Below are 57,671 nucleotides of genomic sequence, written 5' to 3'. Positions count from 1 at the left end.
TCGCGAATGCCGGTCTCGCCCCGGCGACGGAACGCACCGGCCACCCGTACTCCTTCGACACGAAGGAGAACTCGATCGCGTCCTACCGCTATCCGGCGGACGGCCGCGAGGACCTGGACTACGTCCTGCACCGCAACGGCCACGCCCGCCCGGCGACCTGGAAGAACACGGTGGTCAAGGAGGCCTCCGCGCCCTGGACGGTCTCCAGCTGGGGGAAGGACTACACGTACACCGACCTCAGCGACCACTACCCCGTCATCGCCGGGGCTTCCTGACCGGCGGGACCGGCCACCGGCAGCTCCCGCCCGGCTACTGAGGTCGCGTCAGGGCCTCGCGTGGCCATGGCCACAGGCACGGTGTACGGCCGTTGTCAGTGGTGAGTGTCAGGATTCTTGCTACGCGGGCCGCCGAACGGGGGACGGCCCTCAGCGAGGGGGATGTCATGCTGCCCATCACCGTCAACACGGAGCCCGGCGAGGTCCGTTCGCACGTCACCGCCGACGAGCTGGCGGAGATCATCGCCCGGCTGGGCGGGGAGGGCGACCGGTTCGCGGTGGTCGAGCGCGCGGAGGACGCGGAGGACGCGGCGGGCGCGCAGGACATGGAGGCCGCGGAGAACGCCGAGGACGCCGAGGACGGCGGCGACCACTACATCCAGACGTGGCACGAGGGCGACGGCCCGTACGAGGTGGAGTACCGCGACGGCACGGCGGAGCGGCACTTCGGCGTGCGGATGGAGGGTCCCGCCGAGGTGACGGCCGTGTTCCTGGCGTGGGCGCGGGGCGAGGAGGGGTGGGCGGACGGGCACGCCTGGGAGCGGGTCCGGTTTCCGTCGCCCGGGGAGGGCGAGGACGGCGAGGAGGACGCCGGCCCCACGCTGGATGCCGCACCGGATCCCGCCCCGGAGGCCGCAACGGATCCCGAGCCGGGCGCCGGCCTGGATGCCGGCCTGGATGCCGGCCTGCTGGCAGAGGCCGAGGCGCAAGCGCGACGGATGATCCGCTGCGGGTTCGACACGGCGGAGGAGATCGCCGAGGCCGTCTCCGACTACTTCCATGCGGACGGCGGCACCCCGCTCTCCGTACCGGCCGCCCGCCGGATCGTTCGCCGCCTGTGGCGCGAGCGGCTGGCGGAGCAGGAGAGCTGGCCGGAGGTCACCGACGCCGACCGGGTGGCGGCGGCGTTCGCGGCGCTGAACGGCAGCGGCGTCACGGCCCGGATGCACTTCGCCTGCTGCGGCAACTGCGCCTCCGCGGAGATCGGCGGCGAGGCCGCCGAGGGTGACCACGGCTTCGTCTTCTTCCAGTACGCGGACACGCAGCACGCCGCCGAGGCCGGGAGCCTGCTGCTCACCTACGGCGCTCACGGCACGGCCCCGGGCGACGAGGCCACCGCCGCCGTCGGCCGCGAGGTGGCCGCGGCCCTGGTCGCGGCCGGTCTGACCGTGCGCTGGGACGGTGATCCGGACCGGGCGATACGGGTCGAGCCGCTGGACTGGCGCAGGCGGCTGCCGGCGGCCTGAACCGGAGTCGATTGCTCCGCATTTCGGCGGACCGGCCGGGGGTGGTCGGCATCACGCCAAGGTTCCGTATCCGCCCGTACGGGGAGTCTGCTGTCCCGTCGCAGGTCATGCTTCAATAGGGGCATGGCCAGCTTCCAGAACACCGCGACGGGTCGCAGCGACCTCGAGCCCTTCTGGCCTTCCCGTCAGCACGACGACTTCGACCGAGTGTGTTGCCGCGCGACTTCCGCGCAGGCCCTCTCCTCCCGCTGACCCCCTCGTCGAAGTCAGCCGCCGGCACCCGATCCCGGCCAACGGCCCCGCGCACACGCACGTCCCCTCGACGGTCTCTCGCGCGAAAGAGCTGAGCTCTCCATGACGAACCTCCGTACCCTCACCGTGCCCGCCCCGGTCTCCTCGTCCGTCCCGTCGTCCTCCCCGTCCGCTGCGGCCACGGCCACCGCCTCGTCCGCCGCCACGCACGCCGCCCACCCCTCCCATACCGCCCCCCGGCACCGCCTCCGGGCCGTCTCGCCGGACGAGGTGCCGCCGGTCGCCGAGCTGCTGCACTCCGGCGCGGCCACCTGGATGCCCGCGCCCCAGCACACCCTGCCCTCGCTGCCCGGGCAGCCGCCGATGATCGGCTATCTGGTGCTCGTCCCGGCCGAGCAGCAGGCGCCCGGACCCGGGCCCGCCACCCACGGGGACGCGCTGGTCAGCATCGACCCCGAGCAGCGCACGGCCAGCGTGGCCGGGCGCCCGCTGGACCTCACGTACCTGGAGTTCGAGCTGCTGGCCCACCTGGTCGCGCACCCCCACCGGGTGCACACGCGCGACCAGTTGGTGACCACGGTGTGGGGCTACGGTCACGTGGGCGACGGCCGGACCGTGGACGTCCACGTGGCCCGGCTCCGGCGCAAGATGGGCGCCGAGCACCGCGCGTCGATCGTGACCGTCCGCCGGGTCGGCTACAAGTACGCGCCCCCGGCCGGCTACTGATCCGGCCCTCTCCGGCCTCCGATCCGGCCGCTCTCCGGCCACTGATCCAGGGGGGCTAGGTACACCGTCCGCCGGGGCGGCACCCCCCGTGACGATCATGCCGCGGTCGTCCAGACTGGTCCCCGGGCCCGGGTCACGGGCCCGGGAACGAACGCTGGGGGACACCGGATGAAAAAGATCGGCACCGCACTGCCGGCCGCCGCGCGCGGCCTCTGGCTGGCGATCTTCGGCATGGCGACGTCACTCCTGCTGCTCGTGCTCACCGTGGTGTCGATCGCCTTCACGCTCCTGGGCATCGGCCTGCTCACCACCCCCTGGGCGGTGGCGGGTGTACGGGCCCACGCCTCCCTGCGCCGCCGCCAGGCGCGGACGTGGGCGGGCGTGGAGATCCCCGGGCCGTACCGTCCGCTGCCCGCCCGGCGCCCCGGCCTCGCCGGCCGGGTGGAGCGCTGCACGGCCCTGCTGAAGGACCCCGCCACCTGGCGCGACCTGCTGTGGCTGCTGGTGGACGCAACGGCGGGCACGGTGCTGTCGCTGCTGGCGCCCGCCCTCGTCCTCTACCTGCCGTGGGGGATCGTGCTGGCCCTGGGCGTCTGGGAGCCGATCGACCGGGCCGGCGGAGGCCTGTGGTTCACGTTCCTCCACATCACCGACCAGTCCACCGCGAACCTGGCCGCCCCGCTGGGCCTGGTCTGGGCCGTCGTGGGCGTCCTCGTCGCCCGGCCGCTGCTGCGCACGGACTTCCTGCTGGCGAAGCAGCTGCTGCGGCCGAGCCACGCGGCCCTCCGCGAGCGCGAGCTGTCCCGGCGCGTCGACCGGCTCACCGAGTCCCGGCACGACGCGGTGGACGGCTCCGCCGCCGAGCTGCGCCGGATCGAGCGCGATCTGCACGACGGGGCGCAGGCCCGCCTGGTCGCCATGGGGATGAGCCTCGGCACGATCGAGGCGCTGATCGAGAAGGACCCGGCCCGCGCCAAGCAGCTCGTCGCCGCGGCCCGCGCGGACTCCGCCGAGGCCCTGACCGAGCTGCGCGACCTGGTGCGGGGCATCCACCCGCCGGTCCTGGCCGAGCGCGGCCTGGCCGACGCCCTGCGGGCCCTGGCGCTGCGGATGCCGCTGCCCGTCGAGGTGGACGTCGAGCTGGCGGGCCGGGCCGGGGAGCCGGTCGAGGCGGCGGCGTACTTCGCGGTCAGCGAGGTGCTCACCAATGCCGCCAAGCACTCGGGGGCCCGGCAGGTGTGGCTCGACGTGCACCACGCCGAGGGCATGCTCCGGATCGCCGTGACGGACGACGGGTGCGGCGGGGCGGGCGTCCGGGCCGGCGTCAGGGCCGGCGGTGCGGCCGGGGCGAAGGAGGGCCCGGCGGGCTCCGGGCTCGCCGGCATCGAGCGGCGCATCGGCACGCTGGACGGCGTCCTGGCCGTCAGCAGCCCGGTCGGCGGCCCGACGCTGGTCACGATGGAGATCCCCTGCGTCCTTTCCTGACGGAGCGACATCTGCCGTCGGGCAGGGGCTGATCCTCCGGCCGCACGATCGGCGACCATGGGAGTGAACCGCCCCTCGCCCTCCGGGCGTTCCGGGGCACCGCCCCCGCCGACGATGGAGTGCCCGTGCGCGTTGTGCTCGCCGAAGACCTGTTCCTGCTGAGAGACGGTCTCGTCCGGCTCCTGGAGGCGTACGACTTCGAGATCGCGGCGGCGGTGGAGAGCGGCCCCGAGCTGTCCCGGGCCCTCGCCGAACTGCGGCCGGACGTGGCGGTGGTGGACGTACGGCTGCCGCCGTCGTTCACCGACGAGGGCCTGCAGTGCGCGCTGGCGGCGCGGCGGGCCACGCCGGGACTGCCGGTGCTGGTGCTGTCGCAGCATGTCGAGCAGCTGTACGCGCGGGAGCTGCTCGCGGACGGCAGCGGGGGCGTGGGCTATCTGCTGAAGGACCGGGTCTTCGACGCCGACCAGTTCGTGGACGCGGTCCGCCGGGTGGCGGCGGGCGGCACGGCCATGGATCCGCAGGTCATCTCGCAGCTGCTGACGCGGCGGGCGCAGGACCGGCCGTTGGGCCGGCTGACGCCGCGCGAGCGCGAGGTGATCGAGCTGATGGCGCAGGGCCGGTCGAACGCGGCGATCGCCGCGCAGCTGCACGTGACCGAGCGGGCGGTGGCGAAGCACACGTCGAACATCTTCGGGAAGCTCGGCCTGCCGCCGTCCGACGACGACAACCGGCGCGTCCTCGCGGTGCTGGCGTATCTCGACCGGGGCCGGCCGGCCGACGGGGCCGTGGACCGGGGCTGAACACCGAGCGCGCCCCATTGCTCCCTCTGGTGACGCCGGTTAACGTGCGCCGCGCACGCGTCCGTTGTCGCATTCAGCACAGTGGGGAGCGCCATGACCGTTCAGCCGAACGATCAGCCGGCCGACCGGCTGCCCGATCAGCCGACCGCTCGGCCGGCTCCGTCGAGACGCCTGGTGCTGGGGGCCGCCGGTGCGGCCGGGGCCGCGGCGCTCGCCTCCCGCGCACCGGCCCGGGCCGCCGCGGCGCCCGAGCGGGCGCCGTTCGACACCGCGCCCGCGAAGGCGGCGCTCGTACGGCTGCTGGCCGGGCACGCGGAGCAGTTCCGGCTGACGGCGCTCGCGGCCGCCGGGGGCGAGGAGCGGTTCGAGGTCACGGGCCGCACGGGGCGGATCGAGGTGGCCGGGACGAGCCCGGCGGTGCTGCTGACCGGGGTGCACTGGTACCTCCGGTACGTGTGCGGGGCGCACATCTCCTGGGGGGCGCGCCAGGTCGGCCTGCCGCGCAGCCTGCCCGCTCCGGCTCGCCCGCTGAAACGTTCCACCAGGCTCCGCCACCGCTTCGCCCTCAACGACACCAACGACGGCTACACCTTCCCGTACGCCGACTGGGCCTACTGGGAGCGGATGATCGACATCCTGGCCCTGCACGGCTGCAACGAGGTCCTGGTGATAAGCGGGCACGAGGCGGTCTACCAGCGCGTCCTCCAGGACTTCGGCTACGGCGACGCCGAGGCCCGCGCGTGGCTGCCCGCCCCCTCGCACCAGCCCTGGTGGCTCCTGCAGAACCTCAGCGGCTACGGCGGTCCGCTCGGCCAGAAGCTCATCGACTCCCGCGCCGCCCTCGGGGCCCGGATCACCGCCCGGCTGCGCGAGCTGGGCATGGCGCCCGTCCTGCCCGGCTACTACGGCTCGGTGCCGGAAGGTTTCGCCGGTCGCAACGCCGACGCGCGCGTCGTCCCGCAGGGCACCTGGCACGGCTTCCGGCGCCCGGACTGGCTCGACCCGCGCTGCGGCGCGTTCGCCCGCGTCGCGGCGTCCTTCTACGCGCACCAGGCCCGGCTCCTCGGCCCCGCGGAGCACTTCAAGATGGACCTGCTGCACGAGGGCGGCACCGCGGGCGACGTGCCCGTCGGGGCCGCCGCCCGGGCCGTCGAGCAGGCCTTGCGCACCGCGCACCCCGGCGCGACCTGGGTGATCCTCGGCTGGGAGGACAACCCGCGGCCCGAGCTGCTCGCCGCCGTCGACCGGCAGCGGATGCTGGTCGTCGACGGCGTCTCCGACCGCTTCGCGCGCGTCACCGACCGCGAGAAGGACTGGGGCGGCACCCCGTACGCCTTCGGCAGCATCCCCAACTACGGCGGGCGCACCACGCTCGGCGCGAAGACGCACGTGTGGGACGAGAAGTTCTTCGCGTGGCGCGACAAGCCGGGCAGCGCCCTGGCCGGCACGGCGTTCATGCCGGAGGGCGCCGACCGCGACCCCGCGGCCTTCGCCTACTTCTCCGACCTCGCGTGGCTGGAGCGCGCGCCCGGCCGGGCGGAGTGGTTCGGCGCGTACGCCGGCTACCGCTACGGCCGCGCGGACAAGGCCGCGCGGGAGGCGTGGGCCGTGCTGGCCGAGACCGCCTACCGGCACGGCGCGCCCGAGCGCAGCGACCCCCACGACAGCCTCTTCGCCGCCCGCCCGGACCTCGGCGCCGACCGCGCCGCCGAGTACGCGCCGAGCGCCCCCGCCTACGACCCCGTCCGCTTCGACGCCGCCCTCAGCGGGCTGCTCGGCGTCGCCGCGGGGCTGCGCGGCGCGGACACGTACCGCTACGACCTGGCCGACGTCGCCCGGCAGGCCGTCGCCCACCGCAGCCGGCACCTCCTCCCCCAGCTCAAGGAGGCGTACGCGCGCAAGGACCTCGCCGCCTTCCGCGCCCTGTCCGCGCTGTGGCTGAAGCTGATGCGGCTCGCCGACGACGTCGCGGGCACGCACAAGGCCTTCATGCTCGGCCCGTGGACCGCGGCCGCCCGGGCGATGAGCACCGACGCCGACGAGGCCGCCGAGCTGGAGCGCACCGCGCGCGTGCTCATCACGGTGTGGGGCGGGCGCAGCACGTCCGACGGCGGCAAGCTGCACGACTACGCGAGCCGCGACTGGCACGGACTCGTCGGCGACTTCTACCTGCCGCGCTGGCGGCGCCGGCTGGAGGAGCTGGAGGACGCGCTGCGGACCGGGCGGGCGCCGCGGGCCGTGGACTGGTACGCCATAGAGGAGTTCTGGACGCGCGATCGCACGGCGTACCCGCTGCGGCCGGTGGGCGACCCGTACCGCACGGCCGCGCGCGTGCGGGACACGCTGGCCGCCGCGCCCTACCAGGGGACGCTCTCGGCCGTGCTCGACCCGGTGGCCGTCGCCCCGGGCGGTACGGCGGTCCTCTCCGTCTCCCTCACGAACGTCAACGGCTTCCGCGCCACCGGCCGCGCCGACCTCGCGGTCTCGGGCCTCCCCGCCACCCCGCAGGACCCCACGTCGCTGCCGCGGCTGGAGCCCGGCGCCACCCTGTCGGCCCGGTGGCGCATCACCGCCCCCGCGGGCCCCCTGCAGCAGCCGCTGCAGCCCCTGCCGTACGAGGCGAGCGCGCGCTACGGGCCCCGGGGAGAGGAGCCCGTGCGGGCCGTACGCGCCGGGACGCTGTTCCTGGCCGGGCCACTGGCCCCCGGCTGGCGGACCGTCACCAACAACGGCGCCGTCTTCGGGCAGTTGGGCGAGGACCGCTTCGCGATCGACGGGTCCGGCGACGACCTGTGGAAGCGGACCGAGGAGTTCGGCGCGGTGTACCGGGCCGGGGCGCTGGCGGCCGGCGCGGCCGTTCAGGTGCGGGTCCTCGCCCAGACCGACACGGGCAGCTGGGCGCGTACGGGGATCATCGCGCGGAACGCGCTCGGCACGCGGGGGTCGGCGGGGGCCGTGAACCTGGCGGTGACGCCGGGGCAGGGCGTCGTGCTGTCGTACGACGCGAACGGCGACGGCACGTTCGACGCCTACCGGCAGGTGACCGGCGTCCGTGCGCCGGTCTCCCTGCGCCTGACGCGCACGGGGGCCGACACGTTCGCCGCGGAGTACTCCACGGACGGCACGACGTGGCTCCCGGTCGCCACGGCGAAGGTGCCGGGGGCGGCTGCCGCCCAGGACGTGGGTTTGTTCCTGACCGCGGGGAACGACGGCAGCGGGGCGCGGGGGCTCGCGCAGTTCGCGGACTGGGCGCTGCGGGCGTAGGCCGGTCCGGCACCGCCGGAATCCACCGTCGTGGTTGCGCACCGTCGCGGCGGAATCTTCTTGCCCGCGGCAAGGAGCCGGGCAAGGCGGACGCCCGGCGGTGCCGGTCCCACCGGGCCCGTACGGCCTGGTGAAACAGCGGACGCTCCCCCCGCGGGCGCGGGCTTGGGCTCCATTCGGCACAATATCGGTAGATAGACGGCACATATCTGAGCAATATCCGACACGCTGTGCGCCACAGACACAGGAGACGCCCGCATGCCGCAGTTCGACGCCTCGACGATCATCAACCTCCGCGACCTCGGAGGCATCGCGCTGACCGGCGACTCCGCCGTCCGCCCCGGCCTGCTGCTGCGCTCGGGCCAGCTCGACCGGCTCGACCCCGCGGCCGACCCGGCGGTCGCCGCCCTCGGCATCCACACGGTCGTCGACCTGCGTACCGAGCACGAACGGGAGGAGCGGCCGGACCAGGTGCCGGCGGGCGCGCGGCTCATCGTCGCGGACGTGATGGCCGACAGCGTGGCGGCCCGCGCCGCCGCCGCGGACGGGGACGTGCCGGCCAGGCTCGAATCGGTGCTGGGCAGCCCCGCCGTCGCGGAGGAGCACCTCGGCAGCGGCAAGGCCGAGAAGCTGCTGTGCGACTCGTACCGGTCCTTCGTCACCTCGGAGTCCGCCTGCTCCGCCTACGGCCGCCTGCTGTCCGCGCTCGCCGAGCCGGACTGCGGCCCGCTGCTGTTCCACTGCACGGCCGGCAAGGACCGCACGGGCTGGGCCGCCGCCGTGATCCTGCTGCTCCTGGGCGCGGACGAGGAGGCGGTCCACGCCGAGTACCTTGCCGTGAACCCGGCCGTCCGGGCCGCCTTCGCCCCCCTCGTCGACCGGTTCACGGCGGCGGGCGGCGACCCGGAGATCGCCGACGCGATCCTCGGCGTGCGCCCGGCCTACCTCACGGCGGCGCTGGAGGAGATGGAGCGCACGTACGGCGGGGTCGCCGCGTACGTCCGCGACGGCCTGGGCATCGCCGACGACGCCGTCCACCGCATCCGGGCGCGCTGCATCGCGTGACGCGCCCCCCGCAGGCCGCCACGGGCCGCGGTCCCGCGCTCCAGGGGTCCCGCGCTCCCAGGGGTGAGGTGACCATCTCACCATTCACTCGTTCTATGGATCGTGGAGCAGCAAGCAACAGCCCCCCGCCCCCTCCCCGCCCCCGTTGACGTCGAGCAGGCCGAGGCCGCGCTCATCGAGCACTACCCGCGCCTGGTGCGCCTCGGGTATCTCGTCCTGCCGCCGTCGCTGGGCCGCAACCGCCGCGTGCTGACCGCGCACGCCCTCGTGCAGCGGGCCCTGCCGCGCAACCGCGTCGCGGCGGACGAGCAGGCCGGGCTGCCGGTGCCGGCGCCGCGCGGACCGGACGGCTCCCCCGCCGACCCCGGCTACGCCTACGTGAGGCTGCGGGTGCTGCGGTCGGCGCTGGAGGCGGGCCGGCCGCGCGGGCGCTGGCAGCTGCCGCGCCCCGGCCAGCTGCCGCCGCTGCTGCCGCAGGTGTGGGGCCTGCGGCTGTTCCCCCGCTCGGGCGGCGCCGACGAGCTCGCCCTGGACCAGGCCCTGGCCTCCCTCTCCGGCCCCGGCCGGGCGGCGTACGTGCTGCGCGCGCTGGAGCTGCCCGCCGACCGCGACGTGCGGCAGGTGCTGGCCGCGGCGGGCGTCGAGGACCCGGGGGCGGCCGTGCTGGAGGCGGACGGGCTGCGCACCCCGGCGGGCAGCCGGGACGCCTCGCTGCTGGAGTCGATGGAGTTCGACCCCTGCTCCCTGCAGGCCCGGCCGACGGACCTGATGCGCCGCCGCCAGCACACCCGGGCGGCGCTCGCGGCCGTCGCGGCGGCCGCGGTGTGCGGGATCCTCGTCGGGCTGCCGGGCGACGGCTGGGGCCCGGACGGCGCGGCCGCCCCGCCCTACGCGGAGAACGCCGCGGCGCAACAGGCCCTCGACCCGGCCAAGCTGACCAAGGCGGCACCCGACGCCTGGAAGACCGCGGACCGCCCCGGCTTCGCCTCCTGGCCCGCCCGCGGCAACCGCCTCGGCGACCGGGAGCTGCTGCGCCGCGCGCTCGCCGTCTGGGCGCGGCCCGGCCGCTCCGTCCAGGTCACCGCCACCCCCGGCACCCCGTCCGGGCCGGCCGCGGGCCCGCCCCAGCTGCTGTACGCGGGCGAGGTCGGCCAGGCGGCCGTCGTGCTGCTCCACGACGGCCTGCGCGTCGTGCGCTACGCCGAGTCGAAGGACGGCGACACCGGCGCGGCGGCCCTGGACTTCGCCCGTACGGACGCCGCCGACGCCGGCACCGCGACGGCGGTCGTCGTGGGCCGCGCCGACAACAACGTGCGCTACCTGACGGCGCCTTGGGTCGACGAGGTCTCCGTGCGCGACCTCCTCAAGCCCGGCGACGCCCCGCTCCCGCTGCACCTCGACGCGGACGGCGTGACCGGCCCGGCGCTCGGCCCGGCCCCCGGCAACGACTGCCACGGCTGGCCCGCCCTGCAGATGGGCGGCCGCCTCGTGACCGACCTCGGCGAGCTGACCCCCGCCCTCCTCACCACCGGCTCCCCCACCGCCCCCCGCGACGTCGACACCGACCGGGCCCGGGCCGGCTGGGCCCACACCGCCTGCCACCTGCAGTCCATGCGGGGCCAGGGCGTCCGCTCGGTCAACGCCTGGCCGTTCGCCACCCAGCAGCTGCCCGGCGGCGCCGGCACCGCCGAGTGGACGTGCACCCGCGCCGAGACGTGGCGGGGCGCGGGCAGCCGGGCGCTCGCCCTGTTCCAGGCGCCGGGCGCGCGGCCCGCGGCGCCGGGCAGCGTCGTCGCCCGCGCGGAGTCCACGCCCGCGTGCGGGGTCCGCGACCCCCACGTCCTGGCGGGCGTCCTGTGGAAGGCCGCGAGCGGCACGTGGTACGCCCTGGCGGCGGCCGGCGGCGGCGAGGTCCGGTCCATCACGGCCACGGGCGGAGTCCACGGCACCGCCGCGGGCGACCGGCTGGCCGTCCCGGCCAGGGCCGGGGCCCAGGCCGAGCTGAGCGCCCGGCTCGCCGACGGGAAGCGGATTTCCACTCTGCGGTAGCGGCCGTCCGAAAACTGATCAAGGGTCAGCTGGCGGGAAACCAGGGGCGGATGACGGATTCCGGGCTGCCCTAAGATGACCGCCATGAAGACCCGGATACGTCGCAGGATGGGTGTCGAGCAGCGCCGCGAGCAGCTGATCTCGGTCGCGCTCGAGCTGTTCGGCCATCGGTCCCCCGACGACGTCTCCATCGACGAGATAGCAGCGGCGGCCGGGATTTCCCGGCCGCTCGTCTATCACTACTTCCCCGGGAAGCAGAGCCTCTACGAGGCCGCGCTCACCCGTGCCGCGGAGGAGCTGAAGGCCCTCTTCGACGAGCCCCGCGAAGGCCCCCTGGGCGCCCGCCTGCTGCGGGTGATGGGCCGTTTCTTCGACTTCGTGGAGGAGCACGGCACGGGCTTCTCGGCCCTGATGCGCGGCGGCCCCGTCGCGGGCTCCGGCCGCACGTGCGCCGTGATCGACGGGGTGCGGCAGGCCGCCTACGACGAGATGCTGGGCCACCTCGGCATCCCCTCCCCCGGCCCGCGCCTGGAGCTCGCCCTCCGCTCGTGGATCTCCCTCACCGAGACCACGGCGCTGCTCTGGCTCGACGGCCGCCGCGTTCCCCGCGGCGAGCTGGAGGTGCAGCTCGTCCACGCCTTCGCGGCGCTCGCCGCGGTCGGCGCGCCCGGGGACGACGACATGGCGGCCGTCCTGCGGCGCGTCCTGGAGGACGAGCCGGCCCACGGGCCCTTCGCGGGCCTCGTGAACCGGCTCGGCGCGGCGGTCCCGCAGCCGACCTGACGTCAGGCCGGTGCCGGGGACCGGGCCTCAGCCGGCCTTGAAGACGGCGACCGTCCGGGCCGGGACGGTGAAGGTGCCCGTTGCGGGCGCGTAGGCCGCGGTCCTGACGGCGGGGTCCGCGCCGGAGGCCTGGACGGGGTGCAGGGCGTAGGGGCTGCCGGCGAGGGACGTGATGCGCTGGTCCTGCCGCTGCGGGGTCGCGTTGAGGACGACGACCAGGTCGCCGAGGTGCATGGTGACGACGCCGGGCGTCTCGTCCGGGCCGGACAGCGGGAACGACAGCGCCGCCTGGACGGCGTCGGCGGTCGCGAGGCCGAAGGCCTTCTCCGTCGTGCGGATCCGCAGCAGGTCGCGGTAGGCGGCGGAGGCCGCCTCGACGGGGCCGCAGCCGGCCTTCAGGGCCGGGTCGGCGAGGAGCGGCCGGGCGTAGGGCCACTTGGCCTCGTTGTCGCGGGCCGGGGGCAGGCCGCGGCCGAAGCCGTTGCCGTCGGCGCAGTCCCAGTGGATGGCGTTGAACCAGTCGCCGCTGTCGTAGGAGTTGCGGTCGAGCGACTTCGAGCGCAGCCGGTCCGTGCCGGCCTGGGAGAGGGCCGGGCCCTGGGACAGGGCGGCCGTGGCCATGGCGAGGACCTGCATGCGGGCCCGGTCGGCGGGTGCGGTCGCGCGGGGCAGCTTGTAGGCCAGCGCGTCGTAGAGGGTCTCGTTGTCGTGGGCGTCGGCGTAGGCGAGGGCGTCGCCGGGGGCGGCCGCGTAGCCGGCGGGCGAGCCGTTGTAGTCGACGTCGGCGCCGCGGACGCTGCGGCCCGCGGAGTCGGTGAAGCGGTAGCCGGCGAGGTTGCCGGTCAGGCCCACCTTGATGAGGTCCTGGGCGTGCAGGAGCCGGCCGCGCTGCTCGGCCGGGGTGCCCTGCGGGGCGTCGTTGGGGTCGGTGAAGAGGCCGGACCCGAAGCCCTGCAGGCGGGGGTCGGCGTCGAAGGGGCCGCCGCCGCGGACGGCGTCGCGGGCGCGGTCGGAGAAGGTGGCGATGCCGGTGCCGGCCATGTTCCGCTGCGTGGCCTGGACGAACCGGGAGTCGTTCGCGGCCTCTCCGAAGTTCCAGCCCTCGCCGTAGAGGATCACGGACTTGCCGTCGACGCCGTCCTCGGCCGGGGTCAGCGCGTCGAGGGCCTTGCGCACGGCCAGGATGTTCGCCTTGGGGTGGTGGCCCATGAGGTCGAAGCGGAAGCCGTCGACCTTGTACTGCTTCGCCCAGGTGACCACGGAGTCCACGACGAGCTTGCCCATCATGGCGTGCTCGGGCGCGGTGCCCGCGCAGCAGGTGGAGGTGGCGACGCTGCCGTCGTCCATGAGGCGCTGGTAGTAGCCGGGCACGATCCGGTCGAGGACGGACTTGTCGTCCTGCCCGGCCGCGGCGGTGTGGTTGTAGACGACGTCCATGACCGTGCGCAGGCCGGCCCCGGCCAGCCCCTGGACCATCTGCCGGAACTCGCGGGTGCGGCCGGGGCCGTCCGGGTCGGAGGCGTAGGAGCCCTCGGGGACGGTGTAGTGCAGCGGGTCGTAGCCCCAGTTGTACGCGTCCCGCCCGGCGGTCCTGCCGACGCAGTCCTGCTGGCGGTCGGAGTCGGCGGGGAGGGCGGCGAGGTCGCAGGGCGGCGTGGCTTGGTCTGCGCGCCGCTCGGGGACGGTGGCGAAGTCGAAGACGGGGAGGAGGTGCACGTACGAGGTGCCGGCTTCGGCGAGCGTCCGCAGGTGGCGCATGCCGGGGGAATCGCCGTCGGTGAAGGCGAGGTAGCCGCCTCTGCCCCGGCCTTCGTCTCCGCCGGAGAAGTCGCGTACGTGCAGCTCCTGTATCTGCGCGTTGCGCAGCGGTACGGCCTTCGGTTTGCGGAGGTTGCGCCAGCCCGCCGGGGCCAGGGCCGGATCGGCGAGGTCGGTGACGAGGCTGCGGGCGGAGTCGGCGGTCAGGGCGGTGGAGTACGGGTCGGTGACGTGGTTGGTGACCACCCCGCCGGCGGCCGGGGCGTGGACGGTGACCGCGTAGCGGTACGGCTTGCCGGTCCAGTCGCGGGTGCCGGTGGTGCTCCAGACGCCGCTGGCGTCGTCGCGGCGCATGGGGACGGTGCGGCCGTCGAGTTCCAGGGCGACGCGCCGGGCGGTGGGCGCCCAGACGGAGAGGGTGGGGCGGCCGTTGCGGAAGGACGGGCCGAAGGTGGCCTTGGAGGCGGCGGCCGCGTACAGGTCGTCGAGGACGCCGGGGGTCTGGACGCCGGTGGTGACGTCCCCGGCGGTGGCCGTGAGGGCGCCTCGGAGAGCGGTTCGCTCCTGGGCCGGGGTGGCGTCGACGCGGTAGGCGTCGTAGCCGGCGAGGTGGGGATATGCGGTGCGCTGGGCGGCCGTGAGGCCACCGGGCCGGGCGGTGAGGGTGAAACTGCCGCCGTCGTGGAGGAGGCGGTGCGGGCCGGCGGGGTCGCCGAGGCCCTTCGGCCAGGCGACCGTGGTGCGGTCGATCCACTGGACCTTGGCCCCTGCGGGGGGCGGGGTGGCGGCGTGGGCGGTGCCGGTCCCGGCCGCGGGGAGGGCGATGACGGCCGCCACGAGTGCGGCTAGGCGTTTCACGGAAGGCTGCTCCTTCGGCTGAGGTCAAAAACAGAGCTCTCCCCGGACCCCCGTATCGCGCTGAACGCGCTCGGCCTCAAACGCCGGCCGGGCTGAGGTGGGAGGGGTCAGGGGAAGATCAACCGCACGTGCGCGCGCCCGCGTGCAGCGCCAGCGCCGTGTTCGGCGCCACCGTCGCCGTGAAGCGGCCGTTCGCGTCCACCGTCACCCGCCGCCCGCTCTGCACGTCGCAGTAGTCGCCGCCCGGCAGCCCCGTCTCGAAGGTGCGCGTCAGCGCGAAACCCTCGTGGTTGACGACCGCGTAGCCCTTGTCGCCCCGGCCGAAGGCGATGGCCTGGTAGCCGTTGTCCCACCAGTGGGTGACCGGCGTGCCCCGCACCGCGTTGCGGAAGGCGACCATGCTCTTGATCTCCGGCCACTTGTGCTGGCACTTCCAGCCGTCCTGCCAGCAGGCGTTCACCGCGCCCCCGTTGGGCGGCCCAGCGTCGCGGTCGGTGAACTCGTAGCCGGAGTGGACGTCGGGCGAGCCGTAGGGCCAGGCGAGCATGAAGACGCTGGCCAGGGTGTAGGCGGCGCCGTCCTTGTAGGTGAGGGTGTCGCCGCCGCGTTCGGTGTCGTGGTTGTCGACGAAGACGGACGCCTGGCCGCCGGGCAGGTAGCCCCAGCCCTCGCCGTAGTTCTTCAGGTAGGCGAGCCGTTCGTGCTGGAAGACCCGCTTGAGGTCGCGGGCGTAGCGGAACTCCTGGGCGTCGCCGGTGCCGAGGTACTCCTCGGGCTGGACGGCCTCGCCCGCCCCGTAGATGGTCTCCTGCTTCCAGTACACGCCGCTGCGGCTCAGCCGCGCCTTGATGTTGGCGAGGTCCTCGGCGGGGACGTGCTTGGCGGCGTCGATGCGGAAGCCGTCGGCGCCGAGGGACAGCAGGTCGTCGAGGTACTGGGCGATCCGGGCGCGGACGTGTTCCTCGCCGGTGTCGAGGTCGGCGAGGCCGACGAGTTCGCAGTCCTGGACGTTGCGGCGGTCGCGGTAGTCGCTGACGACGGCCGTGCAGTCGTCCATGTCCTGGCGCTGGTACGTGCCGGGGTAGTCGTACTTCGTATACGCGGTGCCGCCGGTTCCGGTGCCGGATCCGGCGGCCATGTGGTTGATGACGGCGTCGACGACGACCTTGACGCCGGCGGTATGACAGGAATTCACCATGTTCGCGAAGGCGGCCCGGTCGCCGAGCCGCCCCGCTATCGCGTAGCCGACCGGCTGGTACGAGGTCCACCACTGCGGGCCCTGGGCGTGTTCCTGCGGCGGGGAGACCTGGACGTAGCCGTAACCGGCCGGGCCGAGCGTCTCCTTGCACTCCTTCGCGACCGAGTCGTACTTCCACTCGAAGAGGACGGCGGTGACGTCCTTGTCGCCGGGCGCTGCCGCCTCGGCCCGGGGCGCGCAGACCGTCGTCGCGGCGGCGAGGGCGAGAGCCGCGGCGAGGGACCTTCGGGATGTCGCAGGCATGCGGGGGCTCCTGGTGGTGGGGGATGCGTGGAGCGGTGCAGCGGGGGCGCGCAGGCAAGCCGCCCTGCCCGTAAGGCCGATGAAGGTTCTTGCGCAAGTCGTTCGCAAGCCAAGCGGAACCTGCCGCGCACGAGACCGTACGAGCACCGTAAGGGCCGGTCAACCCCCTGGACACGAGACGGTTACCACGGAGAAATCTCGCCGTTCCGTTCTTGCAAACCCTTTCGCAAGAGATTGCAGCCTGTTACCTTCCTCCCAGCTCGGGGCCGCCCGCGACGGTCGGCCTCCTTGAAGAGGAGATCCATATGCGAAGAGGCATATCGGTCGCTGCCGTCGTCGGTGTGCTGGCACTCACCGCGACCGCGTGCGGCGGTGACGGCGGCGGGAGCGGGAACGACGGCGCCAAGGCGGCCAGCGACCCGGGCAGCGTGAGCGGCACCGTCACCTGGTGGGACACCTCGGACGCCACCAACGAGGCGCCCGCGTTCAAGAAGCTGGTCTCGGCCTTCGAGCAGAAGTACCCGAAGATCAAGGTCGAGTACGTCAACGTGCCGTTCGACCAGGCCCAGCAGAAGTTCAAGACCGCCGCCGCCACCGGCAAGGGCGCCCCGGACGTCCTGCGCTCGGACGTCGGCTGGACGCCCGGCTTCGCGCAGCTCGGCTACCTCAAGGACCTCACCGGCACGCCGGCCCTGGACAAGCCCGAGGACTTCCTCGAAGGCCCGCTGAAGAACGCGGCGTACCAGGGCAAGACGTACGGCGTCCCGCAGGTGACCGACACCCTCGGACTGCTCTACAACAAGGAGCTCTTCCGGAAGGCCGGCATCGACAAGCCCCCGGCCACCTGGCAGGAGGTCAAGGACGCCGCCGCGAAGATCAAGGACAAGACGGGCGCCGAGGGCATCGGCCTGAGCCCGGACAGTTACTACTCGCTGCCCTTCCTCTACGGCGAGAACAGCGACATGGTGGACGTCGCCAAGAAGAAGATCACCATCTCGGACGCGGCCTCCCGCAAGGGCATCGAGACCGCCGTCGACCTGGTGAAGTCCGGCGCCGCGCCCAAGCCCTCGGGCACCGACGGCTACAACGCCCTCAAGACGGACTTCAAGAACGGCAAGCTGTCCATGCTGATCGACGGTCCCTGGGCGACCAAGGAGATCTTCGGCGGCGACGCGTACAAGGCGAAGGACAACCTGGGCATCGCGGCGATCCCGGCCGGCTCCACGGGCACCGCGGGCGCGCCGGTCGGCGGCCACAACCTGGTGGTCTACGCGGGCTCGAAGAACTTCGACGCCTCCTACCTCTTCACGCGCTTCATGACCGAGGCCGCGCAGCAGGAGCAGGCGTCCACGAGCGTCGGCGTGCTGCCGACGCGGAAGTCCGCGTACACCAAGGCGGTGCTGGCCGACCCGGTGCGCAGCGCGTACTACCAGGCGCTGTCCAAGGCCCACGCGCGGCCCGCGATCCCGCAGGGCGGCGACCTGTTCACGGACTGGCTGAAGCACTACACGCAGATCCTCACGCTCAAGGAGGAGCCGAAGGAAGGGCTGGACGCCACGGCCAAGGCCTGGCAGTCGGCGCTCCTCAAGGACTACGGCATCGAGGAGTAGGGCCTGATGGCCACAGTCGTCACCACGGTCAGGCGCTCCTTCAGCACCCACTGGTACGCGTGGGCGATGGTGCTGCCCGTCGTCATCGTCCTGGCGGTCCTCGTGGGCTATCCGCTGGGCAAGGGCATCTACCTGTCCTTCACCGACGCCAACGAGGCGAACGTCGCCCGCACCATCGGCGTCAACCACATCGGGGCGACGTACAGGACCGTCGGCCTGGACAACTACTGGAAGGTGCTGTCGGGGCAGGAGGGGCACTTCTACTCCCGCCTCGGCTGGACGGTCGTGTGGACCGCGTCGTGCGTGTTCCTGCACTACACGATCGGTCTCGGCCTCGCCCTCCTGCTGAACCGGCCGATGCGGTTCCGGTCGCTGTACCGGGTGCTGCTGATCCTGCCGTGGGCGGTGCCGGCCTTCGTCGCCACCTTCTCCTGGCGGCTGATGTTCAACGAGAAGTACGGCGTGCTCAACGCCTTCCTCACCGGGCTCGGCATGGACCCGGTGGACTGGCTGGGCGACTCGACGCTGCAGAAGGTGTCCGCGGTCGCGGTCAACGTGTGGCTGGGCGTGCCGTTCATGATGGTGGCCATCCTCGGCGGCCTCCAGGCGATACCGCGGGAGCTGCACGAGGCCGCGGAGATGGACGGCGCGACGCCCTGGCAGCGCTTCCGGCACGTGACGCTGCCGGGCCTGAGCGCGGTCAGCGGGACGGTGATCCTGCTCGGCGTGATCTGGACGTTCAACATGTTCCAGGTGATCTACCTGCTGATCGGGCAGGGCGCCGGCTCCGACAGCGAGATCCTGGTGACGTACGCCTACCAGCTCGCCTTCCAGGGGATCCGCGACTACGCGGGCTCGGCCACGTACGGCATCCTCATCCTCTCGCTGCTGCTGGTCTTCGCCGTCTTCTACCGCCGGATGCTGTCCCGACAGGAGGCCGTGCGATGAGCACCGCCCGCACCCCGCTCAAGCGGCGCTCGCGCGAGGGGCGTTCGCCGCTCGCCTCGGCGGCCCTGCACACGGCGCTGGCCGTCGCGAGCCTCGTGGCCGTCTTCCCCGTCCTGTTCGTCGTCTTCGTCTCGCTGCGCGGCCGCGACGGCTGGCAGGAGCCCACGAAGTGGACGGGGCTCGGCTTCGCCAACTACGGGCACATCCTGGGCCGGACGAAGTTCCTGACCTGGTTCGGGAATTCGGTGATCGTGGCGCTGGGCGCGACCGTGCTCGGCGTGCTCATCGCGGCGACCGCCGGCTACGCCGTCTCGCGGATGCGCTTCCCGGGCCACCGGCCGCTGATGTGGACCTTCCTGATCGTCCAGATGTTCCCGATGGCGGTGCTCATCGTGCCGCTGTACAACATTCTCGGTGAGCTGCAACTCCTGGACTCCTACGCCGGGCTGATCGTGACGTACTGCTCGGTCTCCGTGCCGTTCTGCGCCTGGATGCTCAAGGGGTACTTCGACACCATCCCCACCGAGATCGACGAGGCGGGGCGGGTGGACGGCCTGAGCCCCTTCGGCACGTTCTGGCGGCTCGTCGTGCCGCTGGCCCGCCCGGGCCTGGCCGTGACCGGCTTCTACTCGTTCATCACCGCCTGGGGCGAGGTCGCCTTCGCCACCCAGTTCATGAGCTCCGAGGAGCACTACACCCTCGCCGTCGGCCTGCAGACGTTTGTCGGCCAGCAGAAGGCCGAGTGGGGGCTCATGACGGCCGCCGCCGTCCTGATCACCATTCCCGCCGCGGCCGTGTTCTTCATCGCCCAGCGGCACCTGGTGGCCGGCCTGACCGCGGGCGGCACCAAGGGCTGAGCCGCTGACTTTGCCCTCCCGCCGTCGTTGTCCCCTGCGGACGCACCGACGCACCGCCCCACCGACGCACCGCCCCGCCCGTAACCCGAATCGATAGGACGTACATGACCCAGGACCTCGCGCCCTCCGTCCGCCCGGCCGCCGCTTCCCCGTCCGCAGCGGGTGGCTGGTGGCGCAGCGCCGTCATCTACCAGGTGTACGTGCGCTCGTTCGCGGACAGCGACGGTGACGGCATCGGCGACCTGCGGGGGATCCGCGACCGCCTGCCGTACCTGGCGGAGCTGGGCGCGGACGCGGTGTGGCTCACGCCGTTCTACGCGTCGCCGCAGGCGGACGGCGGCTACGACGTCGCGGACTACCGGGCCGTGGACCCGCTCTTCGGCGACCTGTCGGACGCGGACGACCTGGTGCGGGAGGCGCACCGGCTGGGCCTGCGGGTGATCGTCGACATCGTGCCGAACCACACCTCGGACCAGCACGTCTGGTTCCGGGCGGCCCTCGCCGGCGAAGAGGGCGGTCCGGAGCGGGAGCGCTACCACTTCCGCCCGGGCCGCGGCGCGGCCGGGGAACTGCCGCCGAACGACTGGGAGTCGGTCTTCGGCGGCCCGGCGTGGACGCGGACGGCGCGCCCGGACGGCACGCCCGGCGAGTGGTACCTGCACCTGTTCGCGCCGGAGCAGCCGGACCTCAACTGGGACAACCAGGAGGTCCGCGAGGAGTTCGAGTCCGTGCTGCGGTTCTGGCTGGACCTGGGCGTGGACGGGTTCCGCATCGACGTGGCGCACGGCATGGTGAAGGCGGAGGGCCTGCCCGACATCGGGCTGAGCGAGCAGGCGAAGCTGATCGGCGCGCAGGTGCTGCCGTTCTTCGACCAGGACGGGGTGCACGAGATCCACCGCGCCTGGCGGCGGCTGCTGGACTCCTACCCGGGCGAGCGGGTCGGCGTGGCCGAGGCGTGGGCGCCGACCTCGGAGCGGCTCGCGCTGTACGTGCGGCCGGACGAGCTGCACCAGGCGTTCAACTTCCAGTTCCTGACGTGCGCGTGGGACGCCGCCGCGATGCGGACCGTCATCGACGAGTCGCTGGCGGCGACGCTGTCGGTGGGCGCGCCCACGACGTGGGTGCTGTCCAACCACGACGTGGTGCGGCACACCACGCGCTACGGCGGCGGCGAGCGGGGCCTGGCGCGGGCCCGGGCGGCGGCGCTGCTGATGCTGGCCCTGCCGGGCTCGGCGTACGTCTACCAGGGCGAGGAGCTGGGCCTGCCGGAGGTCGTGGACCTGCCGGACGAGGTGCGCCAGGACCCGGCGTTCTTCCGTGGCGACGGGCAGGACGGCACGCGCGACGGCTGCCGGGTGCCGATCCCGTGGTCGGGCGAGAAGGCCCCGTACGGGTTCGGGCCGGGCGGCAGCTGGCTGCCGCAGCCGGAGCAGTGGGCGGAGCTGTCGGTGGCGGCGCAGTCCGGGGACCCGCGCTCGACGCTGGAGCTCTACCGCTCGGCGCTGGCGCTGCGCCACGAGCTGCCGGGCCTGGGCGACGGGGAGATGACGTGGCTGGAGGCGCCCGAGGGGGTGCTCGCGTTCTCCCGGCCGGGCCTGGTGTGCACGCTGAACACCGGCGCGGACGAGGTGGGGATGCCGGTGCCGGGCCGACCGGTGCTGGCCACGGCCGCCCTGGAATTCACTGGTGGTACGGTCCGTATCCCCTCTGATTCCTGTGTTTGGTGGGCAGTCTGAAGTGCGACCGGTAAGGTCCAGTCCTGTGACCGCACGGCTGGCCGACATCGCAGCGCAAGCGGGTGTCAGCGAAGCAACCGTCAGCCGGGTACTCAACGGGAAGCCGGGGGTCGCCGCCTCCACCCGCGAGTCCGTGCTGGCCGCGCTCGACGTCCTGGGCTACGAGCGGCCCGTGCGGCTGCGGCAGCGCAGCGCGGGCCTGGTCGGGCTGATCACCCCGGGGCTGGACAACCCCATATTCCCGGCCTTCGCCCAGGTGATAGGCCAGGCCCTGACGCGCCAGGGCTACACCCCGGTGCTGGCCACGCAGACGCCCGGCGGCTCCACGGAGGACGAGCTGACGGAGATGCTCGTGGACCGCGGGGTCTCCGGAATCATTTTCGTCTCCGGGCTGCACGCCGACACCTCGGCGGACATGCAGCGCTACGAGCGGCTGCGCGCGCAGGGCGTGCCGTTCGTGCTGATCAACGGCTTCTCCTCGAAGGTCCGGGCGCCGTTCGTGTCCCCGGACGACCGGGCGGCGGTGCGGCTGGCCGTCACCCATTTGGCCGCATTGGGGCACCGCAGGATCGGCCTGGCGCTGGGGCCCCGCCGCTACGTCCCGGTGCAGCGGAAGATCGAGGGGTTCCTGCGCAGCATGCGCGAGGAGCTGGGCATGCCGGAGACCGCCGCCGGGGAGCTGGTGGAGCACTCGCTGTTCTCCCTGGAGGGGGGTCAGGCGGCGGCCGCGGCGCTCATCGAGCGGGGCTGCACGGCCGTGGTGTGCGCGAGCGACATGATGGCGCTGGGCGTCGTGCGAGCGGCCCGTCAGCTGGGCCTGGAGGTGCCGCGGGACGTCTCGGTCGTCGGCTACGACGACTCGCCCCTCATCGCCTTCACGGACCCGCCGCTGACCACGATCCGGCAGCCCGTGCAGTCGATGGGGCAGGCGGCGGTGCGGGCGCTGCTGGAGGAGATCGGCGGCACCCCGGCGCCGCACAGCGAGTTCGTGTTCCTGCCCGAACTGGTGGTTCGGGGTTCAACCGCATCGGTGCCGGAATCCCGGCCGAAAGCGGGCGAAGACCAGACTTGGGGATGATCTGTCGCAGGCCGCTTTCTGGCAGACTGTTTCCCTATGGGTGAAGCGACCGCAAGGACACTGGATGGCCGGTCGGCCGCCCCGCCACCCACCGAGGAGCGAGCGGACCGGCCGTCGGCGGAAGGTGCCGCACTCCGGAAGCCGGGCCTGCGGAGGCTCCGTACTCCGCGCAGGCCCCGGCTGTGGTTCGAGGTACTGCTCATCGCGGTGAGTTACTGGCTGTACTCACTGGTGCGCAATGCCGTGCCCGAGCAGCGCGCGGCCGCCCTCCGCAACGCGGACTGGATATGGCGGACCGAGCACACGCTCCACATCGCCGTGGAGAGCAGCGTCAACCACGCCGTGAATTCGGTGACGTGGCTCATCGTCGGAATGAACTACTACTACGCCACCCTCCACTTCGTCCTGACGATCGGGGTGCTGGTGTGGCTCTACCGCCGGCACCCCGGCCGTTACGCCGCCGGGCGGCTCGCCCTCTTCGCCACCACGGCCGTGGCGTTGCTGGGGTACTACCTCTTCCCCCTCGCCCCACCCCGCCTGATGTCCGGCGAGCACTTCGTCGACACCGTCGTCGTGCACCACACGTGGGGCTCGATGGCCTCCGGCAATCTGGCCGACATGTCCAACCAGTACGCGGCGATGCCGTCGATGCACATCGGGTGGTCCACCTGGTGCGGCGTCATCATCGCGACGGTGGCGCGGCCCGTGTGGGCGAAGGTGCTGGGACTGCTGTATCCGCTGGCGACGCTCATGGTGATCGTGGCCACGGCCAATCACTTCTGGCTGGACGCGGTGGGCGGCCTGCTGTGCCTGTCGTTCGGCTTCGCCGCCTCGTTCGTGTGGTTCGGGGCCACGCCGGGGCGCCTGCGGCGGCACGTCGCCTGAGGAGCACCCGGCCGGGGCCCGAGGGGCCGGGGGCGGCACGAGGGCTCACGTCCCCCTCGCGACCCGCTCACGCCCCGTAGAACAGCTCTTCCACGATCGCCCGGGCCCGGCGCGTCGTACGCCGGTAGTCGTCCAGCATGTCCCCCACGTGCCCCGGCTCGTAGCCCAGGTAGCGGCCCACGGCCGCGAGCTCGCGCGGCTCCGTCGGGAAGGTGTCGCCGGAGCGCCCGCGCACGAGCATGACCGCATTGCGCACGCTCGTCGCCAGAACCCACGCGTCGTCCAGTATGGCCGCGGCCTCCGCGCCGAGCAGCCCGGCGGCGCAGGCGGCGGCGAGGGCCTCGCGGGTGCGGGTCGTGCGCAGGCCGGGCTCGGCCCACGCGTGCCGCAGCTGCAGCAGCTGGACGGTCCACTCGACGTCCGACAGGCCGCCGCGCCCGAGCTTGGTGTGCATCGCCGGGTCCGCGCCGCGCGGCAGCCGCTCGCTCTCCATGCGGGCCTTGAGCCGCCGGATCTCGCGCACGGCGTCCTCGCCCAGGCCCTCGGCGGGATACCGCAGCGGGTCGATGAGCTCGATGAAGCGCTGCCCCAGCTCGGGGTCGCCGGCGACCGGCTTGGCGCGCAGCAGCGCCTGGCTCTCCCACACCAGCGACCAGCGCCGGTAGTAGGCGGCGTACGAGGCGAGACTGCGCACGACGGGCCCCGACTTGCCCTCGGGGCGCAGGTCGGTGTCGATGTGCAGGGGAGGGTCGGTGGTGGGAAGTTGGAGGAGGCGGCGCATCTCGCCCGCGACGGCGGCAGCGGCCTTGGCGGCTTCCTCCTCGGAGACGCCCTCGCGCGGCTCGTGGACGAAGAGCACGTCGGCGTCGGAGCCGTAGCCCTGCTCGTGGCCGCCGAAGCGGCCCATGCCGATGACGGCGAAGCGCGTGGGCAGGGTGTCGCCCCACTCGGCGCGCACGGCGGCGCGCAGGGCGCCCGCGACGGCGGCGGCGTTGAGGTCGGAGACGGCGTCGCCGGCGGTGTCGACGCGGACGTGCGGGTCGCGCCCGGCGCCGGCCTCGTCCTGGGCGGTCCGGGAGCCGTTGCGCCCGTAGGCGCCGATGATGTCCGCGGCGGCGGTGCGGAACAGCTCGCGGCGGCGGACGCCGCGGACGGCGACGATCGCGGCCTCGGCGGTCTCGGAGCGGTTGACGGCGGCCAGCGTCTCCTGTTCGAGGGCCTCCCGGCCGCGGGGGCGCAGGCCCTCGGGGTCGCCGAGCAGGGCGACGGCCTCGGGGGCGCGCAGCAGCAGGTCGGGGGCGAGGCGGCCGGCGGAGAGGACGCGGGCGAGGTTCTCGGCGGCGGCGCCCTCGTCGCGCAGCAGCCGCAGGTACCAAGGAGTGCGGCCGAGGGCGTCGGAGACCTTGTGGAAGTTGAGCAGGCCGGCGTCGGGGTCGGCGGAGTCGGCGAACCAGCCGAGGAGGACGGGCAGCAGGGTGCGCTGGATGGCGGCCTTGCGGGACACGCCGGAGGCGAGCGCCTCCAGGTGGCGCAGGGCGGCGGCGGGGTCGGCGTAGCCGAGGGCCTGCAGGCGGTTTCCGGCCTCCTTGGCGCTGAGCCGGATCTCGCCGGGCTCCAGCTGGGCGACGGCGTCCAGCAGGGGCCGGTAGAAGAGCTTCTCGTGCAGCCGGCGGACCTCGCGCGCGTGCCGCTTCCACTCGCGGGCGAGCCCGTCGACCGGCTCCGTGCCGGGCGGCCACTGCAGGACGCGGGCCAGGGACCGGCCCAGGCGGCGCCGGTCGGCCTCGGCCTCCGGCATCAGGTGGGTGCGGCGCAGCCGGTGGAGCTGGATGTGGTGCTCCATGGTGCGCAGGAAGCGGTAGGCGGCGTCGAGGGCCGCGGCGTCGGTGCGGCCGACGTAGCCGCCGGCGGCGAGGGCGGTCAGGGCGTCGAGGGTGCCGGAGGCGCGCAGCGTGGCGTCGCCGCGGCCGTGGACGAGCTGCAGCAGCTGGACGGCGAACTCGACGTCGCGCAGGCCGCCCGGGCCCAGCTTGAGCTCGCGGTCGACCTGTCCGGCGGGGATGGAGGCGATGACGCGGCGGCGCATCTGCTGGACGTCGGGCACGAAGTTCTCGCGCTCGGCGGCCTGCCACACCAGCGGTGCGAGGGCGTCCGCGTAGGCCCGGCCCAGGGCGAGGTCGCCGGCGACGGGGCGGGCCTTGAGGAGCGCCTGGAACTCCCAGGTCTTGGCCCAGCGCTGGTAGTAGGCGAGGTGGCTGGAGAGGGTGCGCACGAGGGGCCCGTTGCGGCCCTCGGGGCGCAGGTTGGCGTCCACGGGCCAGATGGTGCCCTCGGGGGTGACGTCGGAGCAGGTGCGCATCATCCGGGAGGCGAGCCGGGTGGCGGCCTGCAGGGCGGGGCCCTCGCCGTTCCCCGTGGCCCCCGCGCTTCCCTCCGGCGGTTCCGCCACGAAGACGACGTCCACGTCGGAGACGTAATTGAGCTCCCGGCCGCCGCACTTGCCCATGCCGATGACGGCGAGCCGGCAGGCCGCCGCGTCCTCGGGCCGCTCCTCGGCGGCGATGGCGAGGGCGGCGCGCAGGGTGGCGGTGGCCAGGTCGGCGAGCTCGGCCGCGGTCTGGGCTATGTCGGTGGTGCCGCACACGTCCCGCGCGGCGATGGTCAGCAGGCAGCGGCGGTAGGCGGCGCGCAGGGCGTCGGCCGGCCCGGCCTCCCGCCCGGCGCGCACCCCGTCGGCCAGCGCCTTCTCGAACTCCGGCACGCCGGGGTGGAGATCGGCCGCCTCGTAGGTGACGAGGGCGTGCCAGTCACCGGGGTGGCGGGCCAGGTGGTCGCCGAGCGCCTCGGAGGCGCCGAGCACGCCGAGCAGCCGGTCGCGCAGCGGCTTGGCCGTCACGAGCGTGTCCAGCAGGGCCTGCCGGTCGCCGCCGGACCGGGCGTCGAGCGCCTCGACGAGCCGGACCAGGCCGTGCAGGGCCAGGTCCGGGTCGGCGGTGGCGCCGAGGGCGTCGAGCAGCACGGGGTCGGCGCCCCGCGCCGCGAGGCCCGGGGCCGCGAGGCGCCGCTCGGCGGCGGCGGGATCGGTGAAGCCGTACTTCAGCAACCGGGTGTACCCGCTGCTGCGGCGCCCTTGCGGCACTGTCATCGGAACCCTCTCACCGGACGCTCCCGCCGCAACGCTAGAGCACGGGCAGCATCTTGCGCAGCTCGAAGGCGGTGACCTCCGAGCGGTACTCCTCCCACTCCTGCTTCTTGTTGCGCAGGAAGAAGTCGAAGACGTGCTCGCCGAGGGTCTCGGCGACCAGCTCGCTGCGCTCCATCAGCTCGATGGCCTCGCCGAGGTTCTGCGGCAGCGGCTCGATGCCCATGGCCCGGCGCTCGGAGTCGGACAGCGCCCACACGTCGTCGTCGGCGCCGGCGGGGAGCTCGTAGCCCTCCTCGATGCCCTTGAGACCGGCGGCCAGCAGCACCGCGTAAGTCAGGTAGGGGTTGGCGCCGGAGTCGATGGAGCGGACCTCGACGCGCGTCGAGCCGGTCTTGCCGGGCTTGTACATGGGGACGCGGATGAGCGCGGAGCGGTTGTTGTGGCCCCAGCAGATGTACGAGGGGGCCTCGCCGCCGGCGCCCGCGGTGCGCTGGGAGCCGCCCCAGATCCGCTTGTACGAGTTGACCCACTGGTTGGTGACGGCGGAGGTCTCGGCGGCGTGCCGCAGCAGGCCGGCGATGAAGGACCGGCCGACCTTCGACAGCTGGTACTCGGCGCCGGACTCGTAGAAGGCGTTGCGGTCGCCCTCGAAGAGGGAGAGGTGGGTGTGCATGCCCGAGCCGGGGTACTCGGAGAACGGCTTCGGCATGAACGTGGCCTGGACGCCCTGCTCCAGGGCGACCTGCTTCATCACCAGCCGGAACGTCATGATGTTGTCGGCGGTGGAGAGCGCGTCGGCGTAGCGCAGGTCGATCTCCTGCTGGCCGGGCGCGCCCTCGTGGTGGCTGAACTCGACCGAGATGCCCATGGATTCGAGCATGGTGATGGCCTGGCGGCGGAAGTCCATGCCCACGTTCTGCGGGGTGTGGTCGAAGTAGCCGGAGGAGTCGGCGGGCACCGGGCGGGTGCCGTCCACCGGCTTGTCCTTGAGCAGGAAGAACTCGATCTCGGGGTGGGTGTAGAAGGTGAACCCGAGGTCGGAGGTCTTGGCGAGGATGCGCTTGAGGACGTAGCGCGGATCGGCGTACGAGGGCGAGCCGTCCGGCATCAGGATGTCGCAGAACATCCGGGCGGTGCCGGGGGCCTCCGCGCGCCAGGGCAGGATCTGGAAGGTGCCCGGGTCCGGCTTGGCGATCATGTCGGACTCGTAGACCCGCGCGAAGCCCTCGATCGCGGAGCCGTCGAAGCCGATGCCCTCGTCGAAGGCCTGCTCCAGTTCGGCGGGGGCGACGGCCACGGACTTCAGATAGCCGAGCACATCGGTGAACCACAGCCGCACGAAGCGGATGTCGCGCTCTTCCAGGGTGCGGAGCACGAACTCCTGCTGCTTATCCATAGCTACCCATCCTCGCTGGTCAGGCCGCCCCTTCCCAAGCCGCGGGGCACATCGGGGGCATAGAGCATCCCACCACATGATGTCCGTTGCGTTGCATCCGTGGGTCCGGACGTTCCGCCCCGGGTGGAGGCACGGCTCTTCCTCCCCATACTGCCTGCTCCCGCGCCTCCGCCGCACGGGCGGGGCGGGGGCGGATCAGCGCGGATCAGCGCGGGAGGGGCCGGCGCGGGCCCGGCCCGCGCTCCGCGAGGCGCAGCAGGAGACGGCGGGGGTGCTGCACGGTGGCCAGCGGCGGCGGCCGCAGGTCCGTGCCGGGGGCGACCTGCGCCCGCCACCGGTGGCAGAAGGCGGCCAGGGCGATGGTGGCCTCGGTCATGGCGTAGACGTCGCCGACGCACTTGCGGGCCCCGGCCCCGAAGATCGCGAATCCTTCGCGGGGCGGGCGGCCGGCCTGGCCGGCGGACCAGCGGGCGGGGCGGAACTCCGCCGGGCACGCGTGCACGGTGGGGCTGTGGTGGACGACCGGCGGGCTGATGACCAGCGTGCTGCCGGGCGGCAGGCGGCGCCCGGCCAGCTCCACCGGGACGGTGGTGACGCGGGTGAACAGCCAGGCGGGCGGGTACAGGCGCAGCGACTCGGTGACGATCCGCCCGGTGCGGGGCAGGTGCGGGACGTCGGCCGGTGTCACGGGGCGGCCGCCGAGGACCGCGTCGAGCTCCTCGTGGAGCTCCCGGGCCGCCTCCGGGTGCCGGGTCAGGGCGTACAGGGACCAGGTCAGGGAGGCGGCCATGGTCTCCGAGCCGCCGAAGACCATCGTCATGACCTGGTCGTGGATCTCGGTGCCGGTCAGCCCGCCGCCGTCCTCGTCCCGGGCGGCGATCAGGGTGGACAGCAGGTCGCCGTGGTCCTTCCCGCTGCGCCGGTACGCGGCGACGAGGCGGTCCACGGTGGCGTGCAGGTCGGCGAGGGCCCGCTCGTAGCGGCGGTTGGCGGGCAGCGGCAGGCGCTGCAGCGGGGCGGGGACGAACATCCGCCGGAAGAGGCCGCTGAGCGCGACGGCGAAGGAGCGCTGGAGGCGGGCCACCTCGGCCTCGGCCGGGCGGGCCGAGAAGAGGGTGCGGGTGACGGTCCGCAGGGTGAGGCCGAACATGGCGGGGAAGACGTCGACCGTCTGCCCCGCCCGCCACGACGCGGACAGCCGGCCGGCCTCCTCCGCCATCACCGCGGCGTAGCCGTCCATGCGGGAGGGGTGGAAGGCGGGCTGGACGAGGCGGCGCTGGCGGCGGTGGTCCCGGTGCTCGCAGCTGCCGAGGCCGTTGCCGACGATGTCGCGGAGCCGGGTGAAGAGCGGCCCTCCCTTGTCGAAGGTCCGGTCGTCGAGGAGGACTTGGCGCAGCAGCTCGGGGTGGCAGGGCACGTAGCCCGGCACGGACCCGAGGCGGATCTCCACGAGGTCGCCGTGGGCGGGCAGGGACCGGAGGAAGCCGAGGGGTCTGCGCAGGAGCGGCCAGGCGTGACCGACGACCGGCAGGGCTCCAGGGGCGGTTCCGGACACGTACGTGACGGGCATGGCGGTCCCTCGATCGGCGGTGCGACGGGCGCGCCACGAGGTTTTCCGCTGCGACGGGGGTCAAAACCCCGGGTTTCTCCGGTTTGACGGATTCCGAACGCGGGGCGTGGGGTAAGTGGACGCGGGATGGAGGGGCCGATTCCGTGCGGTGGCCGCGGGGCGGGGCCGGTGCGGTGGGCGCGGGGGCGGCGTCAGCGGCCCGTGGGGCCGGTCGCCAGGATCGCGGACGCCACCGGCTGCGGGCGGTCGTACATCAGCAGGTGGCCCGCCGGGGCCACCGTCTCGAAGCGCCCGTCGAGCCGCTCGGCCAGCGCCCGCTGCCGCTCCAGCCAGCGGCGCTCCAGCCACGACCCGGTGCCCGGGGAGGCCGCGAGGACGCTCACCGGCACGGGCGGCATGGGGCGGCTCTCGCGCAGGGCGTCCAGCTCCGCGGCGACGTCGCGGTAGCGGGCGTTCTCCATGAGGAGCGCCCGCACCACCCGCCCCGTCCCGTACGTGCGCCGCACGAGGTCGGCCGGGGCCGGGTCCTGGCGGCTGACGGACGAGGCGCGGACGGTGAGCCGGCGCAGGGACGGGCCGAGCGCCCGCGGCAGCCCCGCCGCGGCGAGGACGAGGCCGCGGGCGTGGGCGGCGGTGGTGCGCAGCTCGCGGGCGGGCGCGGGGCGCGGGTCCTCCTCGACGCTGCCGTCGACGAGGACGATGCCGGCCGTGCGCTGCGGGTGCAGCCGGGCGAACGCCTCCGCGTGGAAGCCGGCCAGGGAGTGGCCGACGACCGTGGCGGGTTCGTGCAGCCCGAGGGCGTCGAGGACGCCGGCTATCCGGTCGGCCTCGCCGGCGGCGGTGGGCGGCTCGACGGGCGGGGCGCTGAAGCCGAGGCCGGGCCGGTCGAAGCGGACGACGGTGCGGTGCGGGGTGAGCAGCGGCACGACGGGCTCCCAGTCGAACCAGCCCATGCCGAGCCCGGCGCTGAGCACGCACACCGGCCCGGAGCCCTCGCGCACCACGTGCAGCGGCACTCCTCCGATCCGGAGCATGCGCCCCGGCGGCCGCACCGTGCCGTTCACGCCGTTGGCGCCGTTCGCGCTGACCATGGCTTCCCCCTCGTCGCTCTCCGACAAGCTAACGGACGGGGCTCTCGCGGTGCTCCGGCGCCACCCAGTGCGGTTTGCGGAACTTCAGGAGGGCGAGCGGGATGAGGAATCCGAGCACGAACAGCCCGCCGCCGACGGTGAGCAGGTAGCGCGGGAGCGACCCGGCGCCGAACTGCTCGGGCGGCATGAAGCCGATGCACATGGCGGCGAGCGAGGCCGCGAAGCCGACGCCGGCGACGAGGTGCAGGGCGGGCACGCGGAAGCCGCGCGGCCGGTCCGGCTGCGTGGCCCGCAGCCGGACGGCCGCGGCGAACATCAGCAGGTAGACGACGAGGTAGATCTGCGTGGTGATGACGGAGAAGATCCAGTACGCGCTGGACACGTCGGGGATGAAGGCGTAGAGCAGGGCGATGACGGTGGTGAGCGCGCCCTGGGCGACCATGATGTTGCGCTGGACGCCGTTCTTGTTGAGCTTCTGCAGCGCGGGCGGCAGGTAGCCCTCCTGCCGGGCCACCATCAGCAGGCCCTTGGAGGGCCCGGCCAGCCACGCGAGCATGCCGCCGAGCGCCGCCGCGACGAGCAGCACGCCGACCACCTTGGTCAGCCAGCCGACGTGGAAGTGGTCGAAGAAGCCCTGGAAGGCCTGCATCACGCCGGCGGTGAGGCTGAGGTCCTCGCCCGGCATCACCCAGCTGATGGCCAGCGCGGGCAGGATGAAGATCAGCAGGACGAGGCCGGTGGCGGCGAACACCGAGCGCGGGAACTGCTTGCCGGGCTCGCGCAGCGAGGCGACGTGGACACCGTTCATCTCCATGCCCGCGTAGGACAGGAAGTTGCCGACGATCAGCACGAGGCTGGCGAGGCCGGTCCACGGCGGGAGCAGATGGCCGCTGTCCATGGGGGCGGCGGAGGCGTTGCCCTGGCCGAGGAAGACCAGGCCGAGGACGACGAGCACGACGCCGGGGACGAGGGTGCCGATGACGAGGCCCACGCTGGAGAGCCCGGCCACGGCCTTGGTGCCGCGGGAGGAGATCAGCACGCCCGCCCAGTAGACGACGACGATGACGACGGCGACGTAGAGGCCGTTGCCGGCGAGCCGCGGGTCGACGACGTAGGCGAAGGTGCTCGCCACGTACGCCAGGAGGCTCGGGTAGTAGGCGATCGTCATCGCGAACTGGCACCACACGGCCAGGAAGCCCAGCGGCTTGGAGAGCCCCTCGCTGACCCAGCGGTAGATGCCGCCCGTCCAGCCCGAGGCCAGCTCGGCGGAGACGAGGGCGGTCGGCAGCAGGAAGACCAGGGCCGGGAGGAGGTAGAGGAAGACGGCGGCCAGTCCGTAGAGCGCCATGGACGGCGCGGGCCGCAGGTTGGCGACGGAGGCGGTGGTCATCATCGCGAGGGTGACCCACGAGATGAACTGCGGCTGCGACTGCGGCTGGGGCCCGGGGGCCTTCGGCGGGGCGGGGACGGCGACGGGACGGTCGTCCCTCACCTGTTCCTTGGTGGTCATGGGAGGGGGAGCGTCCTTCAGGGCCGTGCGTCAAGCGATTTCACCCCATCATCCCATTTCCGCACCCATGGAACGGGCATACCCCGAGGGGGTAGGGTGCGAGGGTGACCTGGGAGGGACAGCAGTCGACGGCGGCCGCGTGGTGCGGGCGTCTCCTGCTGCTCTCCGCCCTGCTGCTGGGCATCGTCACGATGCACATGCTGGGGCATCCGACGGGGCACGCGGGTACGGGCCGGGAGGGAGCGCACGCCCAGGCGCATCACTCCCGCACGCCTCACGCCCCCACCGCTCAGGCCCCCGCCCCTCACACCTCCGCCCTTCACGCCTCCGCTTCCTCGCCGGTCGCGGAGGATCCGCTGACCGCCCCCGGCATGGACCCCATGTCCGTCTGCCTGGCCGTCCTCGGCGCCGCCTTCCTGGCGCTCGTCCTGCTGCTCGTCGCCGCCGCCCTGCGCCGCCCGGCCGCCGCCGCGGCCGCGGTCCGGGCGCGGCTGCTGCGGCCCCTGTGGCCGATCCCGCCGCCTCCGCGGCACAAGTCCCTCGCACGGCTGTCGGTGCTGCGGGTGTAGGAGCGCGCGTCCGCGCGTCCCTTCCCCTTCTTCACCGACCCCTCAGAGGTGCACTCACCCATGCGTACGCACAACCGCGCGCACACCCGCACGCACACCCGCCGCACCGTGCTCGGCGCCGGCCTCGCCGCCGCAGGCAGCGGCCTGCTCGCCGCCTGCTCCGACAGCGCGGGCGGCTCCTCCTCGCCCTCCGCCGCACCCGCCGCCTTCGTCACGCCGGACGGCGCGGAGGTCGCCGCGGCCGAGGCGAAGCGCGGGAGCGGACCGGTCCGCACGGTCCGGCTGACGGCGACCCGCACCCGGATCGACCTGGGCGGCCGTACGGTCGGCACCTGGGCGTACGGCGACCGTCTGCCCGGCAAGGAGGTCCGGGTCACCGCGGGCGACACCCTCGCGCTCACCCTCGCCAACCACCTGCCCGAGTCCACGTCGATGCACTGGCACGGGCTCGCGCTCCGCAACGACATGGACGGCGTGCCGGGCGTCACCCAGCGCCCCGTACCGGCAGGCGCCTCCTTCGACTACCGGTTCACCGTCGCGCACCCCGGGACGTACTGGTTCCACCCGCACTCGGGCGTCCAGCAGGACCGCGGGCTGTACGCGCCGCTGATCGTGGAGGACCCGAAGGAGCCGCTGCAGTACGACAAGGAGTGGGTCGTCGTCCTCGACGACTGGGTCGACGGGGTGGACGGCAGCACGCCGGACGCGGTGCTCGCGGAGCTGTCGAAGGGCATGGGCGGCATGGACCACGACATGGGCGGCATGGGTGGCATGGACCACGGCGGCGGAGGGGGCGGCATGCACCACATGTCGATGACGGCCGCCACGGCGGAGAAGTCCCCCTCCCGGATGCTGATGGGCGCCACCAGCCCCCTCCTCGGCGGGGACGCGGGCGACGTCGCCTACCCGTACTACCTGGTCAACGGGCGCACCGCGGCCGACCCCGAGACCTTCACGGCGAAGCCCGGCGACCGCATCCGGATCCGCTTCGTCAACGCGGGCGGGGACACCGCCTTCCGCGTCGCCCTCGGCGGCCACCGGATGACGGTCACCCACACCGACGGCTACCCGGTCGAGCACGCGGAGACCGACGCCCTGCTGCTGGGCATGGGCGAGCGCTACGACGTGCTCGTCGAGGCGAAGGACGGCGTCTTCCCGCTGACGGCCCTGGCCGAGGGCAAGAAGCAGACCGCACTGGCCCTGCTGCGGACCGGCGGCGGCGCGGCCCCGGACGCGTCGGCCCGCCCCGCCGAGCTGGACGGCAGGCTGCTCACCGCCGACCGACTCAAGGCGGACCGGTCCGTGCGCCTGCGGGACCGCGCCCCCGACCGTACGGTCACGCTCCGGCTGACCGGGTCGATGGCGAAGTACGACTGGGCGATCAACGGGGAGCGGTACGCGCCCTCGCGGCGGCTGCCCGTCGCCGCGGGCGAGCGGGTGCGGCTCTCGTTCGTCAACGCGACGACGATGTGGCACCCCATGCACCTGCACGGCCACACGTTTGCCCTGCCGGGCGGCGGCGCGCGCAAGGACACGGCGATCGTGCTGCCCGGCAAGCGGCTGGACGTGGACTTCGACGCCGACAACCCGGGCCTGTGGATGCTCCACTGCCACAACGTCTACCACTCCGAGTCCGGGATGATGACGCTGCTCGGCTACCGGAAGTAACCGCGGACACCCCCACTCGCCGCTCAGAGATCGCGTCAGATAGACGAGTACTCTGGGCGGCGTGCCTCAACTTCGCCTCGCTCTGAACCAGATCGACTCCCGCGTCGGGGATCTCGCCGGGAACGCCGAGTCGATCCTCCACTGGACCCGGCACTCCGCCGGGCAGGGCGCCCACCTGGTGGCGTTCCCCGAGATGGCGCTGACCGGCTACCCCGTCGAGGACCTGGCGCTGCGCCCCTCCTTCGTGGAGGCGTCGCGCGCCGCGCTGGACGCCCTCGCCGTACGCCTGGCCGACGAGGGCTTCGGCGAGCTCCCGGTGCTCGTCGGCTACCTGGACCGCAGCGAGGAGGACCGGCCGCGCCTGGGCCGTCCCGCGGGCGCCCCCCGCAACGCCGCGGCCGTGCTGCACCGCGGCGCGGTCGCGCTGTCCTTCGCCAAGCACCACCTGCCGAACTACGGCGTCTTCGACGAGTTCCGGTACTTCGTGCCCGGCGACACCATGCCGGTCGTCCGGGTGCACGGCGTGGACGTGGCCCTCGCCATCTGCGAGGACCTGTGGCAGGAGGGCGGCCGGGTGCCGGCGGCGCGCGCGGCGGGCGCCGGGCTGCTGCTGTCGGTCAACGCCTCCCCGTACGAGCGGGAGAAGGACGACACCCGCCTGGAGCTGGTGCGCAAGCGCACCCAGGAGGCCGGCTGCACGACCGCCTACCTGGCCATGACCGGCGGCCAGGACGAGCTGGTCTTCGACGGCGACACGATCGTCGTCGACCGCGACGGCGGGGTGATCGCGCGGGCCCCGCAGTTCGAGGAGGGCTGCGTCCTGATCGACCTCGACCTGCCGGCCGCCGCCCCCGAGCCGCCGTCCGGGGTCGTGGACGACGGGCTGCGCATCGACCACGTCACGCTGTCCGCGGACCCGCTCCCGGCGTACGAGCCGGAGACGCCGGGCGGCACGGCCCCGCACCTGAGCGACGACGCCGAGGTCTACCAGGCGCTGGTCACGGGCCTGCGCGCGTACGTCGTCAAGAACGGCTTCCGCAGCGTGCTCATCGGCCTGTCCGGCGGCATCGACTCCGCGCTCGTCGCCGCGCTCGCCTGCGACGCGATCGGCGCGGAGAACGTGTACGGCGTGGCCATGCCGTCGCGCTACTCCTCCGAGCACTCCCTCGCCGACGCCGAGGAGCTCGCCCGCCGCACCGGGCTGCACTTCCGCACCGTCCCGATCGCGCCGATGTTCGACGCGTACATGGGCGCCCTGGGGCTGACCGGCCTCGCCGAGGAGAACCTGCAGTCGCGGCTGCGCGGCACGATGCTGATGGCCGTCTCCAACCAGGAGGGCCACATCGTCCTCGCGCCGGGCAACAAGTCCGAGCTCGCGTGCGGCTACTCGACGCTCTACGGCGACTCCGTCGGCGCCTACGGCCCGATCAAGGACGTCTACAAGACCTGGGTCTTCCGCCTCGCCAAGTGGCGCAACGCCGACGCCGCGGCCCGCGGCGAGACCCCGCCCATCCCGGAGAACTCCATCACCAAGCCGCCGAGCGCCGAACTGCGCCCGGGCCAGGTCGACACGGACTCCCTGCCGGACTACGAGGTCCTCGACCGGATCCTGGAGCTCTACGTCGACCGCGACCGCGGCCACGCCGAGATCGTCGCCGAGGGCTTCGACCCGGAGCTGGTCACCCGCGTCCTGCGGATGGTCGACACGGCGGAGTACAAGCGGCGGCAGTACCCGCCGGGCACGAAGATCTCGGCGAAGGGGTTCGGGAAGGACCGGCGGCTGCCGATCACGAACCGGTGGCGCGAGACCGGCTGACGCCGGGCCGCTCGTGCCGCCCGCCCCCGGCGACAGACGTCCGATATTCGGACAGGAGTGATCGTTCTGCGTGATAATTTGCAGTCCTGACTTTTCCGAAACCGGGGGGATTTCGCATGCTTTCCCGTGCACGCACTATTCTGATCGGCGGCCTCGGCGCCGCCGCCGCCGTCCTGGGCGCCGCCGCCCCGGGCCTCGCTGCCGGCACCGACAACGGCACCACGCTGCCCACGGCCGTGGAGACCTTCGAGTACCCCGGCGCGGCGAAGATCCTCAAGGAGCGCGGCATCCGGCTCGACAGCGGTGACGGGCACATCCTGCTCACCGACTGCAAGGCCGGCGCCGACATCAGCGTCTACACGAAGCAGCGCGACGAGATCAACCAGGGCCGGATCTGCTTCAAGGTCACCGGGAACGGCAAGAAGGGCTACCTCAGCCTGGACATTCCCGACGTCATGGCCATCTCGGCCGGCAAGTACGGGGTGTGGGCGTCCGTCGGCGGCCCCACCGGGATGGTCAACGTGCCCGCGAACGACGTGAAGGCCGTGGGCGAGGCGTCCTGGGGCACGCCCGCCACGCTCCTGGCCCTCCAGATCTGACGCCGCCGCTCTCGGCACACTTCATCCGCACACTTCCCAGGGGGAACACCATCATGGCTTCCGCACGTCCGCGCGCCGCGTGGATGACGGGCATCCTCGCCTCCGCCGCCGCGGCGACGCTCCTGACCGGCGCCCCGGCACACGCCGTCACCGGCGACCCGGTCGCCGACGGCGAGTACGCCTTCACGGCGAAGCTGGACATCGACGGGCGGCGCGCCTGCTCCGCCGCCCTCGTCCAGCAGGAGTGGCTGATCACCGCCGCCAGTTGCTTCGCCGACGACCCTGCCAAGGGCTTCAAGGTCGCCCCGGGCGCCCCGAAGTGGAAGACGACCGCCACCATCGGCCGCACGGACCTCGGCCGTGAGGACGGCGGCGCCGTCGTGGACGTCGTCGAGCTCGTGCCGCGCGAGGACCGCGACCTGGTCATGGCGCGGCTGGCGCAGCCGGTCACCAACGTCAAGCCGGTGAACGCCTTCGGGTACCAGCTGCCGCTGCCGCACGAAACCCTGCGGGCGGCCGGCTACGGCCGGACCAAGGACGAGTGGGTTCCCGACCGTCTGCACGCCGCCGAGTTCAAGGCCGGCTCGACGACCGCCACCACCCTGAACATCGAAGGCGTGTCTCCTGACGCCGCCGTGTGCCAGGGCGACACGGGCGGCCCCCTCTTCACGTACAACCAGGACTACGCCCAGCTGTTCGGCATCCACAGCACCTCCGGCCAGGCCGGTTGCTTCGGCACGGACGAGTCGGAGAAGCGCCGGACCGCGTCCGAGACCCGCGTCGACGACATCGCCGGCTGGATCCAGGCCGTCGCCTCCCGCAACGTCCTGTCCCGGGTGAACTGGAAGAACGCGGTCCATGTCGTCCCGGGCCACTTCGACTCGCTCGACGGTGAGCGCTCGGACCTCTTCGTCGTCTGGGCCGACGGCTCGGCCAGCGTCTTCGCGAGCTCCGGCAAGCAGGACCCCAAGTACCCGTTCCTGCACGAGTACAAGATCGCTGACGCGGGCAGCTACTGGAAGGACGCCGAGGCCGTCACCAGCACCGAGGCCAACCCCTCCGGCTACGACGGGCTCACCGTCCGCTGGAAGAGCGGCAAGCTCTCGACCTACCAGCAGCTCAGCACGCGCGGCGTCGAGTACGAGAAGACGCTGGCGTACAGCAACAGCTGGAAGAACGCCCGCTCCATCGCGGCCGGCCGCCACACCGACAAGCACCGGCGCAACGACCTGGTCGTCCTGTGGGCCGACGGCTCGACCTCCATGTACTCCGACACCGACGCTTTCGGCGTCTCCCGGGAGACCCAGCTGACCCGGGCCGACAAGACCCGCGTCGACGCACAGATCACTTCCGGCCAGTTCACCGGCAAGGGCCTGGACGACCTGATCGTCCGCACCAAGAACGGCAAGACCGACCTCTTCCCCAGCCTGGGTACGACCGGCTTCCGCGACGGCATCGCCCTCCGCCCCGAAGGCTCGGCCTGGAAGTACGCCCAGCCGCTGGTCGCCGGTTCCTTCGGCGGCGGCAAGCAGGAGGACCTGCTCGCCCGCTGGGCCGACGGCAACCTGAGCTACTACGCCGACGTGGACGCCTCCGGCACCCACCAGGAGATCCAGCTCGTCGGCTGACCGGTCTCCCGTCGCTCGCGTTAGCATTGTTTGATTATTCAAGCAATGCTGATGGAGTGAGTCTGCAGTGAAGGTCGAGATCTACAGCGACATCGCCTGCCCGTGGTGCCACGTCGGCAAGCGCCGCTTCGAGCAGGCGCTGGCCGCGTTCCCCGGGGCGGGCGATGTCGAGGTGGTCTACCGGCCCTTCCAGCTCGACCCGCACGCTCCGGAGGAGCCGCTTCCCCACCGCGAGGTGCTGGCCGCCAAGTACGGGCCGCAGTCCGTCGCCATGGACGACCACATCACGCGGCTGGGGGCGGACGAGGGGCTGACCTTCGACTTCGACACCGTCGTCGAGAACAACTCCCTGCTGGCCCACCGCCTGCTGCGCTTCGTGCTGGAGGAGTTCGGGGCGGACGCCCAGGGCCGCCTCAAGGGCCGTCTCCTGGAGGCGCACTTCGGCGAGGGCCTCGACATCGGCGACCGTGAGCACCTGACGGACGCCGCGGTCACCGTGGGCCTGGACCGGGACCCCGTCGCCGCCTTCCTGGACGGCGACGACCTGCACGACGAGGTCCTGGACGAGATCGACGAGGCGCGGCAGCGGGGCGTCACGGCCGTGCCGACGTTCGTCTTCGAGGGGCAGTGGGCCGTCCAGGGCGGCCAGGAGGCGGACACCTTCCTGAAGATCCTCCAGCAGGTCGCGGAGGCGACCGGGGCCGGGGCGGGCACCGCCGCGGCGGGCGCCGGCGAGGCCTGCGCGGACGGCGCCTGCGCGGTCTGACCTACGTCTTCGACGCGCCCCGCACCTCCAGGCCGTCCAGGAGCCGTTTCGTGGCCGCCGCCACGGCAGTCACCGCCTCCTCGAACACGGCCTGGTTGTGCGCGGCGGGGTGGTGAAACCCGGACACCTTCCGCACGTACTGCAGGGCGGCCGCGCGGATGTCCTCGTCACCGGCGGACGGCGTCATCGGCGGGCGCAGGGTCTTGATGCTGCGGCACATGACTCCAGTGTGCCGCCGCTCCCTCGCACGTGCGTGCACATCAGCGTGACAGTATCGCTGTCATGACTACTTCTGATGACGCCCAGAACGTGAAGAAGGCCCCGGTGAAGGACCCTTGGGAGCTTCCCGACGTCTCCGGCCTGGTGGTCGGCGTGCTCGGCGGCACCGGTGACCAGGGCCGGGGCCTCGCCTACCGGCTGGCCAAGGCGGGCCAGCGGGTGATCATCGGCTCGCGTGCGGCCGAGCGGGCCCGTACCGCCGCCGGCGAGCTGGGCCTCGGCATCGAGGGTGCCGACAACGCCGAGTGCGCGCGCCGCAGCGACGTCGTGATCGTCGCCGTGCCGTGGGACGGTCACGCCAAGACCCTGGAGGGGCTCCGCGAGGAGCTCGCCGGCAAGCTCGTCGTCGACTGCGTCAACCCGCTCGGCTTCGACAAGAAGGGCGCGTACGCCCTCAAGCCGGAGGAGGGCAGCGCCGCCGAGCAGGCCGCCGCCCTGCTGCCGGACTCGCGCGTCACCGCCGCCTTCCACCACCTGTCGGCCGTCCTGCTGCAGGACCCGGAGATCGCCACGATCGACACCGACGTGATGGTGCTCGGCGAGTCGCGGGCCGACACCGACATCGTGCAGGCGCTGGCGGGCCGCATCCCCGGCATGCGCGGCGTCTTCGCCGGCCGGCTGCGCAACGCGCACCAGGTGGAGTCGCTGGTCGCCAACCTGATCTCGGTGAACCGCCGCTACAAGGCACACGCCGGCCTGCGCGTCACCGACGTCTGAGCGGACGCCCGGCGGACGGGCGGGACGAGGCGGGACGGGGCGGGGGGACGCGGGCACGGCGGCTGAGCGACAATGGCCGGGATCGTGCCCGTATGCGCCCCCGGACAGGAGCCGTCCCCCATGCCCCGCCTCGCCCTCTACGCCCTCGCCGTCTGCGTTCTCTCGGTCGCGGCGGCCGTCGTCTCCTTCGCGCAGGGCAGCTGGCTCGGCATCGTCTGGATCCTGCTGCTCGGCGTCTCGTCCAACATCGCCTGGTACTACGTGCGCAAGGCGAAGAACGACAAGGCCGCGGCCCGGGACGAGGCCGCGGCCCGGGGCAAGGCCTGACCCGGCGCCCTCAGCTCCCGGCCCGGGGGGCCTGCTCCCAGCCCCGGCCGCCCGGGGGCCACTGGTAGGAGGGCCTGTCCCCGGCGCCGCTGGTGCGGAAAGGCCTGCCCCGGTCGTCGATCCGCAGCACCCCGCGCCGGCTGCCGCTGGACCACTCCACCTCCAGGTGCCACGTCACGTCGTGCCGCTTGGCGCCGGCCTTGACGTAGAAGACCTCGGGATCGGCCTCGCTCACCTTGTACGGGAAGGCGCGCTGCCCGCCCCCGGGCGTCACGGCGGGCTGCGCGGCGTCGAGGTCGACGCCGAAGGACCGCGTCGAGACGTCACCGCCGCACCCGACGCCCGTCAGGTACTCGTTCCACGCGAGCGGCGCCTTGCTGTCCTGCACCCGGACGTGCAGCCCTTCGAGGACGACGGTCTCCTTGCCGGTGCCCTGCAGGGTGATCTTGACGAACTGCTCGCCGGCCGCGACGGCACCGACCTCGGACACCCAGCCCGGAGCGTCCGGCTCCGTGGGCGGCACCGGGACGGCACCGGGCTGCCGGTTGACCAGATAGTGCTGGGAGCAGGGGCTTTCGTAGGCGTACGGCCGGACGTGCGCGGTCAGCGGGACGCCGGACCCCTCGGACCCGTTGCCTTTTCCGCCCTCGCTGCCGGGGGCGCCCCGGGTCCCCCCGCCCTTTTCGCCGCCGCTGCTGCTACTGCTTTCGTTCTGCCCGGATTCCTCTTGCCCGGTTTTTTCCTGTCCGGCCCCTGATGCTGCGGAAGCATCAGGAGAAGGAGTCGCTCCGTCCCCCGGTCCCCGGCCGGTGCCCGGCTTCCCGGACGCGCCGCGCTCCCCCGCCTTCACCGGCGCCGTGGCCCCTGCCGACCGGTTCACCGCGTCCTGGCCGGAGCCGCTGCCGTCGTGCCCGAGCGTGACGGCGAGCGCCGCCGAACCCAGGACGGCGGCGACCACGGCGGCGGACACGGCGGTGAGGACGACGCGGCGGCCCGGCCGCCACGGCGATGCCGTCGCCCGCTCCCGCGGGGCCACCGACGGCTCCGCTTTCGCGCCGGACCGCGCCGCTTCCGCTGCTGACGGTGCCGCTTGCTCCGCTGACCGCGCCGCTGCCGTCCCCGGCGATGCCGTTTCCGCCTCCGCGGACGTCGCTCGCACCCCTGACGGCGTCGCTGAAGACGGCCCCTCCGGCGGTGCTGCGAAAGGCGCGCCCGAAGCCGCCTCCGGCGGCGCCGCGGATTCCGCCTGCTGCTTGCGCCCCCGCGTCGCGTCCGCCACGATCCACCGCCGGTGGACCTCCATCAGCTCTTCCGGCGTGGCCCGGCACAGGCGGGCCAGCCGCTCCACCGGAGCGAACTCCGCGGGCACGGCGGCCCCGCTGCAGTACCGGTGCAGCGTCGACGTGCTGACGTGCAGCCGCTTGGCCAGCACCCCGTAGCTGAGCCCCGACCGCTCCTTCAGCGATCGCAGCAGTTCAGCGAGATCGCCCGCCCCCACGCCACTCCCCCCATTCCACTTCCCCGTTCCAGGGAATCGTCATTCCCCCAGGTCAGAGCCCGTACGGGCGTTCCGGCGTCCCGGATCCGGGCGCTGCCCTGGCGCCCTGGACACACCACCGCACAAGCTTTCGCCATACAAGCATGCCGCTCCCGGATCCGGTTGAGCGACGCTCCGCTTCCCACCCGCGAAGAAAGAGACCAGCCATGCGCACCACCATCCGCCGGCCCGCCTCCCGCCCCCGTCCGTTCGCCGCCGTCGCCCTCGCCTCCGCAGGGATCGCCGCGCTCTCGCTGGCGGCGTGCAGCAACAGCGGAAAGGGAGAAGGCGTCCGCACGGAGGGGGCCGCCTCCCCGCAGACCTCCGTGACCGCCCCGCCCTCGGCGGCCGCCCGGCCCTCGGAGTCCGTGCGGACGGCGGCCCGGACCAAGCCGGCCGCGAAGCCCGGCGGGCCGGCCGCCTCCGGGCCCCGCCACTCCCAGGGAGCGGGCAGCGCGTCCGGCGACCCGTACGCCCCCGAGAACCGCGTGCCCTGCAGCGCCGCCGACACGGAGGTCGTCGCCACGCCGGTCTCCCGACCCCTCAACCACATGCTGATCACCGTCACCAACAAGGGCTCCAAGATGTGCGACCTGCCGGGCTACCCCGTCGTCAAGTTCGAGGGGGCGCAGTCCGTTCCGCCGGTCATCGAGGACAGCAAGCCGCAGGCGGTCACCTCGCTCCCGCCGGGCGGGAAGGGCTACGCCGGTGTGATCCTGTCCGCGGGCGACGGCAGCGGCGGCAAGGGCCGGACCGCGCACGAGCTGGAGATCGGCTTCGAGGGCAGCGGCGCGATGGCCAGGGCCGCCCTTCCGGCGAAGGGCGTGTACGTCGACAACGCCCTGCGCGTCACGTACTGGGTGTCGGACCCGGCGGACGCGCTGAACTGACCGCTGCGGAGGTCAGAGCACCAGGCCCGTGAGCGGCGGGATGTCCGGCGTGCCCTGCCAGAAGCGGAACAGCTCGCGGCCCCAGTACGTGTCCCAGGGCGTCACGCCGAGGGCCCGCAGCACCGCGTCGATCATGTCGAAGAACGCGTGGTTGACCTCGGGGATCCACAGGAAGCCGAAGACGGCCAGTATCCCGAACGGAGCGAACGGCTCCACCTGGCGCCGCACCTTGTACGACAGCCACGGCTCGATCACTCCGTACCCGTCCAGGCCGGGCACGGGCAGGAAGTTGAGGATCGCGGCGGTCACCTGCAGCAGGGCCATGAAGCCGAGCGCGTAGCGGAAGTGGTCCGGCACGCCGTCCATCGCGCCCAGCCAGAAGGGGGCCGTGACGACCACGGCGAAGGCGGCGTTCGTCAGGGGGCCCGCGGCCGAGATCATGGTGTGCTTCCAGCGGCCGCGGATGCGGTGACGCTCGATGAAGACCGCGCCGCCGGGGAGGCCGATCCCGCCCATGATCACGAAGACGAGCGGCAGCACGATGCTCAGCATGGCGTGCGTGTACTTCAGCGGATCGAGCGTCAGATAGCCCTTGGCGCCGACCGTGAGGTCGCCGCCGTGCAGGGCGGTGCGCGCGTGCGCGTACTCGTGCAGGCAGAGCGAGACGAGCCAGCCGGAGACGATGAAGAGGAAGACGGCGAAGCCCGGGCTCGCCGAGAAGTCCGTCCACACCGCCCATATGGAGACCGCCATGATGGCGACGAGGGCGAGGAAGACGGGGCTCACGCGCCGTTCGCCGCGGGTCGCTGTCGACATACCTGTGCTCCTGTGGGACGGGCCGTGATGTACGGATGTACGGGAGGTACCGGGGTGACGGTACTTCCTCCACCCCTCCTGGCCGTAACCCGGCCGGGCGGGCCCGTCCGGCCGGGAGAGAATGGCCGGGTGCGCTACGGCATCCTCGGCACCACCCAGGCCCATTCCGGCGACGGCCGGCCCGCCTCACTCGGCGGCGCCCGGCTGCGCGCCCTCCTCGCCGCGCTCGCGCTGCACCCGGGGCGCGTGCGCACCGCCGAGGCGCTGATCGACGCCGTCTGGGAGGACGAGCCGCCCGCCGACGCGGCGGGCGCGCTGCAGGCGCTCGTGGGACGGCTCCGGCGGGCCCTCGGCCACGGCGCGGTGGCCTCGGTGGCCGGCGGCTACCGGCTCTGCGCCGGGCCCGAGGACGTCGACCTGTACCGCTTCCAGCAGCTCGCCGACGAGGGGGCGCGGGCCCTCGCCGACGGCGACCCCGCCAAGGCCGCCGCCCTGCTGGACGAGGGGCTCGCCCTGTGGCGCGGGCCCGTCCTCGCCGACCTGCCGGGGCGGGCCGCCCTGGCCGTACGGTACGAGGCCCGCCGCCTGGACGCCCGCCGGGCACGCCTCGCGGCCGGAGTCGCCCTCGGCCATGCGGAACAGGTCCTTCCCGAGCTCACTGCGCTGTGCGAGGCGCATCCGCTGGACGAGCCGCTGCACGCCGTACGGCTGCGCGCCCTGCGGGCGGCGGGCCGCCCGGCGGAGGCGCTCGCCGCCTACGCGGACCTGGCCCGCGACCTCGCGGACCGCCTCGGCACGGACCCGGGCCCGGAACTCCGCGCGCTCCACACGGAGCTGCTGTCGCCGGATCCGCAGGGCCGTCCGCCTGCGGCGGGAGCGGGGCCGGTCGCGCCCCAGGGCGCCCCGGCGCCGTACGGGGTGCCGTACCCGGCGGGCGGGGCCGGGGCAGGCCCGCGCCCGGAAACCGCCGGCCTTTCCGGGGCAACGGCCCCGCACGGGGCTGTGCCTGCGGCGGGAACGTCCACGAGCGCGGACGGGGCAACCGCCCCCTCCCCCGGCGCCCCGGCCGGGCACGCCATGGACTCCCCCGCCTCCGAAGGCGGCGGCCCCGCGCCCGCGCCCCTCGGCACACCGGCCCCGCACGGCCCTGCACCCGCCCCCGGAACCCCCACCGGCGCAGACGGCATACCCGCAACCGCCCCCAGCGCGCCGGCCCCGCACCGCGCCGCGCCCCCCACCGCCGCCGGCCCCGCCCCCCGTTCCGGCATCCCCGCCCACCCCGGCAACCTCCGTGCCCGTCTCACCTCCTTCGTCGGGCGGGAGGACGACATCGCCCTCATCGGGGCCGAGCTGCGGACGCGGCGGCTGGTCACGCTGCTCGGGCCCGGTGGGGCCGGGAAGACGCGGCTGTCGCAGGAGGCCGCCGAGGCCGCGGCCGCGGACGGGGGCGGCTGGAGCGACGGAGTGTGGTTCGCGGAGCTCGCGCCCGTCGACGACCCGGCCACCGTCCCGGAGGCCGTGCTGACCGCGCTCGGCGGCCGCGAGACCGTGGTGCGCACCACCGCCGACGGGCTGCGGGCCGCCAGTGACGCCTCCGCGGCCGACCCGCTGGCGCGGCTCGCCGAGCACTGCGCGCCGCGGCGCATGCTGATCGTCCTCGACAACTGCGAGCACGTGATCGACGCCGCCGCGCGCGTCGCCGAGACGCTCCTCGCGCACTGCCCGGCCGTCACGGTGCTCGCCACCAGCCGCGAGCCGCTGAGCGTGCCCGGTGAGGCGGTGCTCCCCGTGGAGCCGCTGCCCGGCACCGTGGCCCTGCGGCTGCTCGCCGACCGCGGTGCCGCGGCCCGCCCCGGCTTCCGCGTCGAGGACGACCCCGAGGCGTGCGCCGAGATCTGCCGCCGGCTGGACGGGCTTCCGCTGGCGATCGAGCTCGCGGCCGCCCGGCTGCGGCTGCTCAGCCCGCGCACGCTCGCCGACCGCCTGGACGACCGCTTCCGGCTGCTGACGTCCGGCAGCCGCACCGTCCTGCCGCGCCAGCAGACGCTGCGCGCGGTCGTCGACTGGTCGTGGGACCTGCTCGACGGCCCGGAGCGGGCCGTCCTGCGCCGCCTGTCCGTCTTCTCCGGCGGCTGCGACCTCGTCACCGCCGAGGAGGTCTGCTCGGACGGGCCGGACGCCGAGCCCGCGCCGGAGGCGGTCGGGGCCCGCGACGTGGCCGCCCTCCTCGGCTCGCTCGTCGACAAGTCGCTCGTGGTCGCGGCGCCCGCCGCCGGCGGCGAGATGCGCTACCGGCTGCTGGAGACCGTCGGGGAGTACGCGGCCGAGCGGCTGGACGAGGCCGGCGAGCGGGCCGCGACCGAGCACCGCCACCTCGTCGCGTACCGCGAGCTGGCGCGCACCGCCGACCCGCTGCTGCGCGGCCCGGCCCAGGCCGTGTGGCTGGAGCGCCTGGAGCTGGAGCACGACAACCTGCGCACGGCCCTGCGCCGGGCCGTCGCGGCGCGGGAGGAGCAGGAGGCGCTGTGCCTGGTGCTGTCCCTGGGCTGGTTCTGGCAGCTCAGGGAGCACCGCGCGGACGCCGCGCACTGGGCGGAGGTGGTGGGCGCGATGGGCCCCGACCCGTTCGCCGGGCCGGCCGCCCCCGTCCCCCCGCTGTACCAGGCCTGCACCGAGCAGCCGCCGCCGATGACGCCCGAGGTGCTGGCGGAGGCGCGGCGCGGCGTCCACCTGACGCGGCTGATCAGCATCACGGACATGTCCGTGGTCCACGCGCCCACGACGCAGCGCAGGCTGCGCGCCATCGCCGCGGCCTACGCCGACGCGCCGCCGCAGACCTGCCGCGTGCCGGGCTTCATCGTCTTCTTCGCCATCCTCATGACGGGCGATTTCGAGGCGCTCTACCGGACCCTGGACACGATGGTCGGGCGCTGCCGCGAGCTGGGTTACGACTGGGAGCTGGGCCACGTGCTGCAGCTGCGCTCCAAGATATTCAACGACCACCCCGGCGGGCTGGACCAGGCCACCGCTGACGCGGAGGAGAGCGTACGGATCTTCCGGCGGCTCGGGGACTCCTGGGGCGTGGCGGAGGGCCTGACGGGCCTGGGCGAGGTGCACGAGCGGCGCGGCCAGTTCGGCCTTGCGGCCGAGGTCTACCGGGAGGCCGTCGAGCAGGTCCGCGAGCTCGGCTCGACCGGGCAGCTGCCGGCGCTGCGCGCCCGGCTCGCGGGGGTGCTGGTCGAGGCGGGGACGGTCGGCGACGAGGAGGGCGAGCAGATGCTCCGCGACGCCATCGCGGAGGCCGAGCAGGGCAATACGGATGCCGCGATCTTCGGGAGGCTGCAGCTCGGCGTGCGGGTCGCCCGCACCGGGCGCACGGCCGAGGCCCGGGAGATCTTCGAGGAGCTGATGGCGGACTTCGGCATCCGCTCGGTGGTGATGTTCGAGAGCCTGATGTGCGGTCAGATGGCCTGGCTGGACACGCTGGAGGGCCGCCCGGCGGACGCCCTGCCGAAGCTGCGCAAGGCCCTGTCGATGGCCGGCGACCCGCTGTCGACGATGGCGGTGCCGCAACTTCCCATGACGCACTTGCTGTTCGGCGCCTTCGCCCACACCGGGCTGGCCGGCGGGGAGCACACGGAGCCGGCGGCCCGCGAGGAGCACGCGCTGCGCGCGGCCCGGCTGCTGGGCGCCGGTGAGGCCCTGCGCCCGGTCGACTTCCCGGTGGCGTCGGTGGAGCGCGAGGTGTACGAGCGCACGGAGGCGGAGGTGCGGGAGCTGCTCGGCGACGACGCGTACGAGAGCGCGTACGCCGAGGGCGGCGGCCTCACCCTGGAGGAGGCCACCGCCCTCGTATGACGCGGACACGGGCCCGGCTCAGGTCTTCTTGCGGAACTTCGCGACGGCCAGCGGTGCGGTCACGAGGGTGATGGCGGCGGCCCAGGCCAGCGTCATCCACACCGAGTGGGCCACGGGTCCGCCGCGCAGCAGGTGCCGTACGGCATCGGCGAGGTTGGACAGCGGGTTGTAGTCGGTGAAGCTCTCGAGCCAGCCCGGCATGTTGGCCGTCGGCGCGAAGATCGAGCTGCCGAACTGCAGGGGCATCAAGATGATCATCGCCATTCCCTGGACGGCCTGCGCCGTCTTCAGAGTGAGGCCCAGCAGGATGAAGATCCACATCAGCGAGGCGCCGAAGACCATGGACAGGGCCACCGCGGCCAGCAGGTGCAGCGCGGAGGTGGCGACCGTGAAGCCGAGCGCGAAGCCCATGCCGAGCAGGATGGACGTGGCGACGAGCATCCGGCCGACCTCGACCACGATCTTCGCGATGAGGACGGAGGACCGGGCTATCGGCATGGTGCGGAAGCGGTCCATCACCCCCTTCTTGAAGTCGTCGTTGACGCCGGTGCCGACGGCCATCGCGATGTTCATGCCCATCATGGCCATCAGGCCGGGCACCAGGTAGTTGAGGTACTCCTTCTCGTGGCCCTTGCCGGCCATCGAGCCGCCGAAGACGTACGTGAAGAGCAGGATGAAGATGATCGGCATGATCACGGCGTCGAACATCGACTCCGGGTCCTGCTTGATCTGCAGCATGTTGCGGCGCGCGAGGGCGCCGATGTGCCGCAGGTTGGCCCGCAGGCCGATGCGGCCGTCGTGGGCGGGCGCCGGCGCGGGCGCGCTGACCGTGGCCGCGCTCATGCGGCGACCTCCTGGAGTTCGTCGGTGGGAGCGTCCTGCGGGGCGGACGCCTTCTGGCCGGTGACGGCGAGGAAGACCTCGTCGAGGCTCGGCAGGTGGGTGGAGATGCCGGCGATGGCGAAGCCGCGCGTGCCCAGCAGGGCGACCACGGCCGTCAGCTGCTCGTCGCTGATGATCGGGACGTTGACCACGCCCTCGGCCTCGTCGGCGGTGGCGCCGGCGATCCCGTCGAGCTGGGCCTGGGCCAGCGCGCCGGTCATGCGGGGCAGATCGGTGCGGTCCACCGGGCGGATCTGCAGGGTGCGCCCGCCGACCTTCGCCTTGAGCTCGTCCACCCGGCCGCCCGCGATGACCTGTCCGCGGTCGATGACCGTGAGCTCGCTCGCGAGCTGCTCGGCCTCCTCCATGTACTGCGTGGTGAGGAGGACGGTGGCGCCCTCGGAGACCATCCGCTGGACCTCTTCCCACACCTCGTTGCGGGTGCGGGGGTCGAGGCCGGTGGTGGGCTCGTCCAGGTAGAGGACGGCCGGCCGGCCGATCATGGAGGCGGCCAGGTCCAGCCGGCGGCGCATACCGCCGGAGTACTGCCCGGCGGGCCGCTTGGCGGCCTCGGTGAGGGAGAAGCGCTCCAGCATCTCCTCCGCCCGCCGGCGGGCGTTCTTGCGGGAGAGGTCCAGCAGCCGGCCGATCATGTACAGGTTCTCGAAGCCGGACAGCTTCTCGTCCACCGAGGCGTACTGGCCGGTCAGGCCGATGACCCGGCGCAGCTGCCGGGGCTGGGTCAGCACGTCGTACCCGGCGACCCGGGCGGAGCCCGCGTCCGGCCGGAGCAGGGTGGACAGGCAGCGCACGAGCGTGGTCTTGCCGGCACCGTTGGGACCGAGCACGCCGAGGACGGTGCCCTCGCGGACGTCCAGGTCGACGCCGTTGAGCGCCTTGGTGGCGCCGAAGTGCTTGACGAGGCCGCGGACTTCGACGGCGTTCCCGCCGCTGCCCGCCCCCCGTGGGATGTCGTTTCGCGTCATGCCCCCTACGGTGCCAGGGCCCACTGACAAGCCGCCTACAGGTCACCGACAAGGGCTGTCGGTGACCTGTAGGCGAGGGCCGCGGGGGATGATCACCGCGGCGGAGGACATGCCGCCGGGCAGGCGCGCCGCCTAGTGGAAGGCGTGCTCCTCGGCCGGGTACGCGCCGTCGACCACGTCCTCCGCGAAGGCGCGCGCCGCGCCGCCGAGGACCTCCCGCAGCTGTGCGTACTGCTTGACGAAGCGCGGCACGCGCCCGGCCGTCATGCCGGCCATGTCCGTCCACACCAGCACCTGCGCGTCGCACTCCGAGCCGGCGCCGATGCCGACGGTCGGGATGTGCAGCGTGCGGGTGACCTCGGCGGCCAGCTCGGCCGGGACGAGCTCCAGGACGACGGAGAAGGCGCCCGCGTCCTGCACGGCCTTGGCGTCCCGCAGGAGCTGCGCCGCGGCCTCCTCGCCGCGGCCCTGCACGGGATAGCCGCCGAAGGCGTTCACCGACTGCGGGGTGAGGCCGATGTGGGCCATCACCGGGATGCCGGCGTCCACCAGCAGCTTGATCTGCTCGGCGGACCGCTCGCCGCCCTCCAGCTTGACCGCGCTCGCACCGGTCTCCTTGATCAGCCGGGTGGCGCTGCGCAGCGCCTGGACCGGGCCCTCCTGGTAGGCGCCGAAGGGCAGGTCGGCGACGATCAGGGCGCGCTTGGTGCCGCGTACGACGGCGGCGGAGAGGATGGCTATCTCGTCCATGGTGACGGGCACGGTGGACTCGTAGCCGAGGTGACAGTTGCCCATGGAGTCGCCGACGAGGAGGACGGGGATGCCGGCCTCGTCGAAGACGGAGGCGGTCATCGCGTCGTAGGCGGTGAGCATGGGCCACTTCTCGCCGCGGACCTTGGCGGCGGCGATGTCGCGGACGGTGATGCGCCGGGAGCTCGTGCCCCCGTACAGCGCCTTGGGGTCACGGCTGCTGTCGGGCTTGTTCGCGGAGTGCGAGGCATGCGCAGTCGTCATGGCGGTGTGCTCCTGTGATGTGTCGTCTCGAGGCGCCCTGACGGCGTCCCCGGATCCCCTCCATGCTGACATGCCCACTCCGGACGGGGAAGCCCGGGGAAGGCCGCGGGGCGACGACCGTACACACACGTGTTCGACAGACTGGAGTAAAGGATTTCGAATACGAGACGGGCCCGTATCGAAAGGATCTAGGCTGGCTCGTATGGCAACCGATCCCCCCGGCGCCGCAGCCGCCGCGCCGCCCCGGAGAGTCCCCGAGGCGGTCCACCGCAGACGCTGGGCGATCCTGGCGGTCCTGCTGTTCAGCCTGCTCATCGTCGTGCTGGACAACTCGATCCTGAACGTGGCGATGAAGACGATCGCCACCCCCGCCCCCACGGGCCTCGGGGCCACCCAGAGCGAGCTCGAGTGGGCCATAAACTCCTACACGCTGGTCTTCGCCGGGATCCTGTTCACGGCCGGCCTGCTGGGCGACCGGCTCGGCCGCAAGAAGGTCCTGCTCTTCGGCATGGTCGTCTTCGGCACCGGATCGGTGCTGTCCGCCTTCTCCGGCTCGCCCCACGAGCTGATCGCGTTCCGCGCGCTCATGGGCTTCGGCGGCGCGTTCGTCATGCCCGCCACGCTCGCCATCATCATGAACGTCTTCGAGCGCGAGGAGCAGCCCAAGGCCATCGGCATCTGGGCGGGCGCCGTCGGCCTCGCCGTCGCCATAGGGCCGATCACCGGCGGCATCCTGCTCGACCACTTCTGGTGGGGCTCGGTCTTCCTCGTCAACGTCCCCATCGTGATCACCGCGCTGATCACGATGTCCGTGCTCGTCCCGGACTCCAGGGACCCGCGGCCCGGCCGCCTCGACCCGCTGGGCGTGGTGCTCTCCGTCGTGGGCCTGGTCCTGCTGGTCTACGGCATCATCAAGGGCGGCCAGCTCGCCGACTTCACCGACCCCGAGGTCTACGGCACGGCCTGCGGCGGCCTGTTCGTCCTCACCCTGTTCGTGCTGCACGAGCGGCGTTCCGACCACCCGGCGCTCAACGTGCGCTGGTTCCGCATGCCGGCCTTCTCCGCCGCGGTCTCGTCCATCGCGCTGGTCTTCTTCGCCCTCATGGGCGTCACGTTCCTCACCGTCTTCTACACGCAGAGCGTGCGGGGCTACACCCCGCTGCAGAGCGGGCTGCTGATGCTGCCGCTCGCCGCCGCCCACATGTTCTTCGCCGTGCGCGTCCGCCGCGTCGTCGCGAAGCTCGGCGTGCGCATCGTCTGCACGGGCGGCATGGTGATGGTCTCCGCGACCATGGCCGGCTTCCTGCTGCTCGACCGCGACACCCCCGTGTGGGTCCTGGAGGTGCTGCTGCTCTTCCAGGGCGCCTCGATGGCGCACATCATGCCGCCCGCCACCGTCTCGATCATGCAGTCCCTGCCGCGCGACAAGGCCGGCTCGGGCTCGGCCGTGAACAACACCTTCCGGCAGCTCGGCGGCGCGCTCGGCATCGCCGTGCTCGGCTCCGTCCTCTCCACGACGTACCGGAACGGGATCTCGGGCACGCTCGACGCCGTGCCCGGCCTGACCGACGAGGCCCGGCACGCGGCGGGCGAGTCCATCGAGGCCACGCTGACCGCCGCGGCGAGGCTCGGCCCGCAGGGCAAGGCGCTCATCGGCCCCGCCGACGACGCCTTCATCCACGCCATGCACGTCACCGTCGTCTGCGCCAGCTCCTCGGCGCTGCTCGGAGCCGTCGTCGTCTGGCTCTTCCTGCCCCGGCGGGGGGCCGCGCCCGCGGCCCCGGGCGCCGCACGGCCGGACGGGCAGAAGGAGCAGGCGGGGGCGGGCGCGTGACGGACACCGCAACAGCCCCGCCGGCCGTGCCCGAGCGGCGCGGCCGGCCCCGTAATGCCGCTCTCGACACCACCGTCGTCGAGACCGTGCTGCGCCTCCTCGAAGAGGGCACCGGCCTCGGCGAGCTGTCGATGGAGCGCATCGCGCGCGAGGCCGGCGTCGGCAAGGCCTCGGTCTACCGCCGCTGGGCGGGCAAGGAGGCGCTGATGCTCGACGTCATGCGCTCCCTGGAGCACGCGGACCCCGAGCCCGCCGGGGAGTCCGTGCGCGACGACCTCGTGACGATGCTGGAGATGCTGCGCCGGCGCGGGCTGGCCAAGCGCAGCTCCGCCGTCCTGCGGACGGTCCTCACCCAGGTCAAGGCCCACCCGAAGCTCTGGCAGGAGTACCACGAGACGGTCGTCAGGGCCCGCCGCGAGGCGGTCCACGCCGTCCTGCGGCGCGGCATGGCCGCCGGCGAGATCCGCTCCGACCTGGACGTGGAGCTGCTGGGTGACCTCTTCGTCAGCCCCATGCTGGCGCGGGCCGTCCTGCACGAGTGGACGGAACTGCCGGAGGACCTCCCGGGGCAGATCGTCGACGCGGTGCTGGAGGGCGTCCGTCCGCGCTGAGCGGGGACGGTGAGGGGCGGGGGAACCTGCACGGGGAAGCGGGGAAAACCGGACCGCGGAATATGCCCGTTCTGTCACAGCACGCCCGGTGGAACCTCCGGCCGGAACCCCGCTCCGCCGGACCGTCGTCCTCCCCTCCGACACCCCCTCCAGGGGTGCCCGGCAAGAAGCGGAAGCGGCGCATGCCGTGTCCATCCGGTGATCACCTATCGTCTGGTGGGCGGGGCCGCAGCGGATGAAGAGTTGAGGACGACGGATGGCGCAGGCGTACATGCAGGAGACGGGCCGAGACGGGACCGGTCCGGAGCGGACCGGATCCGGGGCCCGGCGCCTCATGGAGCAGTGGCGGGACCGCGGCGTCTGGCGGCGCGGCATCGTCCTCGCCGTCATCGCGGGCCTGCTCGGGCTGCTGATGCTGCTGCACACCCAGCTGCCCAACAAGGTCGGCAACCTCGGCAGCCTCACCGAGACCTTCTTGCCGTGGCTCGGCCTCGGCGTCCCGGTCCTGTTCGTCCTCGCCCTCATACGCCGCTCGGCGACCGCGCTCGTCGCGCTGCTGCTCCCCGTGATCACCTGGGTGAACCTCTTCGGCGGCCTCCTCGGCGACAAGACGGGCAAGGGCGGCAACTTCACCGTCGCCACGCACAACGTCAACGCCGAGAACCCCGACCCGGCGCGCACGGCGAAGGCCGTCGCCGCCTCCGGAGCCGACATCGTGGCCCTGGAGGAGCTCACCAACACCTCGCGCTACGAGAAGGCGCTGGCGGGCTCGTACAAGTACCACTCCGTGCAGGGCACCGTCGGCATCTGGAGCAAGTACCCGCTGGAGCTGGTCCAGCCGGTCGACATCCGGCTGGGCTGGGTGCGGGCCCTGCGCGCCACCGTCCGCACGCCCCAGGGGCCCGTGGCCGTGTACGTCGCGCACCTGCCGTCGGTGCGCGTGAAGTTCAACGCCGGCTTCACCGCCGGGCAGCGCGACCGCAGCGCCGAGGCGCTCGGCCGGGCCATCGCCCAGGAGCCCGAGAAGCGCGTCGTCCTCCTCGGCGACCTCAACGGCACCATGAACGACCGCTCCCTCGCCCCCGTCACCTCCCAGCTGCGCTCCGCGCAGGGCGCGGCGGGCGACGGCTTCGGCTTCAGCTGGCCGGCGAGCTTCCCGATGGCCCGGATCGACCAGATCATGGTGCGCGGGATGGACCCCGTCTCGGCGTGGACGCTGCCGGCGACGCCGAGCGATCACCTGCCGGTGGCGGCCCGGGTCAAGATCTGAGCCGCTGCACCCGCCGTCGCCCTGTCGGCCGGCTGAACGGCTAGCTGGCTGGTCGGCTGACTGAACGGCTGGGGGGCCGGCCGGGGGGCTACCTCAGGAGCCACTTCCTGGTCAGCAGCATGACCTCCTCGCGGCTGCGGCCCCCGTGGTCGGCGGCGATGAACCGGGTGCCGATCCGCGAGGAGAAGGTGAGCAGGGAGCGCACCTCCACCTCCTCCTCGTCGGCGCAGAAGGCACCGAACAGCGAGCGCAGGTAGTCCATGCGCCGGTTGTCGACGCGCCGGAGCCGCTCGGCGACGGCCTCGTCGCGCCGGGCCCAGTCGCGGATCGCGAGTTCGGCCGCGACGCTCGCCGCCGTCCCGTCGGCGGCCGCGACGATCGTGAACAACCGCTCCAGCTTGGCCCTGGCGTCTCCCCCGCCGCTCTCGGCCCGCTCCACCACGTCCTCGGTGACCTCGCGCTCCCACGTGTCGAGCATCTCGGCGAGCAGCGCCTCACGGTTGCGGAAGTAGCCGTAGAAGCCGCCCTTGCTCACGCCGAGCGCCTGCGCCAGCGGCTCGATCCGGACGGCCTCCGGGCCGCCGGCGGAGAGCGCGCGCAGCCCCTCCTCGATCCATTTGCTGCGCGGCGTACGAATGGCGCCCACGGCTGTGTCTCCCCTCACGCGACCCCCGTCTATACGGTGCCGTACAGACGGGTCTACCTTAGTTCTATACGGCACCGTATAGATGGGGGAACGATCATGAGGCTGCCGAGCACCGCACACACCTCCCGCCCCTGGCGGATCCACGAGCTCGCCGCGGACTTCCGCCTGGAGGACGTCTGGGCCATGCCGACGCCCGGCGGCCCCGACGACCTCGGCCGGCTGGTGCGCCAGTTCGCGGACGGCACGGGGGACTACGTGGACTCCCCCGTGCCCCGCCTGCTCTTCGCCATCCGCTGGAAGCTCGGAGCGCTGCTCGGCTGGGACGAGCCCGGCACCAGCGTCGGCGCCCGGGTGCCCACGCTGCGCGACCGGCTGCCGGCCGACCTCCGGGAAGGCCTCCGCGGGCCGGACTTCCGCGCGTTCACCTCCGTCTACCAGACGCACGACGAGTGGGCCGCCGAGATGGGCAACAAGACCGTGCACGGCGTCCTGCACATCGGCTGGGTCCCGGACGGAGCCGGGGGCCACCGCGGCCAGATGGCCGTCCTCGTGAAACCGAACGGGCTGCTCGGCCGCCTCTACATGGCGGGCATCAAGCCCTTCCGGTACCTGGGCGTGTACCCGGCCCTGCTCCGGCAGATCGGCCGCGAATGGCAGGCGAACGCCGGGGCGGGCAGCGCGGGCTGAGGGCGACGGCCGGAGGGGGCCAGGGCGGGAGCCGGAGCCGGGGGCCGGGGCGGGGGAAGGCCGGGGCGGGCAGCGCGGGCCGCCCCGGAGCACATCCCGTAGGCTGGACGGCTTGCCCCCGCACCTCCGTCCGAAAGGCCCCCCCATGCCCCTGGCGCTGCTGGCGCTCGCCGTCTCGGCCTTCGGCATAGGGACGACCGAGTTCGTGATGATGGGCCTCCTGCCCAACGTCGCCGACGACCTGGGGACCTCCGTCCCCACCGCCGGCTACCTGGTCTCCGCCTACGCCCTCGGCGTCGTCGTCGGCGCCCCGCTGCTCACCGCGCTGGGCTCGCGCATCCCCCGCAAGCGGATGCTCGTCCTGCTCATGGCCGTCTTCACTCTCGGGAACCTGGCCTCCGCGCTCGCCCCGACCTTCGGGACGCTCGTCGCGGGCCGGGTCCTGGCCGGGCTGCCGCACGGCGCGTTCTTCGGCGTCGGGTCCGTGGTCGCCGCCCGCCTCGCGGGCGAGGGGCGGCAGGCCCGCGCGGTCGCCATGATGTTCCTCGGCCTGACCGTCGCCAACATCGTCGGCGTGCCGGCGGCGACGCTGCTGGGGCAGCACCTCGGCTGGCGCGCGACGTTCCTCGTCGTGACCGGGATCGGCCTCGCGGCCATGGCCGCGCTGACCCGGCTGATCCCCGAGCTGCCGAACGAGCCCGGCGCGGGACTGGCCCGCGAACTGCGCGCGCTCGGCGGCCGCCAGGTCCTGCTGGGGCTGCTCACCACCGTCTTCGGCTTCGCGGGCGTCTTCGCCGTCTACAGCTACCTGTCGGCGATGGCCGTCGAGGTCACGGGCTTCTCCGAGACCTCGGTGACCTTCGTGCTCGCCCTCTTCGGCACCGGCATGACGCTCGGCGTCCTCGCGGCCGGCCCGCTCACCGACCGCGCCCTGCGCCCGACGCTGTACGGGGCCCTGGCCGGGCTCGCGGCGGTCCTGGTCGCCTTCGACTTCACGGTGCACGTGAAGTGGGCGGCGATGGTCACGGTGGTCCTGCTGGGCGCCGCCGGCTCCATGACCAGCACCCCCCTCCAGATGCTGATCATGAACAAGGCCAAGGCCGCCCCCACCCTCGCCGCGGCATCCAACCACTCCGCGTTCAACCTCGCCAACGCGGGCGGCGCCTGGCTGGGCGGCGCCGCCATCGCGGCGGGCTGGGGCTGGGCGTCCCCCACCCTGGTCGGCGCGTGCCTGGCCGCAGCGGGCCTCCTCGCCGCGGTGGTCTCGGGCGCCCTGGACCGCGACGGGACGGAGCCGTCCAGGGTGGTCGCTTCAAGCGACGGTGACGGTGACAGCGGCGCCAGTGCCGGCGGGCACGAGCAGGAGCGGGGCGCGGACCGGGAACGAGTGGGGTAGCAGGACCGGGGCCGAGTGGGACGGCCCGTATCGGGGCCGGGCGGAACAACCCGTATCGGGCAGGCAGGCGCTCTGCCCTCGGCGAATCTGCCGCGGGCAGAGAAAGCTGCCGGCACGTCACCGGCGGCCGGAGAGTGGTGGAAACACGACCACCACCGCCAGGCCAGGAGCCCCGATGCCACCACTTTCCCTCGCACCCCGCGCCACCGACGGCGACGCGTCCCCGACCCGCTTCGACGACCACCTCGCCTCGCTGCTCCTCATGCAGCGCATCGTCTTCCTCGGCACCGAGGTGAACGAGGCCTCCGCCAACCGCGTCTGCGCGCAGCTGCTCCTGCTGTCCGCCGAGGACCCCCGTACGGACATCGCCCTCTGCATCAACAGCCCGGGCGGCTCGGTGACGGCCGGACTGGCGATCTACGACACGATGCGGCTCATCCCCAACGACGTCTCCACCCTCGCCTTGGGATTCGCCGCCAGCATGGGCCAGTTCCTCCTCACCGTGGGGACGCCGGGGAAGCGCTACGCCCTGCCGAACACGCGGATCATGATGCACCAGCCGTCCGCCGGAATCGGCGGCACCGCCTCCGACATCGCGATCCAGGCCGAGAACCTCGCCTTCACGAAGAAGGCCGTCGAGCGCATCACCGCCGAGCACACCGGCCAGTCCGAGGAGACCATCTCCCGCGACGGCGACCGCGACCGCTGGTTCACGGCCCTCCAGGCCAAGGAGTACGGCATGATCGACCGCGTCGTGGACTCCCTCGACGACGTCCGCCCGGCCGGCACCAAGCGACGGATCGGACTCTGACGACATGAGCCAGTACACGATTCCGACCGTGGTCGAGCGCACGCCCAACGGGGAGCGCGCCTACGACGTCTACAGCCGGCTGCTGTCCGAGCGGATCATCTTCCTCGGCACGGAGATCGACGACGGCGTCGCCAACGTCGTCATAGCCCAGCTGCTGCACCTCGAATCGGCC

General features: G+C 73.4%; 45 protein-coding genes and 1 pseudogene (2 of these 46 cut by a window edge). 32 read left to right on the top strand and 14 right to left on the bottom strand.

The annotated features are described in order from the left end of the window. The 9 genes from sph to ACFZCD_RS14835 all read left to right on the top strand — a co-directional run. On the top strand, positions 1–275 hold the 3' end of the coding sequence (gene sph / locus ACFZCD_RS14875) for a sphingomyelin phosphodiesterase (protein WP_391830675.1). Its footprint begins 742 nt before the window's first position; only the last 275 of its 1,017 coding nucleotides appear in the window; the start codon falls outside the window, past its left edge; the stop codon is at positions 273–275. Positions 276–442: 167 nt separating this feature from the next. Further along, positions 443–1,522, top strand: coding sequence for a DUF6891 domain-containing protein (locus tag ACFZCD_RS14870; RefSeq protein WP_391830673.1), 1,080 nt, complete (start codon positions 443–445; stop codon positions 1,520–1,522). A 354-nt stretch (positions 1,523–1,876) separates the two neighbouring features. Further along, on the top strand, positions 1,877–2,500 hold the full coding sequence (locus tag ACFZCD_RS14865) for a winged helix-turn-helix domain-containing protein (protein ID WP_391830671.1): 624 nt from the start codon (positions 1,877–1,879) through the stop codon (positions 2,498–2,500). Positions 2,501–2,668: 168 nt separating this feature from the next. Beyond that, a complete protein-coding gene (locus ACFZCD_RS14860; protein WP_391830669.1) occupies positions 2,669–3,985 on the top strand; it encodes a sensor histidine kinase in 1,317 nt (438 codons plus the stop codon). Between the two features lie 125 nt (positions 3,986–4,110). Next, the gene (locus tag ACFZCD_RS14855; RefSeq protein ID WP_391830667.1) at positions 4,111–4,788 is read left to right on the top strand and encodes a LuxR C-terminal-related transcriptional regulator; all 678 of its coding nucleotides are present in this window, start codon (positions 4,111–4,113) and stop codon (positions 4,786–4,788) included. 93 nt (positions 4,789–4,881) lie between these two features. Next, positions 4,882–8,052, top strand: a complete 3,171-nt coding sequence (locus ACFZCD_RS14850) for an alpha-N-acetylglucosaminidase TIM-barrel domain-containing protein (protein WP_391830665.1) — start codon at positions 4,882–4,884, stop codon at positions 8,050–8,052. 258 nt (positions 8,053–8,310) lie between these two features. Continuing rightward, positions 8,311–9,117, top strand: coding sequence for a tyrosine-protein phosphatase (locus tag ACFZCD_RS14845; protein ID WP_391830663.1), 807 nt, complete (start codon positions 8,311–8,313; stop codon positions 9,115–9,117). Positions 9,118–9,219: 102 nt separating this feature from the next. After that, positions 9,220–11,166 carry a hypothetical protein gene (locus tag ACFZCD_RS14840; protein WP_391830661.1) on the top strand — a complete coding sequence of 649 codons (1,947 nt, stop codon included), beginning with the start codon at positions 9,220–9,222 and terminating at the stop codon, positions 11,164–11,166. Positions 11,167–11,250: 84 nt separating this feature from the next. Continuing rightward, entirely contained in the window at positions 11,251–11,949 is a 699-nt protein-coding gene (locus tag ACFZCD_RS14835) for a TetR/AcrR family transcriptional regulator (protein WP_391830659.1), read from the top strand. A 27-nt stretch (positions 11,950–11,976) separates the two neighbouring features. Here the strand turns inward: ACFZCD_RS14835 and pulA are convergent, their stop codons facing one another. Together pulA and ACFZCD_RS14825 are read right to left on the bottom strand one after the other, a co-directional pair. Next, the gene (gene pulA / locus ACFZCD_RS14830; protein ID WP_391830657.1) at positions 11,977–14,565 is read right to left on the bottom strand and encodes a pullulanase-type alpha-1,6-glucosidase; all 2,589 of its coding nucleotides are present in this window, start codon (positions 14,563–14,565) and stop codon (positions 11,977–11,979) included. Positions 14,566–14,686: 121 nt separating this feature from the next. Then, positions 14,687–16,066, bottom strand: a pseudogene (locus ACFZCD_RS14825) (alpha-amylase family protein); the annotation flags it as partial. A gap of 305 nt (positions 16,067–16,371) precedes the next feature. Between ACFZCD_RS14825 and ACFZCD_RS14820 the strand changes: the two are divergent. The 6 genes from ACFZCD_RS14820 (at position 16,372) to ACFZCD_RS14795 (ending at position 23,180) form a co-directional block, all read left to right on the top strand. Beyond that, entirely contained in the window at positions 16,372–17,676 is a 1,305-nt protein-coding gene (locus ACFZCD_RS14820) for an extracellular solute-binding protein (protein ID WP_391830655.1), read from the top strand. Between the two features lie 6 nt (positions 17,677–17,682). Continuing rightward, entirely contained in the window at positions 17,683–18,624 is a 942-nt protein-coding gene (locus ACFZCD_RS14815) for a carbohydrate ABC transporter permease (RefSeq protein ID WP_391830653.1), read from the top strand. Next, positions 18,621–19,481 carry a sugar ABC transporter permease gene (locus ACFZCD_RS14810; RefSeq protein WP_391830651.1) on the top strand — a complete coding sequence of 287 codons (861 nt, stop codon included), beginning with the start codon at positions 18,621–18,623 and terminating at the stop codon, positions 19,479–19,481. The genes ACFZCD_RS14815 and ACFZCD_RS14810 overlap by 4 nt, the downstream gene beginning before the upstream one ends. Positions 19,482–19,585: 104 nt before the next feature. Next, the gene (locus ACFZCD_RS14805; RefSeq protein WP_391830649.1) at positions 19,586–21,217 is read left to right on the top strand and encodes a glycoside hydrolase family 13 protein; all 1,632 of its coding nucleotides are present in this window, start codon (positions 19,586–19,588) and stop codon (positions 21,215–21,217) included. Positions 21,218–21,242: 25 nt separating this feature from the next. Then, a complete protein-coding gene (locus ACFZCD_RS14800; protein WP_391830647.1) occupies positions 21,243–22,295 on the top strand; it encodes a LacI family DNA-binding transcriptional regulator in 1,053 nt (350 codons plus the stop codon). Positions 22,296–22,331: 36 nt separating this feature from the next. Continuing rightward, entirely contained in the window at positions 22,332–23,180 is an 849-nt protein-coding gene (locus ACFZCD_RS14795) for a phosphatase PAP2 family protein (RefSeq protein WP_391830645.1), read from the top strand. A 67-nt stretch (positions 23,181–23,247) separates the two neighbouring features. Here ACFZCD_RS14795 and ACFZCD_RS14790 read toward each other — a convergent pair whose 3' ends face one another. The 5 genes from ACFZCD_RS14790 to ACFZCD_RS14770 all read right to left on the bottom strand — a co-directional run bounded on the left by ACFZCD_RS14790 (position 23,248) and on the right by ACFZCD_RS14770 (position 31,775). After that, positions 23,248–26,325, bottom strand: coding sequence for a bifunctional [glutamine synthetase] adenylyltransferase/[glutamine synthetase]-adenylyl-L-tyrosine phosphorylase (locus ACFZCD_RS14790; RefSeq protein WP_391830643.1), 3,078 nt, complete (start codon positions 26,323–26,325; stop codon positions 23,248–23,250). Positions 26,326–26,359: 34 nt separating this feature from the next. Further along, complete coding sequence (glnA, locus tag ACFZCD_RS14785; RefSeq protein ID WP_058044708.1) at positions 26,360–27,721, bottom strand: type I glutamate--ammonia ligase; 1,362 nt, start codon at positions 27,719–27,721, stop codon at positions 26,360–26,362. Positions 27,722–27,926: 205 nt separating this feature from the next. Further along, the gene (locus ACFZCD_RS14780; protein WP_391830641.1) at positions 27,927–29,291 is read right to left on the bottom strand and encodes a cytochrome P450; all 1,365 of its coding nucleotides are present in this window, start codon (positions 29,289–29,291) and stop codon (positions 27,927–27,929) included. Positions 29,292–29,482: 191 nt separating this feature from the next. After that, the gene (locus ACFZCD_RS14775; protein WP_391830639.1) at positions 29,483–30,382 is read right to left on the bottom strand and encodes an alpha/beta fold hydrolase; all 900 of its coding nucleotides are present in this window, start codon (positions 30,380–30,382) and stop codon (positions 29,483–29,485) included. A gap of 28 nt (positions 30,383–30,410) precedes the next feature. Next, the gene (locus tag ACFZCD_RS14770) at positions 30,411–31,775 is read right to left on the bottom strand and encodes an APC family permease (RefSeq protein ID WP_391831307.1); all 1,365 of its coding nucleotides are present in this window, start codon (positions 31,773–31,775) and stop codon (positions 30,411–30,413) included. A gap of 221 nt (positions 31,776–31,996) precedes the next feature. Here ACFZCD_RS14770 and ACFZCD_RS14765 point away from each other — a divergent pair, with 221 nt between their 5' ends. The 6 genes from ACFZCD_RS14765 to ACFZCD_RS14740 all read left to right on the top strand — a co-directional run bounded on the left by ACFZCD_RS14765 (position 31,997) and on the right by ACFZCD_RS14740 (position 38,938). Then, positions 31,997–32,461 carry a hypothetical protein gene (locus tag ACFZCD_RS14765; RefSeq protein WP_391830637.1) on the top strand — a complete coding sequence of 155 codons (465 nt, stop codon included), beginning with the start codon at positions 31,997–31,999 and terminating at the stop codon, positions 32,459–32,461. Between the two features lie 60 nt (positions 32,462–32,521). Then, positions 32,522–34,129, top strand: coding sequence for a multicopper oxidase family protein (locus ACFZCD_RS14760; protein WP_391830635.1), 1,608 nt, complete (start codon positions 32,522–32,524; stop codon positions 34,127–34,129). A 61-nt stretch (positions 34,130–34,190) separates the two neighbouring features. After that, positions 34,191–35,945 carry an NAD+ synthase gene (locus tag ACFZCD_RS14755; protein ID WP_391830633.1) on the top strand — a complete coding sequence of 585 codons (1,755 nt, stop codon included), beginning with the start codon at positions 34,191–34,193 and terminating at the stop codon, positions 35,943–35,945. Between the two features lie 116 nt (positions 35,946–36,061). Then, positions 36,062–36,544 (top strand): hypothetical protein, encoded by a 483-nt coding sequence (locus ACFZCD_RS14750; protein WP_391830631.1) that lies wholly within the window; start codon positions 36,062–36,064, stop codon positions 36,542–36,544. A 53-nt stretch (positions 36,545–36,597) separates the two neighbouring features. Next, complete coding sequence (locus tag ACFZCD_RS14745) at positions 36,598–38,172, top strand: S1 family peptidase (protein ID WP_391830629.1); 1,575 nt, start codon at positions 36,598–36,600, stop codon at positions 38,170–38,172. A gap of 67 nt (positions 38,173–38,239) precedes the next feature. Next, on the top strand, positions 38,240–38,938 hold the full coding sequence (locus tag ACFZCD_RS14740) for a DsbA family oxidoreductase (RefSeq protein WP_391830627.1): 699 nt from the start codon (positions 38,240–38,242) through the stop codon (positions 38,936–38,938). Position 38,939: 1 nt separating this feature from the next. On the opposite strand, the gene ACFZCD_RS14735 is transcribed toward ACFZCD_RS14740, so the two are convergent. Further along, positions 38,940–39,158: a DUF2277 domain-containing protein gene (locus ACFZCD_RS14735; RefSeq protein WP_391830625.1), complete on the bottom strand. Its 219-nt coding sequence runs from the start codon at positions 39,156–39,158 to the stop codon at positions 38,940–38,942. A 62-nt stretch (positions 39,159–39,220) separates the two neighbouring features. Between ACFZCD_RS14735 and npdG the strand changes: the two genes are divergently transcribed. Together npdG and ACFZCD_RS14725 are read left to right on the top strand one after the other, a co-directional pair. Beyond that, on the top strand, positions 39,221–39,934 hold the full coding sequence (npdG, locus tag ACFZCD_RS14730; protein ID WP_391830623.1) for an NADPH-dependent F420 reductase: 714 nt from the start codon (positions 39,221–39,223) through the stop codon (positions 39,932–39,934). A gap of 120 nt (positions 39,935–40,054) precedes the next feature. Continuing rightward, positions 40,055–40,261, top strand: coding sequence for a hypothetical protein (locus ACFZCD_RS14725; RefSeq protein WP_391830621.1), 207 nt, complete (start codon positions 40,055–40,057; stop codon positions 40,259–40,261). A 10-nt stretch (positions 40,262–40,271) separates the two neighbouring features. Here the strand turns inward: ACFZCD_RS14725 and ACFZCD_RS14720 are convergent, their stop codons facing one another. Continuing rightward, positions 40,272–41,759 (bottom strand): helix-turn-helix domain-containing protein, encoded by a 1,488-nt coding sequence (locus ACFZCD_RS14720; protein ID WP_391830619.1) that lies wholly within the window; start codon positions 41,757–41,759, stop codon positions 40,272–40,274. Between the two features lie 206 nt (positions 41,760–41,965). Here ACFZCD_RS14720 and ACFZCD_RS14715 point away from each other — a divergent pair, with 206 nt between their 5' ends. Further along, positions 41,966–42,688 (top strand): DUF4232 domain-containing protein, encoded by a 723-nt coding sequence (locus ACFZCD_RS14715; RefSeq protein WP_391830617.1) that lies wholly within the window; start codon positions 41,966–41,968, stop codon positions 42,686–42,688. Positions 42,689–42,700: 12 nt separating this feature from the next. Here ACFZCD_RS14715 and ACFZCD_RS14710 read toward each other — a convergent pair whose 3' ends face one another. Continuing rightward, complete coding sequence (locus ACFZCD_RS14710) at positions 42,701–43,504, bottom strand: site-2 protease family protein (protein ID WP_391830615.1); 804 nt, start codon at positions 43,502–43,504, stop codon at positions 42,701–42,703. Between the two features lie 129 nt (positions 43,505–43,633). Between ACFZCD_RS14710 and ACFZCD_RS14705 the strand changes: the two genes are divergently transcribed. Then, a complete protein-coding gene (locus ACFZCD_RS14705) occupies positions 43,634–47,362 on the top strand; it encodes a BTAD domain-containing putative transcriptional regulator (protein WP_391830613.1) in 3,729 nt (1,242 codons plus the stop codon). A gap of 18 nt (positions 47,363–47,380) precedes the next feature. Here the strand turns inward: ACFZCD_RS14705 and ACFZCD_RS14700 are convergent, their stop codons facing one another. The 3 genes from ACFZCD_RS14700 to panB all read right to left on the bottom strand — a co-directional run bounded on the left by ACFZCD_RS14700 (position 47,381) and on the right by panB (position 50,244). Further along, the gene (locus tag ACFZCD_RS14700) at positions 47,381–48,205 is read right to left on the bottom strand and encodes an ABC transporter permease (protein ID WP_391830611.1); all 825 of its coding nucleotides are present in this window, start codon (positions 48,203–48,205) and stop codon (positions 47,381–47,383) included. Then, the gene (locus ACFZCD_RS14695) at positions 48,202–49,230 is read right to left on the bottom strand and encodes an ATP-binding cassette domain-containing protein (protein WP_391830609.1); all 1,029 of its coding nucleotides are present in this window, start codon (positions 49,228–49,230) and stop codon (positions 48,202–48,204) included. Before ACFZCD_RS14695 ends, ACFZCD_RS14700 begins: the two co-directional genes overlap by 4 nt. A 132-nt stretch (positions 49,231–49,362) precedes the next feature. After that, positions 49,363–50,244, bottom strand: coding sequence for a 3-methyl-2-oxobutanoate hydroxymethyltransferase (gene panB / locus ACFZCD_RS14690; RefSeq protein WP_391830607.1), 882 nt, complete (start codon positions 50,242–50,244; stop codon positions 49,363–49,365). A 202-nt stretch (positions 50,245–50,446) separates the two neighbouring features. Between panB and ACFZCD_RS14685 the strand changes: the two genes are divergently transcribed. From ACFZCD_RS14685 to ACFZCD_RS14675, 3 genes are all read left to right on the top strand, one after another. Next, entirely contained in the window at positions 50,447–52,078 is a 1,632-nt protein-coding gene (locus ACFZCD_RS14685) for an MFS transporter (protein ID WP_391830605.1), read from the top strand. Next, positions 52,075–52,689, top strand: coding sequence for a TetR/AcrR family transcriptional regulator (locus ACFZCD_RS14680; protein ID WP_391830603.1), 615 nt, complete (start codon positions 52,075–52,077; stop codon positions 52,687–52,689). Before ACFZCD_RS14685 ends, ACFZCD_RS14680 begins: the two co-directional genes overlap by 4 nt. 334 nt (positions 52,690–53,023) lie before the next feature. Further along, the gene (locus tag ACFZCD_RS14675) at positions 53,024–53,959 is read left to right on the top strand and encodes an endonuclease/exonuclease/phosphatase family protein (protein ID WP_391831305.1); all 936 of its coding nucleotides are present in this window, start codon (positions 53,024–53,026) and stop codon (positions 53,957–53,959) included. Between the two features lie 88 nt (positions 53,960–54,047). Here ACFZCD_RS14675 and ACFZCD_RS14670 read toward each other — a convergent pair whose 3' ends face one another. Continuing rightward, positions 54,048–54,605: a TetR/AcrR family transcriptional regulator gene (locus tag ACFZCD_RS14670; protein ID WP_391830601.1), complete on the bottom strand. Its 558-nt coding sequence runs from the start codon at positions 54,603–54,605 to the stop codon at positions 54,048–54,050. A 96-nt stretch (positions 54,606–54,701) separates the two neighbouring features. Between ACFZCD_RS14670 and ACFZCD_RS14665 the strand changes: the two genes are divergently transcribed. From ACFZCD_RS14665 to ACFZCD_RS14650, 4 genes are all read left to right on the top strand, one after another. Next, complete coding sequence (locus tag ACFZCD_RS14665) at positions 54,702–55,292, top strand: DUF2867 domain-containing protein (RefSeq protein WP_391830599.1); 591 nt, start codon at positions 54,702–54,704, stop codon at positions 55,290–55,292. Positions 55,293–55,437: 145 nt separating this feature from the next. Continuing rightward, positions 55,438–56,688 (top strand): MFS transporter, encoded by a 1,251-nt coding sequence (locus ACFZCD_RS14660; RefSeq protein ID WP_391830597.1) that lies wholly within the window; start codon positions 55,438–55,440, stop codon positions 56,686–56,688. A gap of 175 nt (positions 56,689–56,863) precedes the next feature. After that, positions 56,864–57,499 carry a ClpP family protease gene (locus ACFZCD_RS14655; protein ID WP_391830595.1) on the top strand — a complete coding sequence of 212 codons (636 nt, stop codon included), beginning with the start codon at positions 56,864–56,866 and terminating at the stop codon, positions 57,497–57,499. Between the two features lie 4 nt (positions 57,500–57,503). Next, a protein-coding gene (locus tag ACFZCD_RS14650; protein ID WP_391830593.1) for a ClpP family protease crosses the window boundary here: on the top strand, positions 57,504–57,671 show its 5' end (the start). The gene runs 441 nt beyond the window's last position; only the first 168 of its 609 coding nucleotides appear in the window; its start codon is at positions 57,504–57,506; its stop codon lies beyond the right edge, outside the window.

Origin of the sequence: Streptomyces sp. NPDC008001 (genome assembly GCF_042958085.1) — a bacterium.
In the GTDB taxonomy this organism is placed as follows: domain Bacteria; phylum Actinomycetota; class Actinomycetes; order Streptomycetales; family Streptomycetaceae; genus Streptomyces.
Note: the sequence above shows the minus strand (reverse complement) of the source record. Positions and strands in the feature narration are given on the sequence as shown.

Bases quoted from the DNA above. Each gene is read 5' to 3' on its own strand.
- ACFZCD_RS14865 (WP_391830671.1), top strand. From the start codon at position 1,877: ATGACGAACCTCCGTACCCTCACCGTGCCCGCCCCGGTCTCCTCGTCC.
- ACFZCD_RS14685 (WP_391830605.1), top strand. From the start codon at position 50,447: ATGGCAACCGATCCCCCCGGCGCCGCAGCCGCCGCGCCGCCCCGGAGA.
- ACFZCD_RS14750 (WP_391830631.1), top strand. From the start codon at position 36,062: ATGCTTTCCCGTGCACGCACTATTCTGATCGGCGGCCTCGGCGCCGCC.
- ACFZCD_RS14790 (WP_391830643.1), bottom strand. From the start codon at position 26,325: ATGACAGTGCCGCAAGGGCGCCGCAGCAGCGGGTACACCCGGTTGCTG.
- ACFZCD_RS14660 (WP_391830597.1), top strand. From the start codon at position 55,438: ATGCCCCTGGCGCTGCTGGCGCTCGCCGTCTCGGCCTTCGGCATAGGG.
- ACFZCD_RS14845 (WP_391830663.1), top strand. From the start codon at position 8,311: ATGCCGCAGTTCGACGCCTCGACGATCATCAACCTCCGCGACCTCGGA.
- ACFZCD_RS14760 (WP_391830635.1), top strand. From the start codon at position 32,522: ATGCGTACGCACAACCGCGCGCACACCCGCACGCACACCCGCCGCACC.
- glnA (WP_058044708.1), bottom strand. From the start codon at position 27,721: ATGGATAAGCAGCAGGAGTTCGTGCTCCGCACCCTGGAAGAGCGCGAC.
- ACFZCD_RS14735 (WP_391830625.1), bottom strand. From the start codon at position 39,158: ATGTGCCGCAGCATCAAGACCCTGCGCCCGCCGATGACGCCGTCCGCC.
- npdG (WP_391830623.1), top strand. From the start codon at position 39,221: ATGACTACTTCTGATGACGCCCAGAACGTGAAGAAGGCCCCGGTGAAG.
- ACFZCD_RS14805 (WP_391830649.1), top strand. From the start codon at position 19,586: ATGACCCAGGACCTCGCGCCCTCCGTCCGCCCGGCCGCCGCTTCCCCG.
- panB (WP_391830607.1), bottom strand. From the start codon at position 50,244: ATGACGACTGCGCATGCCTCGCACTCCGCGAACAAGCCCGACAGCAGC.
- ACFZCD_RS14780 (WP_391830641.1), bottom strand. From the start codon at position 29,291: ATGCCCGTCACGTACGTGTCCGGAACCGCCCCTGGAGCCCTGCCGGTC.
- ACFZCD_RS14815 (WP_391830653.1), top strand. From the start codon at position 17,683: ATGGCCACAGTCGTCACCACGGTCAGGCGCTCCTTCAGCACCCACTGG.
- ACFZCD_RS14695 (WP_391830609.1), bottom strand. From the start codon at position 49,230: ATGACGCGAAACGACATCCCACGGGGGGCGGGCAGCGGCGGGAACGCC.
- ACFZCD_RS14725 (WP_391830621.1), top strand. From the start codon at position 40,055: ATGCCCCGCCTCGCCCTCTACGCCCTCGCCGTCTGCGTTCTCTCGGTC.
- ACFZCD_RS14860 (WP_391830669.1), top strand. From the start codon at position 2,669: ATGAAAAAGATCGGCACCGCACTGCCGGCCGCCGCGCGCGGCCTCTGG.
- ACFZCD_RS14655 (WP_391830595.1), top strand. From the start codon at position 56,864: ATGCCACCACTTTCCCTCGCACCCCGCGCCACCGACGGCGACGCGTCC.
- ACFZCD_RS14745 (WP_391830629.1), top strand. From the start codon at position 36,598: ATGGCTTCCGCACGTCCGCGCGCCGCGTGGATGACGGGCATCCTCGCC.
- ACFZCD_RS14795 (WP_391830645.1), top strand. From the start codon at position 22,332: ATGGGTGAAGCGACCGCAAGGACACTGGATGGCCGGTCGGCCGCCCCG.
- ACFZCD_RS14770 (WP_391831307.1), bottom strand. From the start codon at position 31,775: ATGATGACCACCGCCTCCGTCGCCAACCTGCGGCCCGCGCCGTCCATG.
- ACFZCD_RS14700 (WP_391830611.1), bottom strand. From the start codon at position 48,205: ATGAGCGCGGCCACGGTCAGCGCGCCCGCGCCGGCGCCCGCCCACGAC.
- ACFZCD_RS14810 (WP_391830651.1), top strand. From the start codon at position 18,621: ATGAGCACCGCCCGCACCCCGCTCAAGCGGCGCTCGCGCGAGGGGCGT.
- ACFZCD_RS14710 (WP_391830615.1), bottom strand. From the start codon at position 43,504: ATGTCGACAGCGACCCGCGGCGAACGGCGCGTGAGCCCCGTCTTCCTC.
- ACFZCD_RS14820 (WP_391830655.1), top strand. From the start codon at position 16,372: ATGCGAAGAGGCATATCGGTCGCTGCCGTCGTCGGTGTGCTGGCACTC.
- ACFZCD_RS14675 (WP_391831305.1), top strand. From the start codon at position 53,024: ATGGAGCAGTGGCGGGACCGCGGCGTCTGGCGGCGCGGCATCGTCCTC.
- ACFZCD_RS14850 (WP_391830665.1), top strand. From the start codon at position 4,882: ATGACCGTTCAGCCGAACGATCAGCCGGCCGACCGGCTGCCCGATCAG.
- ACFZCD_RS14870 (WP_391830673.1), top strand. From the start codon at position 443: ATGCTGCCCATCACCGTCAACACGGAGCCCGGCGAGGTCCGTTCGCAC.
- ACFZCD_RS14835 (WP_391830659.1), top strand. From the start codon at position 11,251: ATGAAGACCCGGATACGTCGCAGGATGGGTGTCGAGCAGCGCCGCGAG.
- ACFZCD_RS14715 (WP_391830617.1), top strand. From the start codon at position 41,966: ATGCGCACCACCATCCGCCGGCCCGCCTCCCGCCCCCGTCCGTTCGCC.
- ACFZCD_RS14665 (WP_391830599.1), top strand. From the start codon at position 54,702: ATGAGGCTGCCGAGCACCGCACACACCTCCCGCCCCTGGCGGATCCAC.
- ACFZCD_RS14775 (WP_391830639.1), bottom strand. From the start codon at position 30,382: ATGGTCAGCGCGAACGGCGCCAACGGCGTGAACGGCACGGTGCGGCCG.